Origin of the sequence: Nostoc sp. DedQUE08, from assembly GCF_034530895.1 — a bacterium.
Taxonomy (GTDB): Bacteria; Cyanobacteriota; Cyanobacteriia; order Cyanobacteriales; family Nostocaceae; genus Nostoc.
The window spans coordinates 177,163-229,486 of the sequence record NZ_JAVRCD010000007.1; the positions used below are offsets into that span (position 1 = coordinate 177,163).

At 41.2% G+C, this 52,324-nt stretch carries 35 protein-coding genes and 1 pseudogene; 21 read left to right on the plus strand and 15 right to left on the minus strand.

The window, feature by feature from the left end; all coding sequences use genetic code 11:
• Positions 1–87: 87 nt before the first annotated feature.
• On the minus strand, positions 88–2,214 hold the full coding sequence (locus tag RMY64_RS07110; protein ID WP_322673923.1) for a patatin-like phospholipase family protein: 2,127 nt from the start codon (positions 2,212–2,214) through the stop codon (positions 88–90).
• Between the two features lie 1,395 nt (positions 2,215–3,609).
• On the opposite strand from RMY64_RS07110, the pseudogene RMY64_RS07115 reads away from it, so the two are divergent.
• Positions 3,610–3,888 (plus strand): annotated as a pseudogene (locus RMY64_RS07115) (AMP-binding protein); the annotation flags it as partial.
• Positions 3,889–3,941: 53 nt separating this feature from the next.
• Here the strand turns inward: RMY64_RS07115 and RMY64_RS07120 are convergent.
• Positions 3,942–4,163, minus strand: a complete 222-nt coding sequence (locus RMY64_RS07120) for a hypothetical protein (protein WP_322673922.1) — start codon at positions 4,161–4,163, stop codon at positions 3,942–3,944.
• 234 nt (positions 4,164–4,397) lie between these two features.
• Between RMY64_RS07120 and RMY64_RS07125 the strand changes: the two genes are divergently transcribed.
• Entirely contained in the window at positions 4,398–5,663 is a 1,266-nt protein-coding gene (locus RMY64_RS07125; RefSeq protein WP_322699685.1) for a bifunctional sterol desaturase/short chain dehydrogenase, read from the plus strand.
• Between the two features lie 465 nt (positions 5,664–6,128).
• Positions 6,129–6,512 carry a nuclear transport factor 2 family protein gene (locus tag RMY64_RS07130; RefSeq protein ID WP_322699686.1) on the plus strand — a complete coding sequence of 128 codons (384 nt, stop codon included), beginning with the start codon at positions 6,129–6,131 and terminating at the stop codon, positions 6,510–6,512.
• 230 nt (positions 6,513–6,742) lie between these two features.
• Here the strand turns inward: RMY64_RS07130 and RMY64_RS07135 are convergent, their stop codons facing one another.
• Positions 6,743–8,083 carry a cytochrome P450 gene (locus RMY64_RS07135; protein ID WP_322699687.1) on the minus strand — a complete coding sequence of 447 codons (1,341 nt, stop codon included), beginning with the start codon at positions 8,081–8,083 and terminating at the stop codon, positions 6,743–6,745.
• Positions 8,084–8,131: 48 nt separating this feature from the next.
• Positions 8,132–8,773: a TetR/AcrR family transcriptional regulator gene (locus RMY64_RS07140; protein ID WP_322673918.1), complete on the minus strand. Its 642-nt coding sequence runs from the start codon at positions 8,771–8,773 to the stop codon at positions 8,132–8,134.
• A gap of 115 nt (positions 8,774–8,888) precedes the next feature.
• Here RMY64_RS07140 and RMY64_RS07145 point away from each other — a divergent pair, with 115 nt between their 5' ends.
• From RMY64_RS07145 to RMY64_RS07170, 6 genes are all read left to right on the plus strand, one after another.
• Positions 8,889–10,352: an HlyD family secretion protein gene (locus RMY64_RS07145; RefSeq protein ID WP_322699688.1), complete on the plus strand. Its 1,464-nt coding sequence runs from the start codon at positions 8,889–8,891 to the stop codon at positions 10,350–10,352.
• On the plus strand, positions 10,349–12,322 hold the full coding sequence (locus tag RMY64_RS07150; RefSeq protein ID WP_322699689.1) for an ATP-binding cassette domain-containing protein: 1,974 nt from the start codon (positions 10,349–10,351) through the stop codon (positions 12,320–12,322). The genes RMY64_RS07145 and RMY64_RS07150 overlap by 4 nt, the downstream gene beginning before the upstream one ends.
• A 93-nt stretch (positions 12,323–12,415) precedes the next feature.
• Positions 12,416–13,522: an ABC transporter permease gene (locus tag RMY64_RS07155; RefSeq protein ID WP_322673915.1), complete on the plus strand. Its 1,107-nt coding sequence runs from the start codon at positions 12,416–12,418 to the stop codon at positions 13,520–13,522.
• Positions 13,523–13,561: 39 nt separating this feature from the next.
• Positions 13,562–14,683, plus strand: a complete 1,122-nt coding sequence (locus tag RMY64_RS07160; protein ID WP_322699690.1) for an ABC transporter permease — start codon at positions 13,562–13,564, stop codon at positions 14,681–14,683.
• 360 nt (positions 14,684–15,043) lie between these two features.
• Entirely contained in the window at positions 15,044–16,111 is a 1,068-nt protein-coding gene (locus tag RMY64_RS07165; RefSeq protein WP_322699691.1) for a DMT family transporter, read from the plus strand.
• A gap of 320 nt (positions 16,112–16,431) precedes the next feature.
• Complete coding sequence (locus RMY64_RS07170; RefSeq protein WP_322699692.1) at positions 16,432–17,607, plus strand: peptidoglycan-binding protein; 1,176 nt, start codon at positions 16,432–16,434, stop codon at positions 17,605–17,607.
• 306 nt (positions 17,608–17,913) lie between these two features.
• Here the strand turns inward: RMY64_RS07170 and RMY64_RS07175 are convergent, their stop codons facing one another.
• Complete coding sequence (locus RMY64_RS07175; RefSeq protein ID WP_322673911.1) at positions 17,914–18,369, minus strand: DUF2141 domain-containing protein; 456 nt, start codon at positions 18,367–18,369, stop codon at positions 17,914–17,916.
• Between the two features lie 256 nt (positions 18,370–18,625).
• The gene (locus RMY64_RS07180) at positions 18,626–20,179 is read right to left on the minus strand and encodes an ammonium transporter (protein ID WP_322699693.1); all 1,554 of its coding nucleotides are present in this window, start codon (positions 20,177–20,179) and stop codon (positions 18,626–18,628) included.
• Between the two features lie 811 nt (positions 20,180–20,990).
• Here RMY64_RS07180 and RMY64_RS07185 point away from each other — a divergent pair.
• The 6 genes from RMY64_RS07185 to RMY64_RS07210 all read left to right on the plus strand — a co-directional run bounded on the left by RMY64_RS07185 (position 20,991) and on the right by RMY64_RS07210 (position 27,096).
• On the plus strand, positions 20,991–21,476 hold the full coding sequence (locus RMY64_RS07185) for a glutathione peroxidase (protein ID WP_322673909.1): 486 nt from the start codon (positions 20,991–20,993) through the stop codon (positions 21,474–21,476).
• 146 nt (positions 21,477–21,622) lie between these two features.
• Positions 21,623–22,447, plus strand: a complete 825-nt coding sequence (locus tag RMY64_RS07190) for an SDR family oxidoreductase (RefSeq protein WP_322699694.1) — start codon at positions 21,623–21,625, stop codon at positions 22,445–22,447.
• A 22-nt stretch (positions 22,448–22,469) separates the two neighbouring features.
• A complete protein-coding gene (locus RMY64_RS07195; protein WP_322699695.1) occupies positions 22,470–23,399 on the plus strand; it encodes an alpha/beta hydrolase in 930 nt (309 codons plus the stop codon).
• Between the two features lie 77 nt (positions 23,400–23,476).
• A complete protein-coding gene (locus tag RMY64_RS07200) occupies positions 23,477–24,211 on the plus strand; it encodes a glutathione peroxidase (RefSeq protein ID WP_322673906.1) in 735 nt (244 codons plus the stop codon).
• Between the two features lie 839 nt (positions 24,212–25,050).
• Entirely contained in the window at positions 25,051–26,292 is a 1,242-nt protein-coding gene (locus tag RMY64_RS07205) for a hypothetical protein (RefSeq protein WP_322699696.1), read from the plus strand.
• Positions 26,293–26,295: 3 nt separating this feature from the next.
• Entirely contained in the window at positions 26,296–27,096 is an 801-nt protein-coding gene (locus RMY64_RS07210; protein ID WP_416212133.1) for a phosphatase PAP2 family protein, read from the plus strand.
• Between the two features lie 353 nt (positions 27,097–27,449).
• Here the strand turns inward: RMY64_RS07210 and RMY64_RS07215 are convergent, their stop codons facing one another.
• Positions 27,450–27,995 (minus strand): hypothetical protein, encoded by a 546-nt coding sequence (locus RMY64_RS07215; protein ID WP_322675447.1) that lies wholly within the window; start codon positions 27,993–27,995, stop codon positions 27,450–27,452.
• 2 nt (positions 27,996–27,997) lie between these two features.
• Positions 27,998–33,592 carry a PAS domain S-box protein gene (locus RMY64_RS07220; protein WP_322699697.1) on the minus strand — a complete coding sequence of 1,865 codons (5,595 nt, stop codon included), beginning with the start codon at positions 33,590–33,592 and terminating at the stop codon, positions 27,998–28,000.
• Between the two features lie 314 nt (positions 33,593–33,906).
• Here RMY64_RS07220 and RMY64_RS07225 point away from each other — a divergent pair, with 314 nt between their 5' ends.
• Positions 33,907–34,029 carry a hypothetical protein gene (locus tag RMY64_RS07225; protein WP_322699698.1) on the plus strand — a complete coding sequence of 41 codons (123 nt, stop codon included), beginning with the start codon at positions 33,907–33,909 and terminating at the stop codon, positions 34,027–34,029.
• 174 nt (positions 34,030–34,203) lie between these two features.
• Here the strand turns inward: RMY64_RS07225 and RMY64_RS07230 are convergent, their stop codons facing one another.
• Positions 34,204–36,552, minus strand: a complete 2,349-nt coding sequence (locus tag RMY64_RS07230) for a response regulator (protein WP_322699699.1) — start codon at positions 36,550–36,552, stop codon at positions 34,204–34,206.
• Positions 36,553–36,711: 159 nt separating this feature from the next.
• On the opposite strand from RMY64_RS07230, the gene RMY64_RS07235 reads away from it, so the two are divergent.
• Positions 36,712–38,037 (plus strand): DUF58 domain-containing protein, encoded by a 1,326-nt coding sequence (locus RMY64_RS07235; protein ID WP_322699700.1) that lies wholly within the window; start codon positions 36,712–36,714, stop codon positions 38,035–38,037.
• Between the two features lie 248 nt (positions 38,038–38,285).
• On the opposite strand, the gene RMY64_RS07240 is transcribed toward RMY64_RS07235, so the two are convergent.
• The 3 genes from RMY64_RS07240 to RMY64_RS07250 form a co-directional block, all read right to left on the minus strand.
• Entirely contained in the window at positions 38,286–39,698 is a 1,413-nt protein-coding gene (locus RMY64_RS07240; RefSeq protein WP_322699701.1) for an AtzE family amidohydrolase, read from the minus strand.
• A gap of 100 nt (positions 39,699–39,798) precedes the next feature.
• Positions 39,799–39,987 carry a DUF4089 domain-containing protein gene (locus RMY64_RS07245; protein ID WP_322675452.1) on the minus strand — a complete coding sequence of 63 codons (189 nt, stop codon included), beginning with the start codon at positions 39,985–39,987 and terminating at the stop codon, positions 39,799–39,801.
• A 133-nt stretch (positions 39,988–40,120) separates the two neighbouring features.
• Complete coding sequence (locus RMY64_RS07250; protein WP_322699702.1) at positions 40,121–42,199, minus strand: hypothetical protein; 2,079 nt, start codon at positions 42,197–42,199, stop codon at positions 40,121–40,123.
• Between the two features lie 731 nt (positions 42,200–42,930).
• On the opposite strand from RMY64_RS07250, the gene RMY64_RS07255 reads away from it, so the two are divergent.
• Positions 42,931–43,371 carry a hypothetical protein gene (locus RMY64_RS07255; RefSeq protein WP_322699703.1) on the plus strand — a complete coding sequence of 147 codons (441 nt, stop codon included), beginning with the start codon at positions 42,931–42,933 and terminating at the stop codon, positions 43,369–43,371.
• Between the two features lie 497 nt (positions 43,372–43,868).
• Here RMY64_RS07255 and RMY64_RS07260 read toward each other — a convergent pair whose 3' ends face one another.
• Together RMY64_RS07260 and RMY64_RS07265 are read right to left on the minus strand one after the other, a co-directional pair.
• Positions 43,869–45,062, minus strand: a complete 1,194-nt coding sequence (locus RMY64_RS07260; RefSeq protein WP_322699704.1) for an MFS transporter — start codon at positions 45,060–45,062, stop codon at positions 43,869–43,871.
• A gap of 222 nt (positions 45,063–45,284) precedes the next feature.
• Complete coding sequence (locus tag RMY64_RS07265) at positions 45,285–46,637, minus strand: MATE family efflux transporter (protein WP_322699705.1); 1,353 nt, start codon at positions 46,635–46,637, stop codon at positions 45,285–45,287.
• Between the two features lie 388 nt (positions 46,638–47,025).
• Between RMY64_RS07265 and RMY64_RS07270 the strand changes: the two genes are divergently transcribed.
• Positions 47,026–47,523 carry a DUF6174 domain-containing protein gene (locus tag RMY64_RS07270; RefSeq protein ID WP_322675457.1) on the plus strand — a complete coding sequence of 166 codons (498 nt, stop codon included), beginning with the start codon at positions 47,026–47,028 and terminating at the stop codon, positions 47,521–47,523.
• A 229-nt stretch (positions 47,524–47,752) separates the two neighbouring features.
• Here RMY64_RS07270 and RMY64_RS07275 read toward each other — a convergent pair whose 3' ends face one another.
• The gene (locus tag RMY64_RS07275) at positions 47,753–48,208 is read right to left on the minus strand and encodes a DUF4288 domain-containing protein (RefSeq protein ID WP_322675458.1); all 456 of its coding nucleotides are present in this window, start codon (positions 48,206–48,208) and stop codon (positions 47,753–47,755) included.
• Between the two features lie 203 nt (positions 48,209–48,411).
• On the opposite strand from RMY64_RS07275, the gene RMY64_RS07280 reads away from it, so the two are divergent.
• Both RMY64_RS07280 and RMY64_RS07285 read left to right on the plus strand, forming a co-directional pair.
• Positions 48,412–48,777 (plus strand): hypothetical protein, encoded by a 366-nt coding sequence (locus RMY64_RS07280; RefSeq protein WP_322675459.1) that lies wholly within the window; start codon positions 48,412–48,414, stop codon positions 48,775–48,777.
• Between the two features lie 526 nt (positions 48,778–49,303).
• Complete coding sequence (locus tag RMY64_RS07285) at positions 49,304–51,892, plus strand: chloride channel protein (RefSeq protein ID WP_322691858.1); 2,589 nt, start codon at positions 49,304–49,306, stop codon at positions 51,890–51,892.
• Positions 51,893–52,324: the final 432 nt, after the last annotated feature.

A 52,324-nucleotide genomic window follows, 5' to 3' on the forward strand; every position in this document is an offset into this window, starting at 1 on the left:
GTGCTGAGTTAGGAGTTAAGAGTTAAGAGTTTTGTTTATCTCCTTGTCTCCTCATCTCCCTCATCTCCCTGCTCCCCTGCCTCTTTTTTAGGCTAACAAAATACTACATAACTCATCGATTTGTTTACTTTTTTCTGTAATCAGTCGATGAGCTATAGTTTGTAACTGACGAATATTTTCTGATTTGACATTATCTATGTCTTCTAAATCACCTGTTAGGAATGTTTGAAATCTATAATAAGAGCCTCTGATTTCCTTGTCAGGAGACTCAAATAAGTGTTCTAATTCTCCAGCTACAACTTCACTACCACCGTCCATAACAATGTTTAAAAGAGGTTTTACCCATTGCAATTGTCCCCAATTTTTCACATCGTTATACTTGTAAACACTCGTCAGGGAACCTGTACCCAAGGAAACTAATAAGATATCGTTGGTATGTAGCACTGCTTTTTGAGCTTGTCTACTGATTTTCGCTTCTGTAATCGCCAAGCTTGCTGGATTATTAGCAACCAATCCTCCGTCTACTAAATTATAGAAGCCACTAGGATTATGGGAAGTCGCAACTCGATAGGGAGGAAAATAAGTAGGTGTCGCACTAGTTGCCATTGCCGCATCTTTGAGCGTAAAACCGACACTCACCTTCCGAAATTTTTTAGATTCTATCTGTTGTTTTTCGATTTGGTTGGTAAAGAATATCGGAATTCGCTGTTCGATATCGTAGCTAGTGACGAAAACTTCTTTAAGATTATTTTCTAGAGGGGTATTACCAAAATATTGGTTGATAATTTCTTCTCTGCCGTCAGACGCATATTTGGGTTGAGCAAACATATCTTCAAGAGGGCCGAGCAAATGTTCAAAAAATGGCTCGTAAAATATCTCAGCCCCATATTCGACATATAATTTGACCATCTGTTCGGCACTGTACTGAGCTTGTGGCTCACTTTCAGATATAGATGGATCTAAACTTAATTGGGGTTTAGTCAATCCTAGTGCCAGAATTCCTCCGGTTGAAGTGCCTGCAATTAAGTCGAATAAACTAAAAATCGGTTTTTTTGTGCGCTTTTCAATTTCTGCTAATATTAGCGCTGGGATAATGCCTCGAATACCGCCTCCATCAATGGAAAGAATTTTATATCTAGGATTGGCTGTAGTAATCATAGTTTTTTGCGATCGCTCCTGAGTTAATTTTTGTGGTTTTTTGGGCTGTTGGATATCGGCCAGAACTTGACTTTCAGTTGCTTGAGCTATTTCGACTTTCTCTTCTTGCTTTGGCTGGGAAGTTTGAATGTTGGTATTTTCACTCTGCTTCTTTGCCCCTTTTTTTCCCTTTCCTGTAGTTGAGGCTACAGGAACGGGAGTTACAAGAATGTCGTTTTCTACATCTGGGGAAACCTCAATGGATTGCTGCGAGTCAGCTTTGCCAACAGCAGTTAGTTCAGTGGAGGAAACCTCTGCAACTGACTGGTTCTCTTCTGGGGAATTGCTTGTTGTTTGACTCTGGTTCGATGATTGGGTAATTCCAAATGGAATTTGTGCTAAACCCCAACTGGGATTACCATGCAAAGTTCCATTATGAGTATTTTCAGTCTGGTCTTTTACGGTCGTTCCTTCTCCTTCGTTTAAAATCCAATAAGCGACTAATCCTTGTTCCTTCCCGACTAGAGGCTTAATGCGGTGTGTTTGGATTTCCACTGGCGGACAGGGGTAATTCCAGACGCTAATATTAGCTAATTGACCTGTGAAATATATGTTGTTGTGTAAAGTCGCGCCCAGAGTCACAGGACTAGTTGCTTTGTTTAAAGAGTCACCTGTCAAATAGCCAAAATACTCATGCTCGTCAAGGTGTATAGTCAGTTGACCCCGATTAAAAACAATAGCAAAGAAGTGCCATTGTCCGACAGTTAATTCTCCATTGCCAAAGGTTTTGATAACCTTCTCAGCCTTTTCATCAATATATATATCTAAGTTTCCTGATTCATTGATGCCAAACTCAAAGTTATCACTATATCGGTCTGAGGAACGGGCAAAAAAAACATTGTGCGTTCCGTATGTAGTGGCTTGATTTTTTAGTTCTTGAGGATTAATCCATCCAGAAATTGTAAAGGCTGAACTCCCCTCAGCAAAAACACCACCAATATCATTTCTGCCAAAATTTATATAATCATCTTGACCATCAAATGTTATAACTGATTGGCTATATACCTGGGTTGTCACGATATTTTAATCTCCAAATAAGAGTAGAACTGAAGAAAGTCCTTAGCGACGATTAAAATTTATGGCGATCGCTTGAATTAATGAAGTGTACTCGGATTCCTATCATCGTCCATCGTCGCACTCTCTACGACTGACTATACCAGTATGGCTGCGCTCTTTGTTAGTTGCCATATCTCACTCACCATTAAGATTTTTCCAATTCAAATCTTGACAAGTATTAAACAAAATTACTAAACCTTTATAAACTTATAACTTATTCAAAACTATAATTTATTACAATTTTGAAAACTTTTAATTATTGCCCAAATATTCAAAATTTATGTTTATTGTATCAGAAACATAGTTTATCTGAATTTTTTAGTCAAGATATTTATCTAAATATTTACTTAAATTTATAAAATTATTATGCTTTAAATCTTTGCGAACAACATTACTTGTTGGCGATTAATTTCTTAACTGTCTTAACTGTCTTAACTGTCTTAACTGTCTTAACTGTCTTAACCGAATTGTTTGAAATGCTGTTGCATTTTATTGAGAAAAATGAGATGATTCTTTAACTGAAATTTTCAGTATGTTAATTTAAAGAAAGTAAGTTTGTTTCAACGATATAGGAATCTGTTTTTATTTCTGAAATTATTTGCGTGGTGCGCGTTGGCGTTGGCGTTGGCATTGGCGAAGCCTCTCGTAGAGAAGCCTTTCGTAGAGAAGCGCAGTGCAAGCGCGATAGAAAGGAAACTCTTAACAGGGAACAGGGAACAGGAGAGAAGAAAGTTAGAGGTCTACTGAGTTTTTTCACGCAATCAAATATGAGTCCTATAGATTAGTTGTTATCAAAAAAGAGTAAAATCATCAGTTACATTAGGGGTAATTCTGCTGCGGTTGCAGCTATTCTTACACCATTGGGAAATCCGTTTAGTATCGTAGGAGGTATCGGGCTACTTGGTCTAATAACGGTTGTAGGGGATGCTGTAGCAGGATATGGACTTGAAGCTATTGTTAAAGCTATTTATAAAGTAACAAAACTGAATTTGTTCAATTTTTCCTTAAATAAATTAAAGATTTACCGATTACAATAGACTTAGCTTGGAGTTAAGTATTACTTTTTAGGAAGTAGAGACTACAAAAACAATTGAAATTGTTGAGAAATGATTTTGATGGCTAGTTGTTACCTAATGCCAACCCACTTTTAGCAAAAGTTTAGTTAGGTAATATTAATTATTGAAGAGCGGACTTTAAGAAGGATATATAGCATTTCCTAGTCTGTTGAGGTACAAATCTCTGCGTACCTCTGCGTTTTACTTTGCGTCCCTCTGCGTTTCAAAATATTATCTGTACCTCACTTAACAGGGAATCGCTATACAAGCTAATGCGGTTAGATAATCATAGTCAGCTTTTAGATTACGCGATCGCTGCATTACCCATATCACACTACCACCATCAGCGTTAGCGGTTATGCCCGTGGAGGAACTCCCGGCACTGCAAACAATAATTGTCGCCGGAGAGTCTTGTTCTGCTGAATTAATCAAGCAGTGGTCTGTTGGCAGAAACTTCTTCAACGCTTACGGCCCGACGGAAGCTAGTGTCTGTGCCACAATTGGCAAAGCCACGCCGAAGGCGAACGCAAAATGCCATGATAGCAAGAAAATATCTATTGGTAAGGCGATCGCCAATACATCAGCAGAAGAACGTAATCGCTCATTACCAGCACAAGTAGTAGTTTGTCTGAATTATTGCTCTTTAAGTTGAGGACAAGTAGGCAAGAGTGATTGGGAATTTGCTGATGTGTCTGCATCAGTACTTTGGAGTTCTGGAACTGGCTTGGACTGAGCAATATAGCACTGGCGCATGGTTGCTTGTTTTTCTAATCGGGTAGCGATCGCTTCTAACAATTCCTCTACTGTCGAGGGCTTGGTAAGATAATAGACCATTTTCGGCTGCGATCGCTTCAAACCCTTCTACTTCTAAACTGTCTACGAGATAGAATTATTAATTTATCATTAGCAGATGTGGCTGCAAGTGCAGGGGCAGAATTTACCTGAATACGCTGTAACTAATTCGTAATTGGGCATTGCTTATTTCTCCTTGTCCCCCATTCCCTTTGATTTGAATTTGCTCTAAACTCGACCTGAACGCACCTTTATCAGATCGTGAAGAATGATTAACAAAAACGAGTATAGACAAACATGATAAAAATGCTAGCTGAAAACTTGATAGGAATTGAGACAAGCTTACAAATTAATTGGGTTTGGCTAAATGTCAGCTTACAGTTTGCTAGTTGGGCACTCTTCTCACTTTTACTTGCTGAGATATTGAGAGACAGCTATCATGCTTTGTGTCATCAAGTCAATTGGCTTGCTAAATGGCACAACAAGCACCACATGGCTTATCGCCGCGATTTATCGATAGTTTCTCTGAAAGTTTATCAAGAATCGCAGCTTTATCACGACATTTTAGAGTCGAGTCTACTGCTGCTGGTATTGATAGTCATTGCCTTAATTGGTAAGCAAATGGGGTTATGGCTAGGAGTAGCCTACGCTTGTACCTTTTTGTATGGTGCGTCTGTGCGATATTTTCTAGGAAAAATTGATACAGATTACAACCACCTACCCGGCCCTTTAGAGACAACTCCATCCATTTGGTGGGTGAATCGGTCTTACCATTGGCGACATCATTTTGATGATGTTAACGCCTACTACAGTGGCGTCTTTCCCTTAGTTGATAAAATTCTGGGTACAGGATTATCTCTCAAAGGTAAAACCATCGCTTTAACTGGAGCATCAGGAGCGTTGGGGCAAGCGTTGGTGGCTGAACTTGTCAAGAATAATGCTAAAGTCGTGGCATTAACCACTAATCCAGAAAAATTAGTAGAGCAAGTTGGGGTAAAGGTGGTTTCCTGGCAGTTGGGCAATGAAGCCAATCTGAAGGATAGTTTAGAGAAAGTAGATATTTTAATTATCAATCATGGAGTCAATGTCTACGCCAGCCGCACATCGGAGGCTATCAATTCCTCTTATGAAGTGAATGCCTTTTCAGCATTGCGGTTGATAGATATATTTTTGACAACTGTAACAGGGCCACAAGCAAAAGCAACCAAGGAAATTTGGGTAAACACTTCTGAGGCTGAGGTTTCTCCAGCACTGAGTCCGCTTTATGAACTCAGCAAAAGAGCGCTAGGAGATATTGTTACGCTCAAGCGTTTGGATGGGGATTGTGTAATTCGCAAGTTAATTCTTGGCCCGTTTAAGAGTCAACTAAATCCTTATGGAGTGATGTCTGCACAGCAAGTTGCTCGTGCGATCTTATTTTTGGCACGGCGTGACTTCCGAAATATTATTGTGGCAATAAATCCTCTCACCTATCTGCTGTTTCCCTTAAAGGAAACGAGTACGTCACTATACTATCGAGTCTTCAGCCGGACAGCAAAAAGTGAACAGGACTTACACAAATAATAGTCAAAAAGAATGATTTTCAGGTAGTTTGTCAAGTTTAAATTGAGAGGTAAGCAAGTTTGTAGTAAGGACTTTATTCCTTATTTTCTAAGCACTAAAGTGCTTACTACAAACCCTCAAAAGTGAAAGTGATATCATGTCTGGCTAATCACTTATGATTACCGTATCTGTGCAAAAATCCCAAAAATCTCTTTCCCCCAGCAAGAGCTGCCCTTTAAATGATAAGTCTTCAACCAGAGATTAGATGAGAGCCTTAGCCGTATCGGTATCGAACACCTACTGCTTCAAAGATACAAAGGTGGAGACTATATATAAAACAATTTTCTTTACAACAGAAGAATTAAAAACGGGAAATCCTCTAAATAAACCTGACATCAGGCATGATAGTGTCGATAAAAAAAGCTTCAGCTAAACTCTGTACAATAAATTATTAGTCCTTACTGCATCTGGTTCACCATACCTCTTATGTCAGATCAAAGAGCACTCCTAATCGAACTGCTCCGTGCGGTTTACGCAGCTTTCAACGCGCGAGACATTGACGCTGCCCTTGCCCTCATGACTCCGGACGTGGTTTGGCCGAGAGCGTTTAAAGGCGGTTTTGTTCATGGGCCTGAAGAAGTTCGCGCTTACTGGACGGAGCAATGGAGCGAGATCGATCCGCACGTCGAGCCGGTTTCCTTTTACTTGGAGGAGGGCGGGCGCATTTTGGTCGATGTGCATCAGGTCGTGCGTGACAAGGCTTACGCAGTTCTTGCCGATGAACACGTGGGCCATCGATTCACCTTTGAACACGGCTTGATTCAAGCTATGGAAGTCTGTCCACTTCCATCGTCCACCACAAAGACCTAACCATGCGCAAAGAGCAAACAGGCATTTCTAGGGCGGCCTTCTTCTGTATCCGGGGTGAAGTAAGCATCCGTACAGAAAGTTACGCCCTTGGATTTGATGAGCCGCTTTTAATCCAAGCGTGAGCCACGGAGAAACCTGTACCAATTAATTAAAGTGTGATTTGAATTTTGCCAATTTTTTTGATTTTATTTTCTTATCCTACTCGCACCCCAAGTTCCTCCCAAACAAGTTTATCGTTTTTTAATAGCCATCATCCGAACTCCACCATTAGGAGCAAGGGTAAATCCACGTCGTTGCAGTTTAATAGGTTTATTTTCTACTAAGGTAAGTTGATAATTGGATAAAACTGTTGCGAGGACTAATTTAATTTCTAACTGAGCCAAGGCATATCCTAAACAGCGCCGAATTCCACCACCAAAAGGAATAAACTCCCAAGGGGAATACTGGCGTTCTAAAAAACGTTCGGGATTAAATTGTTGAGGATTAGGATATAAGTCTTCCCGGTAATGCAAGAGGTAGATACTTGGCATTAAAGTTGTATCAGGAGGAAACTGATATCCGGCAATATTTATGGATGATTTGGTAATGCGTGGGAAAAGCCCTGGAAGGACTGGATACATCCGCAGGGTTTCTTGGCAAACTGCGCTTAAGTAAGGAAGTTGGGCAATTTCCATCGGGTTTGGATTTTCTCCCAAGCTGTCAAGTTCCTGCTGCAATTTTAAGAGAACATCTGGATTTTGATGAATTTGATAGAAAGCCCACGCTAGCGTTGTTGCAGTAGTTTCATGTCCAGCAAATAAAATTGTCAGCAATTCATCTTTTAATTCATCGTCGGTCATTGCTTGCCCATTTTCATCCCGCGCTGCCATCATCAAGCTCAGAACATCACCCTGGTGATTGTTCTTTGTTCTTTTCTCTTCAATTTCTGCTTGAAGTAGCTGATAAATATGGCTTTGTCTACTTTTCATCTGCCCCCAAGGAGTCCATTTTCCCCAATCTTGTTGTAAGAATCGGAAAAATAGCATACTGGAGCGCAAAGGAGAATCAGTCATATCCAACCAACTAGTAAGTAGAGGTAAAATTAGTTGATAGCGTTTCCCTTCACTTAAACCAAAGACAATTTGTAAAATTACTTGTAGACTAACTTTCTGCATGGCAGAACGAGCCACAAAAGGTTGACCGATTTGCCATTGACTGGCGATTTGCTCGGTAATTAAGCAGATTTGTTGAGCATAAGTCTGTAGCCTTTCTCCATGAAAAGGGGGCATTAATAATTTTCGTTCTCGTCGATGGCGGGCACCATCTATTAACATGAGAGAATTTCGCCCAATCAAAGGTTCTGCAATTTTATTACCACGACCAATATCAAATTTAGAATCTTGACTGAAAATTTCTTGAATGGCTTGGGGACGGCTAATAATTACATAAGAACCAATTCCACTCAGTTGCATGGAAAAAATGTCTCCATACTCTTGACTATACTTTTGCTGAAATCCAATCGGATCGGCAATCCATCCGATCAGTTGCCACCACGAAGGGCTAATAATGCAATTCGGTAATTGACTAAGCATAATATTTTACCTGTGATTCCACTTGATAATCTCAAACAAATACACCCATTATCCCTGAGTAACCATATTTAGGGACTGGCTCATGACTGCATTGATTAAGCTATCTAGCAAGCGATCGCGTGATAAAGATGTAAGTTCTTTTCCATACAACATTTCTTGTAAAATCACGTAGGATACCAAAGAACCAAAAAAAATCTGAGCCATTGCTTCTGGGTCGGTGATTCCTAATTCTGGATGAGATCCGAAATACTGACTCAGCATTTGCCGACCGCGTAGCACAACGGTTTGAGTATAAAGTTTGGCTAGTTCTGGAAAGTTTTGTGACTCGGTGATAATCAAACGCAATAATGCCAAATAATCGGGATTATCAGCGACTTCGGTTAAATAAATTTTAGCAATTTGACGCAAAAAAATCGCTGGTTCGCCATGTAAATTTTCTGTGCAAAAAATACTTTGAAAACAAGCGAGGGTCAACCGTTCTATCAACGCTTTAAACAGCCCTTCTTTATCTTGAAAGTGACTGTATATTGTTTGCTTAGATACTCTAGCCGCCGCACTAACACGATCCATACTTGTTCTAGCGTAACCCTCCTTCAAAAATACCTGTATAGCTCCTTGCAAGATTTGCTCCTGCTTGGGAGCGATCGCAGGTAAAGTATTTTCTAGTTGAAAAGTAGGGTTTATAAACATGAAAAGTAAACTTTTTGACTTATGTCTTGTCTTATCATACTAGACAGTCTAGTATATGACACAGAATTCAGAATTTTCAATTTACAAAATATTTTTCACAATCCAGGGTGATATCATGACTCAGACTATCCCAACATCCCCGGAAAATTTCAAAGATGCAGTATCGAAGCAGCAAAACCGCAAGAAACCGATCCTTTTAACGATTGGGGTGCTGCTGGTGGCTGGTGGTATTGGCTACGCGGTGTGGCGCTCTCAACCGCAAGTATCACCAAATGTACTGCAAGTTAGTGGACGGATTGAGGGTTATGAAACCGAGATCGGGATCAAGCGTTCTGGAAGAATTGAGACAATTGGCGTGCGGGAAGGGGCAGCAGTTAAAAAGGGGCAAGAGTTAATTAAATTAGACGACACAGACGATCGATTGCTGCAACAACAACTACTTGGTAGTCAAGCGAGAGTGACATCTGCGAGATATGATGAACAGCAAGCAGTTTCAGATGTAGAGCGAGTCACCAGAGAAATTCAAGAAATTAACAGCCAAATTAACGAAGCCAAACTGAATTTACGGCAGTCTCAAGGGGATACCCAAGGAAGAATTGAGCAGGCAAAAGCAAATGTCGCAGCAGCCAGAGCCACATTAGTACAAGCACAAGCGCAAGTTAAACAGGCAGCAGCAGAAGTTAATTTAGCAAAAATCAACCGCGATCGCTATGCCCAATTGGTAAAAGAAGGGGCGGTAAATCAACAACAATTCGATCAAGCCCAAACTACTTTAGATACTGCAATCGCAACCCTAGAAGCACGAGTTGCAGCAGTTAATGCCGAACGCCAGCAATTACAAGCTACATCAGGAGCGTTAACTCAAGTTAAAACTACAGGTTTCAATCCAGATATTCGGAACGCTCAGTTAACAGCATTAATCAGAAAGCAGCAGCAAAGTTATGCTGAACTTAAATCTGCACAGGCAAAAGTCAACTCTGCCCGTGCCAAAGTGAAAGATGCCCAAGCATCAAATCAGCAAATCCTCACCCAGATTGCAGACTCCAAAAAAGATTTAAATGTAGTTAGTCCTTTAGATGGAGTAGTGACAGCCCGTAATGTCGAACCAGGTGCAATAGTTAGCAGTCAGACTAATATTTTGACAATTGTTGACCCGAAAACAGTGTATTTTAGAGGTTTTATTCCCGAAGGCGATATTGGCAGAGTGCGTTTAGGACAAACAACAAAAATATTCATTGATTCTGCACCAAAGAAACCATTAGAAGGTAAAGTAATTGCCATCGATCCGCAAGCTTCATTTACACCAGAAAATATTTACTTTCAAAAAGATCGAGTCAGACAAGTAGTAGGGATTCGGATCAAAGTTCAAAACCCTGATAGCTGCTTTAACCCCGAAAATCCTTATAGTGAATCAGATTTACCCTGCGCCAAAATGGGGATGCCAGCAGATGCCGAAATTAGTTTGAAGGCAGGGGACGGGGAGCAGGGGGCAGGGAGCAGGGGAGCAGGGGAGCAGGGGGGGCAGGATAGCGCAGTGGTAGCGAGTCCACGAGCGGTGGCAGGAGGTAGAAGGGAATGAAACAGCAAATTACTACTTTCTCTCGAAACTTACCCTCATCATCTAATCTGCCAACTACAGCAATTGAAGTTCGCGGTTTGCACAAGCACTATGGAAACTTAGCTGCTGTGCGAGGAATTGATTTGAGTGTCTACAAAGGTGAAATGTTTGGATTAATTGGCCCTGATGGTGCGGGGAAAACTAGTACATTTCACATTTTGGGCGGTGTGATGGAAGCAACGGCGGGGGAGGTGCAAATATTTAATCAACCTGCACGAGATGCCCGATTAATTACAGGTTATCTTACTCAACAGTTTTCGCTGTATTTGGATTTGAGTATTGATGAAAACTTGCGTTATGCAGCAGGGTTGCGGCAAGTAGCAGATGATTTATTAAGGGAACGCCGCAATAAATATTTAAAATTAATGAATTTAGAGCGATTTGGCGATCGCTTAGTGGGACAACTTTCTGGTGGGATGAAACAAAAACTGGCGCTGTGTTGTGCTTTGGTTTCGCAACCAGAAGTATTGTTACTAGATGAACCTACGACGGGTGTCGATCCAGTTTCCCGGCGGGAGTTTTGGGATGTGCTGGGGGAATTATCAGCCGAGGGGATGACAATTGTAGTTGCGACACCATATTTAGACGAAGCTGAACGCTGTCACCGCGTGGCTTTGATGTACAGTGGGCAAATTCATGAAATTGGTACACCCAAAGAGTTACGGGCTAACTTAGGCTTGCATCGCTTAGAAGTGCGAACAGCCAACCTGGAAGCTACAGAAGAAATACTCTCCCAGGCTACTCAGACAAATATAGTAGATGTGCAAACTTTTGGCGATCGCTTGGATGTCCTCGTTGAAAATATAAATTCTGGTGAAACCCAAGTTTGCGAACTACTGCAACAACATCACTTCCCTTCTCCCAGTATCGAACATGGCGAACCCACATTAGAAAACGTTTTTGTCACGCGTCTGCGACAACAAGGTTCCGCGCCGCAATTTTTCCCGTTTCCCCGTTATCGGAAGAGGGGACAAGGGGACAAGGAGACAAATGCTTTATTTGCGTCTTCACTGGCGATATATGCTCGCAATCTCAGCCGGGTTTTTGGCAAGTTCCAAGCTGTTAAAGATGTCAACGTCGAAGTTCGTTATGGGGAAATCTTTGGGTTGTTAGGTGCTAATGGTGCTGGCAAAACTACCACCATTAAGATGCTGTGTGGATTACTAGAAGCAAGCGGTGGTGAAATTTCTTTGGGTGGTGAGATAGGAAATCTGCGTAGTGCAGACTTACGGCGACGCATTGGTTACATGAGTCAAAAATTCACTCTTTACGACGATTTAACTATTCTGCAAAATCTTGAATTTTATAGCGGAGTTTATGGCGTACCTCGCAAACTTCGACGGGAAAAAATTGATTGGGTAATTGCTACCTGTGGCTTAGAAGGACAAGCAAATATGATTACAGGACAGCTACCAGGTGGTTGGAAACAGCGAGTTGCTTTCGGTGCTTGCGTGATGCACGAACCAGATATTTTATTTTTAGACGAACCAACATCAGGGGTAGATCCGTTGGCGCGTCGCCAGTTTTGGAAGCTGATTAATGACTTCGCCCGCAACGGTACAGCCATATTAGTGACAACGCACTATCTAGAAGAAGCTGAACAGTGCAACCGGATGAGTTTTATGGTTGCAGGAGAAACCGTCGCCGAAGGTTCACCCAGTTCTGTCAAAGCATCACAACCGGGACAACTAATAGAAATTATTGTTAATCAAAACCAAGTAGCTTCTAAAATACTAAAACAACACTTTGAGTCTTGGCGCGTCTCGATTTTCGCTGATAGTTTACACGTTGTTCTCGATCGTCCCGAACAGGAAATAAATCAACTTAATCAAATTTTAAAAGCTAATCAAATTACCATCAATTCTTTACGTCCGATTCCTTTTTCATTAGAAGATGCCTTTATTGGTATAGTACAGCGATCGCCAAAATAGAAAAACTCTGTAATAAAATTATACTTCAAACTTCTTGGCGTTTAAAAACACTATGATTTTAGCCAAAGTAATATTTAATATATATGAAACTATATGAAACGAATTCTTGCTCAATGTGTAAAAGAAATAGCTCAATTTCGCCGCGATCGCCTGACGTTGGCACTAGCATTTTTATTGCCATTCATTACCTTAATAGTTTTTGGCTTTGCTATTAGATTAGAGAGTAAAGATATTCCTTTAATTGTGCAAGATTTTAACCGCACAAACCTAAGTAATAGCTATATTGAAAGATTGTATGCCACCAATCAATTTGTGCCGAAACAATGGTCTGGTGGCAATCCTACACGCGATGCTATAGATAAGGGAATTGCTAAAGTCGCAGTAATTATTCCGCCGGAATTTAGCCGTGATATTCAAGCAGATAGAAGTACAAATGTGCAAGTATTGATCGATGCCACTGATGTTAATAATGCTCGTGTAATTAGAAATAACATTCAAAGAGTGACAAACTTTTTTATGCAAGAGCATGGACTGCTACCTGCTACTAATAGCATTACAGCACGAACGCGTCTATGGTTTAATCCTGGGAGATTAGAATCGCTGTATATTGTGCCAGGAACTTACGGAGTTATACTGTGGATTTTTCCTTCATTGCTCTCTGCGATCGCAATGGTACGGGAAAAGGAAAAAGGGACAATTTTACAAGTCTACGCTTCTAGTATTAGTGGCACTGAACTTTTACTTGGTAAAGGATTAGCATATCTATTAATTGCCATCCTTGAAACATTAGTAGTTATGGTATTAGGCTCAATTATTTTCCAAGTCGGTATAGTTAGCAACCCCATAACATTAGTAGTTGGCACTTTATTATTTCTGACAGATAGCGTTTTTTTTGGATTACTTTTAGGAGTCCGTAGTAGTAACCAAAATGCTGCTGTACAAGGCGTTTCCCTCGTAGGTTTTATCACATCATTATTACTCTCAGGTTTTATTTATCCCCTCAACAATATTCCTTTCCCTTTATCACTACTACCTAACATAATTCCGGCGCGTTATTACATCGATATCACTCGTGATGCCTTCGTGCGTGGTACGGGATTTGGCGGAGTTTGGTTTGATTTGCTCATGCTTGCAGCTTTGGGATTAGTGTTTTTCAACGTATCACGCCGAGTTTTAAGCAGAATGCAATTACCAAATTAATCTCTCTGTCTTCTCTATGGTTTGATAAAAAGTAACTTTATGAAACTTATTCAGCGATTATTTGATAGTTCATTTTGGGCATTAGTGCGGAAAGAGATTAATCAAATTCTCCGCAATAAGCAATTAATTGTTTTATTAGTTGTCCCGCCAACAGTCCAATTATTGTTGTATGGTTTTATCCTCAATCCCGACGTTCATAACTTACGATTAGGTATCATTGACTATGCCAACGTCAGCGCTAGTCGAGAATTAGTTTCAGCCATGACATCAAATCGAATTTTCACCTTAGAATCTGTACCAAGCAGTGAAAAAGCATTGAGTCGTCAGGTAGAAGAAGGAAAGCTAGATGTCGGGGTAGTAATTCCTCCTAATTTTTCGCGTCAACTGGCACAAAAATCAGCAGAAATTCAAGTATTTATTGATGCAGTAAATGCGAATACAGCCGGAATTGCCGGAAATTATATGAATCAAATCATCCAGCAATATAATCTGCAATTAGCCCAAGGTCAAGCAAGTCCCCCAGTTTTACCTGAAGTTGTATTCCTTTATAATCCCGGACTGACAAGTAGTTGGTTTTTTGTCCCAGGAGTTATGGGTTTAGTTTTAACATTAATTGGCACATTAGTATCAGCAATTACAGTTGTTCGGGAAAAAGATACCGGAACTTTAGAACAATTATTAATGACTCCGGCTGCTAACTGGCAAATATTACTATCAAAAATCGTCCCTTTAGCATTTTTATTAATGGGAGATGTTTTATTAGCTATCACTTTAGCAACAGTAATATTTCATGTACCATTTCGAGGTAGTTTTCTGCTATTTTTGGCTCTATCAAGTATGTATGTATTTGTCGGGATTAGCTTGGGTATTTTGTTAGCTACTGTGAATAGTTCGCAACAACAGGTAGTTTTGACAGCTTTCTTTATTAATTTACCAATGGTACAAACTTCTGGAGCGATCGCACCCATTGAAGCCATGCCACCTTTGTTTCAACTTTTATCCCTACTTAATCCCCTGCGCCATTACATTGTGATCGTTCGAGGTATTTTGCTCAAAGGTGTTGGCTTAGATGTACTGTGGATGAATGTTTTGGCTTTAGTCGCTTTTGCTGTTGTTTTATTAACTATTAGTGTTAGTAAGTTTCGCAGTCAATTAAGCTAAAAAACGATTTACAGCGTATTTCTGGTACAAGCGATCGCACTACTACAGCATGGCGTAAATAAACATACCCTTCGGGTGACGCTCCTGCGTCGCTAACGCTACGCTAACACCAGTCGCCTGCGGAGGGAAACCCTCCCACAGCGCTGGTTCACCATTTCAAACGGCGCAAAAAGCTCAGAATATAATTCTTTTGACTTTTGACTTCCGCCTTGCGTAGGCTCAGGCTGGAGAGTTTTACCGTCTCCAAAACGCTACGCGATGGTGCAAAACACCCAGCAAAGGCGATCGCAAAACTACATAATTCGGTAAAATTGGGTAAAGCAATTTTTGCGCTTGTTAAACAAAGGCATCAGCAAACCCATGCAACTGAAACTCAGTGCATCTCGACTTCCCTTCGCCCCCCTGTTGTTAATCGCCCCCTTTTTCCTATGGGGGACGGCAATGGTAGCCATGAAAGGAGTGATACCCCATACCACACCGCTATTCATGGCAGGTGTGCGTCTGATACCAGCAGGGATGTTAATTCTGATTGCAGCAGCATTCATGGGTAAACCCCAGCCGAAGGGTTGGGCTGCATGGCTGTGGATTGCCTTATTTGCCCTAGTAGATGGGACGCTGTTTCAAGGTTTTTTGGCAGAGGGATTAGTCAGAACTAGTGCAGGGTTGGGGTCTGTGATGATTGACTCGCAACCCTTGGCTGTTGCCTTGCTGTCGTTGTGGCTATTCCAAGAACAGATTGGTTTTTGGGGATGGCTGGGGCTAGGCTTGGGAGTCACAGGCATTACTTTAATTGGCTTACCTGATGAGTGGATTTTACATTTTCTCGACTCAGGCGCAAATATGACAATCGGCAACTGGCAAGATTTATTTGCTAGTGGCGAGTGGTTAATGCTGTTAGCAGCACTATCAATGGCAGTGGGAACAGTGTTGATTCGATTTGTGTGCCGACATGCTGACCCTGTAAGCGCTACAGGATGGCACATGATTTTGGGCGGATTGCCACTATGGGGAATTTCATCAGTTGTTGAATCCCAGCAGTGGGAAAATCTGGGAGGATCTGATTTCATGGCCTTGGGTTATGCTACCGTATTTGGCAGCGCGATCGCTTATGGGTTATTCTTCTACTTTGCTTCTAGTGGCAGTCTCACGAGTCTTAGTTCTCTCACCTTCCTAACACCCGTCTTTGCGCTACTATTCGGCAATCTTTTCCTCTCAGAAGTCCTCAATCCGTTGCAGTGGGTAGGAGTATTTCTCACTTTAATCAGCATCTATCTCATCAACCAACGTGATACTTTAGGAGGACAAAACGACAAAGTTACTGTCGGCGAGATAGCTAATATACAGCAACCAGTTTTAGAAGCATCTGCTAACAAATTGAACCCCATCAGCCTAGCAGTTAGAGAATCGGAACCAGAAATTTTACCCTAACTTGTTAAAATAATTCTTAATTAGTAATTAAGTAAGGGATGAGGGAGAAATCAATTAAAAATGACGCTCTCTACGAGACGCTGCGCGAACGCAGACTCGCTAACGCTGCGCTAACAAAATTTAAAATTTAAAATTAAAGAACTTCTGCCTGGTTGTTGAGTTTCGACTAAGCTCAACTGCCGCGTAGTCGAAACACTGCCTTCTGACTCTTTTTTCCCAATTCCCAATTCCCAATTAAAAATGACAGTTAACATTTGGTCGTCTAGAAGCTATTGTGGTATCGAAGATTTAAAAAGCACGTTCAGGCTGGAACTTGCAATATGAGGCTATGCCGTTCCTCAATTCTGATATTTACCTGTTTTTCTTGCGTGGGTTTTTACCCAAATCGCTCAAGTGCAGCTACACCTAACCTAGCGCCTGAAATTTTAGAACTTGCACAAGCTAGTTCGACAGTTACTGCTAGTCCGGCTGTTTTGAAATATGGTAGTCGAAAATCAGATGTGCAGAGACTACAAACCCAATTAAAGCAGTTGGGGTACTACAGGGGCGTGGTAGATGGACAGTATAACGCCAGTACAGAAATCGCTGTAGCTAAATTCCAGAAACTAAAGGGTTTAAAATTAGATGGGATTGCTGGCCCGGCGACTCAGGAGAAACTGCAAGCAGCTTTGGCAGCGAAAAAGCAGTTTTTCACCTCTCCAAAAGTTACCTCTCCAAAAGTTACCTCTTCAATAGTTACCTCTATTGCTCCGACTTCTGCAAATCCCAAAGCACCTGAGAGAGGTTTTGTCTGGTGGTTACTATTGGCCATTGGAGTTTTAGGATGTAGTGGCGCACTTTTTTATCTGCTGAGGTCGTTTCAAAAGGCCAAGCAAGTGCAAAAGTCCGAAATATCAGAGCCTAAAAGCTTGAGTGAAGCTAACAAAGAACCGATTACACCACCTTTACTGGAAACTGTCACTATTCTACAAACACCTCCTCCACCACCAACATTTTCCACAGAATTACTGTTACCAGAAAAAACTTCCCGTCTTGCTAAACTCAATATCGTTGAGGAATTAATTCAAGATTTGCGTAGTTCTGACCCAACGAAGCGGCGCAAGGCTATTTGGAATTTGGGTCAGCAGGGAGATTCGCGGGCAATTCAACATCTGGTTGACCTGATAATTGATGCTGATTCTCAAGAAAGCAGCTTAATTTTGGCAGCTTTGTCAGAAATTGGCATCCGCACACTCAAACCAATGAACCGTGCTTTAGCAATTTCAATTCAAGATGAAAGTCCACAAGTGCGGCAAAATGCGATCCGTGACCTGACGCGCGTTTATGACATGATGGGTCAAATGACTCAGATGTTGCACCATGCGCTAGAAGACCCAGATGCCGATGTGCAAGCAACAGCACGATATGCTTTGACTCAGATGAATCGAATACAAATACGTGACTTGCCAAAGCAACAGAGTCTACAGGAAGATTCTGATAATGATTCACAACAATAGAGATTGGTAGTGTACCCAATACTTCTGGCTTTGTGCATTTTTAATTAAGAATTGGATTTTGGAAAAGTTTACTGGGTTTGGGTTATATCATGTCCGCATAATTAGTTATGCTAACCACAGTCATTACACCCCACCCCCAACCCCTCCCCGCTTGCGGGGAGGGGAGACAAGGCGTAGCTTTGGCGGGGTGGGGTTCTTCGGGTTTAATAAGCAATCAAGCGGACATGATATTAAAGATTTTTTCTTCTCCTTTTTCCCAAAACCCAAGAAGTATTGGCAGTGTACCAAGCTGAATCTGCTGTCAGCTTAAAAATATTTCAACTGGATGTGGATACTAGTATCTGGCCCTGCCACTAAAAATGCTGCTTCGTTAAATTTAGGCGCTCTTGTGCGAATTTCTGGGTTGCTGGAAAATCCAAAACCTTCCCTTGGTATACCAAAAAGATTGGTATTGAGAGTGCGGTCATTATTTTGATCGTGGAAGACAGCAACGGCGTAACTACCTGCTTTCAAGTTATTAAAGGTAAGTGGTAAGGGATTTTCAGTAATCTTGGTACACTGCTTTTGTAAGCCGCGATCGCCATCGCTAGGAAATCCTTCACTGCTAGCAAATATACTGGCACATACTTGTCCTTGTTCATTCTTCAAGCCATCAATTTCCACGGTGAGTTTGCCGTTAAAATTTGCTTTGGCACTAAATGACCATGCCAAATTTCCCATAACTGCCAATAGCAGCAGACTAACTCTTAAGCCTTTAAGCATAAAATTTTTACAAGGTAAAATGCGATCGCTAAATTATTGAAGCAGGCAGAGGACAGGAGGCAGTGTTTCGACTACGCGGCAGTTGAGCGTAGTCGAAACTCAACAATCAAGCAGGAGGCAGAGGGCAGGAGGTTTTATACTCCCTACTTTCCCTCGCTTGGGTAGAGAATTTTGCAAAATCAGTTCAATCAACTAATGGTGTATTGGTAGCTCAAATTAAGAATATGCCAGAGGGTGAGCTAAAGAAATATTTTCCCTAATATTTCCCAATTGAACTTTGTTCATCAGAAAATACCGTTGCATCACCTTCTTTAAGAAATCCACTATAGGCTTCCATACCGTGTTCGCCAATATCCAAACCTTCTAATTCCTCTTCTTTAGATACTCTAATACCTAAAGTAGCTTTTAGTGCCAACCAAAAAATACTACTGAGTAAAACAGTAAAGCCACCTACTGAGGCAACGCCTAGCAACTGAACGCCAAACTGTCCAAAGCCACCACCGGAAAATAAACCTTTTTCTGGCCCACGTGTATACCAAGTAAAAACACCAGGGCCAACAGACCATAGACCAACTGCTAGAGTTCCCCAGATACCACAAACTAAGTGAACTGAGGTAGCTCCCACTGGGTCATCAATGCCAAGTTTGTCAAAGAATGTTACAGAGAAAACTACCAGTACCCCAGCAATGAAGCCAATTACTAAAGAACTAGCGACACCTACGTAAGCACAAGATGCTGTAATCCCAACCAAACCAGCCAAAATACCATTGATAATCATTGAGAGGTCTGGTTTACCTAAGTACAACCAAGCTGTGATGGTGGCGGCAATTCCACCGCCAGCAGCAGCCATGTTAGTAGTTAGAGCAATATGAGCGATCGCACCAGGATCGGCAGCCATGACAGAACCGGGGTTGAAACCAAACCAGCCCAACCACAAAATCAAACAGCCCAAAGTAGCAATACTCATGTTGTGACCGGGCATTGCTACAACTTGCTTGTTTTGATATTTTCCAAAACGGGGGCCAAGAAATGCTGCTCCCATCAAAGCTGCCCAGCCACCTACAGAGTGAACCACCGTAGAACCAGCAAAATCCCAAAAGCCTCTATCTGCTAGCCAACCACCACCCCAAATCCAATGTCCGGTAATGGGATAGGCAATACCTACAAGTAAGAGGCTAAAAATTAGGAAGTTAACAAACTTAATCCGTTCGGCGACTGCACCAGAAACGATTGTTGCTGCTGTTCCAGCAAATACTAGCTGGAATAAAAACTTGGCTGCTAAAGGTACACCAGCCCAATTAATGGCACTGAACACACCTTTATAAGCGTCTGCTGTGGCAGGACTGTTATCTACTCCTTTTAAGAAAAACCCATTCAATCCAATGAAGTCATTGCCATCACCGAACATTAAGGCAAAACCGATTGACCAAAAGGCAACGGTAGACAGAGCAAATACAATCAAGTTTTTGGAAAGAACATTGACAGCATTTTTCTGGCGACAGAAGCCAGTTTCTAACATACAAAAACCAGCGTTCATGAAGAATACTAAAAAAGCAGCGATCGCTACCCACAATGTGTCAATAGCAATTTTGAGTTCTGCTGTCGTTGGCGCTGCGGCTGGAGTTTGGGCAACTGCGGCATAACCCCAACCCAACACAATCAGACAAGCGATAGGTAAACAAGCTTGCCAACTGGGAGAAAGTCGCTTAATCAAATTAAATAGCTTGACTTTAGAGTTAGATTGTGAGTTTATAACGTAACTTTTTGCAGACAAATGCCTATTTTTTGTTTTCGATTTTTGTTTGTACATGAATTTGAGCATCATCCTCCAAACCATTCTTAAAAAAGGTAAAAAGCAGGTTAAGCAGAAAAAAATTCTGTCCGAAATTAGATCCAATGGGTTTTGATGTTTTTCCTTCAGACAACTTGTTGAAAAACCATAAACTCAAATAACCTTAGTAGGAGTTTAAAAAATTATTGGCACATCTGTAAATATTTTTTATAGTTCTTCGTAAGAAATTTACGATCTATTTTCGCAAAGAGTCAAGTCTTCTTCACTTAATCTTTAATGTTTGAAAAAAGTTGACTGAGAAAGCGCCCAAAATTGTCTTGAATAATGTCAATAAAAAATCAGGTAGAAAGAACTACCCTAAAATGGCTCTTTTAAGCTAACAATGTGATTTTTAGCTCTATTCACTATCAAAACCAAAAAACTGTATCATAAAATACAGTTTTTTGGTTTTTGTGATGAAATATAATTCATGATGCAACAAAAAAGTAACTATATTCTTTCTAGCTACCTATTTTCCAAAATCATAAATTGGAGAATTCAGGATGTTGTTAACTTTTGATACAAAGAGTCAATTCTTTGTGACTTTCAACCTAGATCGATTCATCGCTGCACCCAAAAGTTGGTATTAAAAGCAACGTAAATTTAACGTATTTATGCTGAAACAGTAGCTTTACTGAGCTATTTATCCAAGATACAGGGTTTTGCAACTACACAACTCACATAGAATTGTTACAACAAGTCTAACAAACCTAATTTCCTAAAAGAAACCAAGTTTAGAGTACCTGTAATATGGGAAACTTGGCAATATTCCCTATCAATCAGATTTCAGATGAATAACACAATTTCGGATATTGCAGTCCAGACCATCAACGGTGAAGATAAGCAATTAAACGACTACACCGATAAGGTACTCTTAATTGTAAATGTGGCTTCCTTCTGCGGTTATACTTCTCAATACGAGGGGTTAGAAAAGTTGAACCAAAAGTATGGAGAAGCAGGTTTACGTATTTTGGGGTTTCCTTGTAACGATTTTGGTGCGCAAGAACCAGGAAGCAATGAAGAAATTGTGCAATTCTGCACGAGTAAATATGGTGTTACCTTTGAACTATTTGATAAAGTTCATGCCAAAGGTTCACAGCAGCATCCACTTTATGAGCGACTTACTAAAGCTGTTGAGCCAACGGGAGCTGTTGCTTGGAACTTTGAAAAATTTTTAGTTAATAAGCAAGGTGAAGTGGTAGCTCGATTTAATAGTAGTGTCCAGCCAAATTCACCAGAAATAATTGCCATAATTGAGAAAGAATTAGCGAAATAGTCATTTGTCATTTGTCATTTGTCACTAAATCAAAATTTTTGTACTATTGACTGTTAGCTCTGGACTGTTAAAATTATTTACTTCCAGACAGTTAATTGAGAAAATCGGCTCAATGAGTAGTTTAATTTATTTGTGTCTAATTTGTCATGAACGTTGCAATCATTGGTTGTGGTTATGTTGGTTATAAAGTTGCTCAATATTGGCAGCAAGATATGAATTTTGCTGTTAGTGTAACCACAACTTCTCCTGAGCGTGTCCCCGCCCTACAATCAGTATCTCAAAGAGTTGTAGTTACCAGTGGTAATGACATAGATGGTCTAAAATCAGTTTTACACAATCAAGATGTTGTACTTTTAAGTGTTGGGGCAAAAGATAGGGAAGTTTATGAAAAAACTTATCTACAAACTGCCCAAACTTTAGTTTCGTGCTTACAGCAGATTAAGAGTGTAAAACAGTTAATATACACAGGTAGTTATGCCGTATATGGTGACAGGAATGGTGTATGGGTAGATGAAGAAACACCGCTTGCACCCGCTAATTTAAATGCCCAAATCCTCTGCAAAACAGAAGAGGTGTTGCTATCGGCATCTAGCGAAAATCTCCGTGTTTGTATATTCCGCTTAGGAGGAATCTATGGAACTGGTAGAGAACTATTGAAAATATTTGGTAGCTATTCTGGTACAACCCGTCCGGGCAATGGTGAGGATATCACAAATTGGGTTCATCTAGATGATATTGTTAGTGCGATAGAATTTGCCCGTCACCGTCGTTTGCAAGGAATTTACAATCTGGTAGATGATGCACATCTCACCAGTCGAGACTTGCTAGATAGCTTATTTGAAAAACATAATTTACCCAAAGTAGAATGGGATACATCTATCAAGAGTACTCGTCCCTATAATGCTTGGGTGTCGAATGAAAAGCTCAAAGAAGCTGGATACGAATTGATTCATCCACAGATGATTTTTTAGTAGGTATTAAAAACTAGGAATTATGCAACCATCTGCTGTAGCTAACACAACTAATTTGACAGCATCTCCTAGCCAGTTTTACAGTTGGCAGAATTATCGTTGTGCCTACGAAGTACATCAACCAATTAATACAACATCTGAGGGCATTCCCTTACTATTAATTCATCCGATTGGCGTGGGATTGTCGCGGCGATTTTGGCAACGATTTTGTCGCGAGTGGTATAGTACAGGTCAGCGTAATTCAATTTATAACCCTGATTTACTAGGATGTGGTGAAAGTGATATGCCCCGTATAGCTTACACTCCTAGTGATTGGGCAGAACAGTTGCAGTCCTTTTTACAAACAGTAGTCCAAAAACCTGTTATTGTTGTAGTGCAAGGCGCTTTATTGCCAGTTGCTATTCAATTAGTCCAAAAGGAATCAAATTTAATTGCCGGATTGGTACTTTCTGGGCCGCCAACGTGGGCTTTGATGACAAATAAACCACCAAAATGGCAGGAAAAATTTCTTTGGAATGTATTAGATTCGCCTTTTGGCAGTGCTTTTTATCGCTATGCACGCACTCCAAAATTTTTACGTTCTTTTTCAATTCGTCAACTCTTTGCTTCTGAAAATGCGGTGGATGCAGAGTGGTTAAATACATTGCTTGTAGGTGCAGAAAATCCTGCAAGCCGCCATGCAGTGTTTTCTTTTTTAGCAGGGTTTTGGCGAGATGATTATACTAGTTTTATAGCCTCTATTCATCAACCAACATTAATAGTTATGGGCGAAACTGCATCGAGTATTAGCCAAGACAATAAAAAAGAAACGCCAGATGAACGCTTGGCTCATTATCTTGCTTGTTTCCCTAAAAATAGAGGTATAAAAATAAACGGACGTAATGTTTTACCCTATGAATCAACCACTGAATTTGTAGGAGCGATCGCGACCTTCATTAATGAAGTTTCTTAGACGATTGATAGTTACATTGTACCAGTTCTCCCATGATAGGTTATGACTGGAATTGATTACTAAAGGCAAGCAAAATTATGTTACCCAATCATCGAGGACAAAGAGTACCCAATGTCACTTTTCATACTCGCAAGAACGACCAGTGGGTGGATGTGACAACCGATCAGCTATTTGCTAATAAGACAGTAGTTGTCTTCTCTTTACCAGGTGCTTATACTCCGACTTGTTCATCTACTCATCTCCCTGGCTACAACGAATTAGCTCCAATTTTCAAACAGAATGGTGTCGATGACATTATCTGTATTTCTGTTAATGATGCCTTTGTGATGAACGAATGGGCAAAGGATCAAGAAGTAGAAAATATCACACTAATTCCTGATGGAAATGGGGAATTTACTGAAGGTATGGGTTTATTAGTAGATAAATCAGACCTGGGGTTTGGGAAGCGATCGTGGCGTTATTCTATGCTGGTGAGAGATGGTGTAATTAACCAGATGTTTATTGAACCAGAGGAGCCAGGAGATCCCTTTAAGGTGTCCGATGCTGAGACAATGCTCAGATACATCAATCCCCAAGCAGTTAAGCCCGAAGTAGTTTCCCTGTTTGCGAAAGTGGGTTGTCCTTACTGTGCCCGTGCTAAGGCAATGCTCAAGGAACATGGCATCAATTACGAAGAAATTACCTTGGGCAAGGATATCACCACGCGATCGCTAAAAGCAGTTGCGGGTGCAACAACAGTTCCCCAAGTATTTATCGATGGTAAATTAATTGGTGGTTCTGAGGCATTAGAAGCCTACTTCGCTGCTAAATAGGGTTGAGTAGGGTTGCAATACTGCATAGGTTTTGCTTAAAAAATAGAAATGTGTAGTGGCGTGGCAAGCAAAAAAATAGTGCATTTTTGTCGCATTGCGATTGAGTACACAGATGTGGGCTACGCCTACGCTTGACTTTTAAAACAACGCGAGTTCGACAACCCCTCTCCGACACAGCTACCGTGTATACACAAGTCCTTCTCACCCCCTCTAACTCCCCGATGCCTTGGGGGAGAACCGGGAACCGGATATTTCCCCCAAGGCATCGGGCTACAGTGTACACACAAGTCTGAAATAGCTTACTCATCTGGGTTTTTGCGTCACTTTTACCCCACCCTAACCCTCCCCTTGCAAAGGGGAGGGAACCGGATCTTTAATCTCCCCCCTTTGCAAGGGGGGATTAAGGGGGGTAAATCCGAGGTTTGCGCTTCATTACCAAGATGTGTGTACACAGAAGCTCCGACACGGAGAGGGGAGCCAAAACTCTAATTTCTCGTTGCTCCTCCCTTTCCCTGTGGGAGAGGGAGGTTGTCCGGGAGAGGTTCATCGAACTCACGTTAAAACAGTCGCGACGAATATTCTTAACCGAACGGTATTGAGTTGGAGTACACAGTCATCAATTGTGTAAACTTCAGTGAAAGTTATGATATTTTTGACCGCAGCCTGATTTGTGAGAATTGAAAAACACCGATTCCCGACTTCGCAAAAGTTGTCGGGAATTTTGTTTTTCCCCAGCAGTTAACAAATCTTCAAATCGCTAGATGTATTTTTGTCTAGCTATTTACTAACGATCGCATAAAATTGATTCGGATTAAATTTACATTTCTTTAAAAGACAATATGTTTGCCAGAATTCGCCGAATTTTGAGTCAATTTTTTAGTAATTCCAGAACAATCAACAACGAACCACTGAATAAAGTCAGTTTGATTGTCATTATTATAGTTGATATTTTTATCTTAATTAATGTTTTTACCGGACTCGATGATATTAGCAGATGGCATATCAGTCCAACTGAGGCTTATCCATGTTATTCAGAGTGGCAAAATTACCGAGCAAAAACCACTAAAGATAAAGACTATGAAATTGTTAGACTTTCATTGCCATCTTACACGAACAATCAATTTAGTTTTCGGGGAAACTATCAACAAGCCGAAGCAGGACATCTAGGTAAGGTTTCTCAAACGTGTTTGCAATATGCCGATTACAAAGATAAGATTAAGAATTCTGAAAAGCAGCAAATTATCAAAACTATCGAGGAAAAACAAGCAAAAATTAGTAGACTGGAACAAGCCAATCGCACTATTAAATCTCAGTATGACTCAACGCTTTTAGAAAAAATTGCCGGACAGAATCGCGAACAATCAATTAATCAAGTCAGTGCTGAAAAAGCTAAACAGACATTAGAAGAAAATAATCGCCAAATTTCTACTCTTCAACAAGAAACTTCTACTCTTAAAAACGAACTACTCGCTCAACCAGAAAGCATTAGTTTTATAGCCTTTCTTAAAAATGACAATCTATTTCAAGAAGTCGAGAAAGGCTATCATCAGGCATCATTTTGGTATCCAAGTATCCAACTTGGTTTTCAGTCCCTCTTTCTTTTACCACTGATTCTCATTGCCTTATCAGTTCAGAAATTTGCCCAAAGAAGAGGATATGGACTCGTCTCGCTAATTAGCTGGCATTTGCTAGTTATATTTTTTATCCCATTAATCATTAAAATATTTGAATTTCTCCAAATAGGTGCAATATTCAAATTTTTATTTGATGTAATTAGCGCCATTTTTGGCGGTTTACTTTTCCTGATAAATTATGTTTATATCTTGCTAATTCCAGTTATTGGTTTTGGAATCATCCAATTTTTTCAAAAATTTGTCTTTAACGCTAAAGTCCAAGCAGCTAGCAGAGTTCAAAAATCACGATGTGTCAATTGTGCCAAGAAAATTCGACATCTTGATACTTACTGTCCACACTGCGGTTATTATCAGTACATTGAATGCCATAACTGCCATAATCTTACTTATAAGCATTTGTCGTACTGTAAACATTGTGGAACTTCTCAAGTTTCCAGTAATTTGTAATCAATGAAGTCGTCGATTGGGCTTTTTAACTTAGATATGGAAAAAGAGAAACAAATCAATAAAGAGAGTCAGTCGCCGCTTGATTTTCTCAAAAACCTGTTGATTGCTCGTTGGCGATCGCTCTTACTCCTTTTGATCGGAGTCTATTTACCTTTGCAGATTTTTGAAATCCTGACAGTGAATATATGGAAGAATCAAGCAGGCTTTCCGTGGGATGCGCCGATTCTGTTAGCGGTTCATTCTACAGCAAACCCACAGTTAGACGTTTTAGCTGTCATCCTAGCGACAATTGGGTTGCCTTGGACGGCAATGGTGATTTTGGGGGTGATCGCACTGATGTTAATACTTCAAAAACGCTGGCGATCGCTAGCTTATTTACTCACCGCCTCAGCAGGAAGCGTCATCATCAACCGCACAGCAAAACAATTAATGCATCGAGTGCGTCCACAATTGTGGCAGTCTATTGCACCTGAGTCTACTTTTGCATTTCCCAGCGCTCATGCGATGACGAGTGTAACATTGGTAGCAATTTTGTTATTTTTAACTTGGGCTACCTCTTGGCGCTGGTTGATTCTCATATTCGGCAGCTTATACATCATCGCAATTGCGTGGTGTCGTCTCTATTTAGGGGTTCATTTTCCTAGTGACATTCTCGCAGGTTGGATGGTTGCATTAGGTTGGACGATTGGTGTCAGTCTAATTATCAAACCCTATAGAACTATAGCCAAATCCGTAGATAGCGAACGTCCTAAAGATGAAACTACTTTACTACCAGAAGAAATAAAGTCGATAAATAAGGAGTAATATCATGTCCGCTTGATTGCTTATTAAACCTGAAGAACCCCACCCCGCCAAAGCTACGCTTTGTCTCCCCTCCCCGCCTGCGGGGAGGGGATTAAGGGGTGGGGTTCTTTTATTATGGGTAATTTGGCGGACATGATATAGTATCAGCCCTCACCCTAAATCCCTCTCCCATAGCTTGGGAGAGGGACTTTGAAATTCGCTCCCCTTCTCCCAATTTTGGGAGAAGGGGTTGGGGGATGAGGGCGAATTTTGCATTTGTGCAAGATGTCTATTATGCTATCTGCGATCGCCAACTGGCACAGTGTCTAAATATTCATGCAGGAGGTCTATTAGACATATTCAGCAACGCCAAATTAAGAGCAGCCCTCAACATATTCGACTTCTGGCAATTTACCCGCTCTGAACTCAGTGACAAGTTTACCATCAGTCTCGAAGACTAGGCGATAGTTGCGATCGCTAGGGTCTTTCGGGATGAAAGTTAGGTAATGTCCGTTTTGGACGTATTTATGAGGTGTGACTTGAATTTGTCCTGGGTAAAGAGACTTGATTTGCGCTTCGGTGTCGCCAATTTTTGCACCTTTGAAGGTAGTAATCTGATTATTTTGCCTTACATCTACTCTGGAAATTCGACCTTTTGTCACCATGAACGAAAGATTTTTGGGTTCATTTTGTGGCTTAACATAATAGCAATTATTATTTGGTGAATCGCCCACTAGCTTAGTACCAGCAGCCTTTGCCGCTTGAGAAACAGTCATGCCAACTTTTACTGTGCCAATACCGTTAATAAACAGTTTTGACTGATTTGTTAGTTTCGCCTTGGCGATAACTGTGCTAATAGTCAAAGAAGAAACTGTTAGCATTACGGTGACAAAAGTCAAGATTTTAGTTTTGTTATTCATAATTAGATATTTTCCTCAGTTAAGTCGATAATTTCATCGAAGCAAAAGTTGCGGACTAAATTTGCCAATTTTTCTGCCAAAGCAGAATGAGTTTGGGGAATTTGCTCAATGAGTTGCAAAATCCTTTCAGCATCGACTTCAACGGCTGCCTGATTCAGTTCTGTTAGCCATTGGGTAGGCATAATGGTAATTGCAGAGCGAAGATCCAAGATAGTAGATTGAGTATTCTCTAAATTGTTGCCTATTGCATCTTCATTGCTTTCTTCTGCACAGATATAACGCACCTGCAAATATTCAGCGATCTTTTCAAAAATCACTTGCTCTCGGAATGGCTTACGAACCAAATCGTCACAACCTGCGGCTAAGATACTTGCCTGTTGTTCTTCAAAAGCACTGGCAGTTAGGGCAATAATTACAGTGCGGAAATTTCTAGTTGTATTTTTTTCCTTGGCTCTAATCTCTTTAGTGGCATCGTAGCCGTTGATTACAGGCATCCGCATATCCATCCAAATTAGGTGAGGTTGCCAGGTTTGCCAAATAGCGATCGCTTCTTGTCCATTAGTTGCAGCCTGAATTTCAAAACCAATGCTACCAAGAAGTTGCACAATTAAATCGCGGTTTTCTTTGCGGTCATCTACTATCAGAATACGGTAAGCAGCTTGGTCTTCTGCCAGCTTGAGTACGCGTCCCTTATTTAATTTTGGTGCAGCTTTTAAAGCTGCGGCTAAATTCACTTGAATGTCAAAGCTAAAAGTAGACCCTTGTCCAACGCTACTCGTCAAGTGAATATCGCCTCCCAGCAACCGCACAAATTGACGGCTGATAGTCAGTCCGAGTCCAGTTCCCTCCTTAGTTTGAATACCGCTTGTTGTCTGGACAAAAGGCTGAAACAGGTTATTCATTTCTGCTGCCGCTATTCCCCGTCCAGTGTCTTGGATTTCAAAAAATAAGGATTGGGCATTGGGCATTGGGCATTGGGCATGGTTATTCTCCTTGTCTCCTTGTCCCCTTGTCTCCTTGTCTCCTTGTCCCCTTGTCCCCTTGTCCCCTTGTCCCCACTCCCCACTCCCCATCCTCACCCGCAACGTTACTCCCCCAGTCTGAGTAAATTTGACGGCGTTACCCAAAAGATTAATTAGCACTTGGCGGAGTTTACCTTCATCTGTTTGGATGTAGCGGGGGAGATTGGGAGCCATTTCAAATTTGAGAAACAATTGCTTTGCCTGTGTCCGCACTTGGAACATCTCTTGTAATGTTTGCAACAGCAGATATAGATCGAAGTCTTCGGGGTTGAAAATGATTTGTCCTGCTTCAATTTTGGACATTTCCAAGACATCGTTAATCAGGTTAAGCAAGTGTTCTCCACTGCGGTTAATGGTAGCTAATGATTCACGCTGGTTTGAGTTGAGGCTAATGTCTCGCTCCATTAATTGGGAAAAACCTAAAATTGCATTTAGAGGAGTGCGGAGTTCGTGACTCATATTAGCGAGGAAAGCACTCTTGGCTCGGTTGGCAGTTTCGGCGGCTTCTTTGGCAATTCTCAGCGCTTCTTCTGCCTGGTGTCTAGCTCGACCGATCGCAATTATTTCACCTACCAGTTTCAATAGATTAATATCTTCTTGGTTCCAGGTTTTTGAGTAGTGAATCATCGCTGCACCAACAAACCCAACCACTTTGCCAGCATGAACCATTGGCACAGCTAATATAGATTGAAACGACATACTTTCAAAAAGTTGTCGCTCAGGTAGATGCAGGGGTAAATCTTCCACGCAAGAGATTTGTCGATGCCTACCACAAAGAATCGGCTCGTAGAAATAGGGGAAAACTTCTACAGGCGAACCTTTGGCAATATCAATCAATGGTGCAACATCTTCACCACACCATTCATGGATCAGGTTGAATTCACGTTTATCTTGGGAGCATTCAAAGATGCAACTGTGTTCAGCATCAATAAATTCAGCGATCGCTCGCAGTGTAAAATTAATTGCTGTTGCTAAATCTTGGTCAATAAATTGCCGAGAAACGCTGCTGATTAAACTTTCGGCTTGAGTTCGACGTTGCAAAGCGGCTTCTGCTTGTTTGCGATCGCTAATATCACGAGCTACGCCGACAATCTGAAAATTACCTTGGGCATCTTGTGTGCGGACTGCATTACTAGTTAGCCAAACCCAGCCCCCATTCCGATGTTTAGCGCGGTACTCAGTCCCCGAAATTCCCTCACCTGTTGCCAGAATACTTTGGGCAACTTCTTGACATTTGGGCACATCGTCGGGATGAGTAAAGGATGCCAAAGAATTACCCTCCATTTCGCTGGGGGCAAATCCGGTAGTCTTCAAGATATTTGGAGAAATATAGTTGAAAACTCCATCAGGACTGATGACAAATAGCACATCGTTGGCTTTTTCAACGATAGTGCGAAACTTTAACTCGCTTTCCTGTAGGGCTGCTTCTGCTTGTTTGCGTTCCAATTCGGCACCGGCACGGGCAGCAAATATTTTCACAATCAGTTCCCGTCCCGGATCGGGCTTCATGGGTTTGACATCGATTACTGCTAGATGTCCGATGATTTCGCCGGATGAACTGGTGAGAGGAACGCCAAAAAAACTCTCGGCATTCATCTTCACTAAATCGGCATCTTCTGGAAAAGTAGTTTGTACTGCTTGCGGGTAATGACACATATTGCCTCGCAAGGTGTGTTCGCAAGGAGTACCCTGTAAATCGTATTCCAAGTTATCGTTAATAGCCCCATTACACCAAAATGCCAAAGTGCGGACTCTCGTTTTTGGCTCGTCATCAAACTCAGTCACTAAGGCATATTGAACCTGCAAGACTTCGGCAAGGTAACGAACGCAAGAATTGAAAAATTCATTGCCTGTTTTCGCGGCTGTACCCTCAACAATTAAGCGTAAAGCTTGTTCTTGCTGTTTGCGTTGGCTAATATCTGTAAAAACAGAATCCAAACAGGATTCTTCGGCGTTGAGACGAAGTGATAACAGTACCCAAACAACAAATCCATCCAAGCGTCGCAGTGCTACTTCATAATTGCGAACTTCGCCGGACTCTTCTAACTCTGCTAACATTTGCACCCGATCTTCTGGATTGACATATAAATCAGTTGTGAAATACTTGCCAATTAAGCCAGCAGCAGAGGTAAAACCTAATATCTCAGCACCACGTTGATTAGCATCGATAATCAATCCATCTTTTTGGCAGGTGCGAAAAATCCCCACTTGGGAATTTTCAAAGATGTTGCGGTATTTCATTTCACTACGACGCAAGGCTTCTTCTGCTTGCTTGCGTTCTGTGATGTCGCGTCCCACGCCGGCGATCGCAATTTCACCGCTAGGAGTGTTAATTGTGGAAGTGTTAAAGTTGAACCATCGCCAGCTACCATCTTGGTGTCGCAATCGCACTTCAATATCAGTCAGCTTTTCACCAGTTATCGCTTTTTGTAAAGCACTGGCACTAGTTGCTAAGTCTTCCGGTTTGGTAAACTCCACCACAGAATGACCTTCGATTTCCTCTAAGCTGTAGCCCATGATTGCAGTCACATTCGGCGAGTGATAAGTAAAAATTCCCTCTGGCGAAAGCACAAATATCAGATCGTTGGCATTTTCCACAATGCTACGGAATTTTAACTCGCTTTCCTGGAGAGCGGCTTCGGCGCGTTTGCGTTCTGTAGCATCAGTGCCGACTGAAAGAATTTCGATTAAGTTTCCTTGGGCATCTAAAATGGGTTTATTCGCCCAGACAATCCAGACGCGATCGCCATTTTTGCATAAGTTCTCGTTTTCGTTAAATAGATAATTTTCTGGCTGCTGACAAATATCAACCATTAATGTCTGCAAATCGCGCCCAGAAGTTTCCGTTTCTGGAACGATTGTACCAATAACATTGCTTCCTGTAATTTCATCTGAATCGAAACCAAAAAGCCTTTGACCGTAGTCATTTAAAAATATAATGTCACCATTGCCATCCCAACGCAGAATGATACAGTTTGCTGTTTGCACCAAATCGCGGTACTGAGCTTCGCTTTGACGTAACGCTTCTTCGGTGCGTTTGCGAGCCGTAATATCCCGGACTATTGCTAAAATATGTCGCTTGCCATTATAAATGCAAGTCGTTCCTTTGACTTCCACATCTATTAAACTGCCATCTTTGCAGATATCAACTGCTTGTCCATAAAATTGCTCGCCACATCGGGTTTTCTCGACAAACTCTAGAAAAACAGAATGGGAGTCTGGGTGAATATAACTAGATGGATGTAAAGTGAGAAATTCCTCATAAGAGTAACCGTGCATCTGACAAGCCGCCGGATTAACTTCGGCGACTTTTTCAGTCTCTATTTCAGTAATAAATAGTCCATCATTAATTGCTTCAAAAATACTGCGGTATTGTAATTCACTTTGTCGCAGTGCTGCTTCAGCCCTTTGGCGCTGGGTGATGTCGCGGAAACTCCACACTCTACCAATAATTTGTTCGCCGATGCGCTGAGGACAAGAGTAGCGCTCAAATACTCTGCCATCTTCTAGTTCTAACCAGTCGTAACTAACTAATTCCGGCTGTGAATATAATTCTCGGACTCGTTGCAAAAATTCATCAGGGTCTTTTAATTGGTTTGCCAGATACGCTAGTCGCTGAGGATGATCTGGTTCCGTCAAAAGTTCTGGTGGAATTGACCACATTTCTAAGAACTTTTGATTATAACTAGCGATTTTACTTGAGCTATCGACTACTAATATACCATCTTGAATCGATTCAAAAATAGCGCTTAATAAAGATAGAGAATTTTCTAAAGCTACTTGGGTTTGTTTGCGTTCGCTCAGATCCCGCCCTAAAACCACCAAGGCTTTGCGTCTACCATCCTGGTGAAATAGGGGAGCTTTAATCATATCTAAACTGCTCACTGTGCCATCAGGGCGAGGAACAGCTTCTTCTACCCGATGCACATATCCCAATTGCCAAGCTCGTTCATCTGTTTTATTGCAGTTGAGCAAAGCATCATGATAAAAATTGCTAAATTCTGCCAGTTCTGAGTCTGTTTTGCCTTGATAATCAACGCCTTGTAGGTCTAAAAATTCCAGGTTAGCCTGGTTTGACAGCAACCATTTGCCCTCACCGTCTTTTAAACAGATAATATCGGGTGTAGCGTTAATTAATGTCTGCAATCGCTCCTCAATCTCTTGCAAGGATTCTTGAGTTCGTTGCGTCAATGTGATATCCCTGATCGCCAGTATTGCACAGCGATCGCCAGTCATTCCGATAGAGCTACCAGAAATTTGTAATGTTATTTGCTCATCTTGCTGCAACTGATAATTTGCTGTTTCATACTCCCCATTGAGTATTTGCACATCAGGATAGCAGGATAAAGCAACTGGTTGTCCTAATTGGGTCAAGGGTAGCAAGTCAGTTAACTTCGCACCGCACACAGTACCGTGAGGTTGGTTTACTAAAGACTCAAAGCGAGAATTGCACCATTGAATCAGTCGGTCTTCTCCTACCCAAACTACAGCATCAGCGATCGCACCCAGCGTTACTTCCATCTTGTTCGCAGTGGCTTGCAATTGCTCTACCTGCTCTAGCTGTAGTGTATTCATCAAAACTCCTGTTAAATAATTCGTAATTCGTAATTCGTAATTCGTAATTTTTATTAATTAAGTACTGTACAAATTAACAATCATGTGCTAAAGATGATACTAGTAAATCTGTATAGTGATTGTATCGTTAGTCTCTGACTGAAATATTCGACTACAGCAAAACTACATATTTTCTTCATTTTACAAAAATGCGATCGCCAAAATAACAAATGCGATCGCCAAAATAACAAATGCGTACGCCAAATCAACAATTGCGTACGCCAAATCAACAATTGCGTTCGCCAAATTAACAATTGCGTTCGCCAAATCAGCAAATGCGAACACCAAATCAACAATTGCGTTCGCAAAATCAGCAATTGCGAACACCAAATCAACAATTGCGAACGCCAAATCAACAATTGCGTTCGCAAAATCAGCAATTGCGAACACCAAATTAACAAATGCGTAGGCGTAGTCAGTACTTCTCTACGAGACGCTTCCCTACTAGCGTTGGGGAGTAAAATTCTAAAGTTCAAAGCCTCTCTCCTCTTAGGAGAGAGGTTTGGAGAGAGGTCAGACTGTATTGCTTTCATTCGAGAACCGCGATAAATAAAACCCTTGCAGTATGGTAATTACGAATTACGCCCAGCAGCAGCTTGGTATAAAGATTGTATCGTTAGCCCATCATTGGGGTATTCGACTACAGTGAAATTACATATTACCTGAAAGCGATCGCCTTTGAAGGCTGTGAATATTTGCTGGCGGAGGGTAGTTAAAATCTCACTGAGGCGATGGTTTATTTCTGTTTTTGTTAACCCAGAAACTCCCACAACAAATTCACCATTACCCCAATAACCTAGTACTTCACCACTGCAAAATGCCGATTGAAATAAACGACTCCATCTTTGCAATACCTGATTTCCAGCCTGATGACCATACTTAATATTAATTTGACGCAGATCAGTCACGCTTAAGATCGCCAAACAAACAGATTGCTGATTTTTCTCAGCTTGAGCAATTAAGTGCTGCAAGTCACGGTTAGACTGAAACTGATTTGCTAACCCAGTTAAGGAATCTTTAGTAGAAAGCGATTGTAGTAAACGACTGCGTTCTAAGCGATGGGTAATGCGTGCCAACAATTCTGCACCGACAACAGGTTTAATCACATAATCATCTCCCCCAACAGCAAACACTTGCTGCACAGTTTCCATTTCTCGGTGAGCAGTCAGAAACACAATTGGTAATTCCTGCCATTGGGGATCGGTACGAACTGCTCGGCAAAGTTCTATACCATTTATATGAGGCATTTCCACATCTAAAATCAACAAATCCGGTTTAGTAGATTGCAATACTTCCCAGAAACGTAACGGATTTTCTAATCCTGTCATCCGCATACCCCACGGCTCTAACATTGGGCGCAGTGCTGCTAAAATCAACGGGTCGTCATCTACTGCCAGTATATTTACCCGTAAAGAACGAGTACGTTGTAATATTTGGGACGAAACATCCCAAACTTGAGCAGCTGTTACAGGCTTGACCAAAAACCCCCGCGCCCCATATTGAGCAAAAGTTACGCGTTCTACTAACTCATCAGTCGCAGCCAGCACCAGAACGGGTACGGGCGGGGTACGCGTTGCTAAGTCCCTTAGTAGTGCTAAACTTTCTTTACGCCAGCCGATATCATCTATATTTAGGACTACTAAATCTGGTGATGTGGTTTGGAGAAAGTTTTTTGCATCCTCTAAGTTGCTAATTTGCTGCCAGCATATTCCCATGCACTCAACCAGTTGTTGCAACTGAGAACCTAGTTGCAGATTCGGGTCAATTAAGATCAATCGGGTACTAATTTCTGGTGCGATCGCAGCAAAAGTTTGATAATCTACATTTTGCCCCATCAGGTTGATGATGTTACCCAAACCTTCAATCAGCCCCAGCAATTGCCGGTTTTCACTTACTGACAAATCACCATCTTTCCCTAAAATCTGTTCAATTTGCCGCGCTAGCAAAGTACCATTGTCTTGCTCAAACATTCCCAAGACACCAGCTAGTTTGTGCGCCTCTCGTTCTCCCGATTTACGTAACTCCCCAGTCAGAGTTTCCTTAGAAAGCGCAGCTGCTAACTCTTCCAGCACCGCCAATCGCTGCACCATCAACCCTTCGTATTGTTTCCACAAGCCACCCATCGCTTGCTGAAACTGCTCCTCAACTTGAGGACTTGCAACTTGGGATTTTTCTTTCCCCCCCTGCTTCCCCTGCTCCCCTTGCCTCCCCTGCCCCTCTGCCCCTCTGCCCCCCTGCCTCCCCTGCTCTCTTCCAGGATTCAGCCGATATCCCAAACCATAAACATTTTCAATCCAATCTACTGCTCCGCCTGCTTTCAACTTTTGTCGTAAGTATTTGATGTGAGATTTTACAGTTTCCTCTTGGGGTGGGTCGTCAAAAGTCCACAAATGCTCAATAATATCCCCCCGACTAAAAACACGCGATGGATTCCGTAAAAATAGCTCTAGCAAACTATATTCTTTGGCTGTTAATTCCAGCAGTTTGTTGTTATATGTGACTTCGCAACTACTGGGATCAAGTCGCAGCGCGCCTACTTCCAGTATAGGAGTACAGGGGCGATCGCCTCGACGGATCAACGCTCGTATCCGTGCTTGCAGTTCTTCCAAATCTAAAGGTTTGATCAGATAATCGTCTGCACCTGCATCAAGTCCCTGAATCCGCTCTTTACTACCATCTCTCGCCGTCATCAAGAGAATCGGAGTGAAGCAACCACCAGAACGCAATCGCTGACACAATGAAATCCCGTCTAGTTTTGGTAATCCTACATCTATTAATAACAGGTCATAGTTCGTACTTTGCGTGTATTCCCAACCCATTTGTCCATCTTGTACGACATCAACAACATAGTGTTGCTTAGTCAGAGACTTCAACAAGACACTTGCTAAAATTTCTTCATCTTCGATTAGCAAGATTCTCATACACCCGTCCAAAATATAATTTGCTACTTTACCCCAAAAAAATAGTACATTAGGTAGTTATTTTTCTACAAGGAAAAAATAAAATAATTTAGCAAGTCTTCTTATTTCGGTTACATTGAATTCACCTTATACCTAGCTATTAACTTCTCACTCTAAAAAATGGTTCCTTCCAAACGAGTTTATTTATTATTAGTTTTGGGTATAGCGATCGCCCCGATCCTATCCTTATTTACCAGCATTAGAGCAACCATCGCCATAACTGTGCTATTTGATGCCATCATTCTCGGACTGATGGTTGCAGATGGTTGGCGAGTGCGGCGTTCTCGCGTGCAAATTACCCGCGAATTACCGTCACGATTATCTATTGGGCGAGATAATCCTGTAGTGCTAAAGGTGACATCACAAAATACCGACGCTCAAATTGAAATCCGCGACTATTACCCAACAGGATTTGGCGTGTCTGCACCTGCACTGGGCGCCATTGTTCCCAGTAACAGCACTGAAGAATTAACGTATACCGTCCACCCAACACAGCGAGGAGAGTTTCCTTGGGGAAATATTCAAGTCCGACAGTTGGGGCTTTGGGGACTAGCTTGGGATGATTGGCAAATTCCCCAAAGTCTGCCTGTGAAAGTTTATCCTGATTTAGTAGGATTGCGATCGCTGACAATTCGTCTGACACTGCAATCATCAGGATCGATGCGCCAATCTCGCAAAACTGGTATTGGTACAGAGTTTGCCGAACTGCGAAACTATCGCACAGGTGACGATTTGCGGTTTATTGATTGGAAAGCTACTGCCCGTCGGGTTGGCGCTTATGGTAATGCTATGCCACTGGTCAGGGTTCTAGAACCAGAACAGGAACAAACATTACTGATATTACTCGATCGCGGTCGGCTGATGACGGCAAAGGTGCAGAATTTGCAACGATTTGACTGGGGATTGAATGCAACTTTATCCTTAGCTTTGGCAGGTTTGCATCGAGGCGATCGCGTGGGTGTTGGTGTATTTGACCGCCAAATGCATACGTGGATTCCCCCAGAACGCGGTCAACATCATTTGAATCAGTTAATTGATCGTTTAACTCCACTTCAACCAGTGTTATTTGAATCTGATTATTTGGGGGCGGTAACAAATGTTGTGCAGCGACAAACTCGGAGGGCGCTGGTAGTAGTGATTACCGATTTAGTTGATATCACTGCCTCTACAGAACTCCTAGCTGCACTCTCCAAACTAGCACCCCGCTACCTTCCATTTTGCGTGACTTTGCGAGATCCACAAGTCGATCGTCTAGCACACACCTTCACAGATGAGGTTGCAGGTGCTTATACCCGTGCAGTAGCACTAGATTTATTAATGCAACGACAAGTAGCTTATGCCCAACTGAAACAAAAAGGTGTATTAGTTCTAGATGCACCAGCAAATCAAATTGCCGATCGGTTAGTTGAGCGATATCTGCAACTAAAAGCGCGAAATCAACTTTAGTAATTGTCACTCTAACTTGTGCATTTTTATGCAATTATTTAGCGGAGGTATAAACTTTGCTTAAAATTATCCAGATAGAGACTAGACCTCTTGCAAAAGTTACTTTTGCAAGAGGGGGGAAAGGGACTCATGTTAAAGGGACTCATGGTTTTTATGAGCCGCTTTACCCCTTACCCTTTTCCCCACTTCTGCAAGATGACTCTTGTGAGACGCGATTAATCGCGTCTTTGTGTAATAAATTAGATTTTTCAAACAGCCTCTGAGTTAAGAGCGTTTAAAATTACTGGTGCTGAAACTACACCCTTTGCCTCTAACGCAGCCGCAACCCGTAAAATTAACGCTTCATTATATGGTGCTGCAATCAATTGCACACCTAAAGGTAATGTATTTTGGCACTGAATTGGTACTGATAAAACGGGTAAACCAATAAAAGATAATGGTTGAGTAAATAGCCCTAAATGAGGACGGACAAGAATTTCTTCGCCATCCAAAATTATGGTTTGTTGACCAATTAATGGTGCAGAAATTGGTGTAGTTGGGGCAAGAATTACATCGACATTTTGAAAAACTTCTCGAACGCGATCGCGATACCATCTTCTAAACCGTTGTGCTTGAAGATACCAGATACTAGGAATTAACGCCCCAGCCAAAAAGCGATCGCGTGTAGCGAAATCAAAATCTTCAGGATGCAATCGCAATTTTTCCAAACGCAGATTTGCACCCTCGCTAGCTGTGATTACAAAAGCTGCTGCACGGGCGCGGTGTGCTTCTGGTATGATTACGTATTTAGTAACTTCTATTGCATCAGCTACTTTTTGCACTGCTGCTAAAGCTGCCGGTTCTGCACCTTTGGTAAAATAATCAGCTGCGATCGCAATTCTGATATCAGAAATATCTTGTTTGAGTTGCGGTAAACATAATTCAGGTAGACGCTTTGTACAAATGGGATCGCGATCGTCTTTTCCCTGAAGCACATCAAACACCGTAGCGATATCCTGCACCGAACGCGCAAAAGGGCCAATGTGGTCAAAACTGCTAGAAAATAAAGCTACCCCAGCACGAGATAATCTTCCATAAGTTGGCTTGAAACCAAAAACACCACACAACGCCGCCGGAACGCGAATTGAACCATTAGTATCAGAACCCAATGTCAGCGGTACTAACCCCGCCGCAACCGCCGCCGCCGAACCACCCGATGAACCACCAGCAACTCGCTGTAAATCATGGGGGTTGTGAGTAGCACCGTAATGGGAGTTTTCTGTTACAAACCCATAAGCATACTCATCCATATTCAAAGCACCAAGCAAAACAGCACCCGCTTGCTTCAACTTTGCTACTGCGGTTGCATCTTGAGTAGCTTCTGGGTTTACTGCATTGATTTTCGATCCTGCTAGAGTCGTAAAACCAGCGATATCGAAGAGATTTTTCACCGCAAAAGGCACACCAGCAAGCACTCCAGGATGATTACCTTGGGCAATTTCCCTGTCAATCAGTGCTGCATCTGTTAAAGCTGTCTCAGCAGTTATAGTGGTAAAACAGTTGAATAGATGATTGTGCGTTGCTATTCGTGCTAACGCAGCTTTCGTAACCTCCACAGCGCTAGTTTTACCTTCGCGTACAGCAGTTGATATTGTTATGGCATCGGCTGAATCAAAATTCATGCTGAAATATTAAGAGATAGCGCCTTTAGCTTTTTGAGTAATAGCACTCAGCAATAGTTTTTGCTTCATTAAAACATCAACATAGCTATTCTTGAAGCAATTATGGTTCAAAAACTGGTGCAACTTCAATTTCCTCTGGTAAAGGGAAAGAATTTACCAGATTAGCGATCGCCCTAATTCTCTCAAAATTTGCCACCACACCATCTCGATACTCATCTTTTAACTGCAAATCCAACAAAAACCCCATTTGATCTACATATTCACTCACATCAAACTCTTCTCTTCTCATCTTTTTTCCTTTGCGGTAGCCTGCGGCAAGCCAAAGCGTTTACGTTATCTTAAACTTATAATTTCTTGCGACAACAGCGATACCCAGGTAGTGACATACAATTTTGTCGGGAATGCAACGTCATTAATTTGGATTAATTTGGTTTTCCATAGTAGATTCCTTTACCGTCGGTGCCAATGAAGACTAGCCCAAATTGCTGTCTGCTAGCTTCCATCACGTTCGGGACATTGCCGATGGGATATAGAGGATTAGAGATGTTTGTCCATGTTTGCCCTCTATCCAAAGAACGGAAAATTCCTTTTCCCATACCAATGATTTTGCCATATAAATATAGTGCAGGAATTGTACTTCCTGTTTGTGGTTTGCCAAAGGCAAATAAATAAGCTTTCTCCACACCAGCTATTTTGTCAAACTTCGTACCACCGTTTGTTGAACGATAAAGCCCATTTGAATTGAGACTTATCCAAACTTCGTTACTTACCCCCGGAACTGTTTTGAGCATAGACCAATCTTCGCTAGGAAGTGTTGAGTTGACAATACTGAAGTATGCAGCTCCATCCTTACTGCGGTAGACTTTGCCATCGTTGTAGTAGTAAAAAATATTGCCATTTACTTTGTCTGATGCCAATGGTTGACCCCAGTACCACGGCCCCTTGGGCCCGTTGGGTAAACCTGATACTCCACTCCAAGTAGCTCCACCGTTAGTTGTGCGTATAGGTTGTTTCTCGCTGGCGATCGCTACAAACAAACTTGGATTAGTTGCAGACATAGCTACCCGTAGTGGCATAATGTTCTGCGGAAAAGAAGAAAAGTTCTTCCAGGTATGTCCGCCATCTGTGGAAGTTCCTCCTGTAAAAGTATTGAACCCTCGATGTCCGCCAACGCGTACCATACGTAAAGGATCTTTTTCACTGTAGGCAATACTGTATGTTTCTTGATACCAAGGGCCGTTACTACCACCCAATTGAGTAGATGGGTAAGTATCTAATTTCTGACCGTGGTTAAAGCCTTCTACATCAGCCACACCGCTTAACAATAGTGAGCCTTTTGGAGGTGAGATGAGTTCAAAAGCTACTGTTTCCTCATGTCCTTTTTCATAGTTAGACCACATAGGCTTGTTAGCATTGATATTGTCTGCCTGCCAGGTTCCGAACCAGTCTGTTAACCAAACTTTGCCAGCAATATTTGGGTCAAATTCAATCGCTGAGGCCGCAGAAGCAAAATACCAGTTTGGCCACCAAGGTACTTGAGGATTCAATGAATGGCTTTTCTGTTGCCATGTAGTTCCACCATCGGTAGATTGAAAGACTCTAGAGTAATTAGTAGTTTCATGGTATTGGTCATAAGTAACTAAAACGTGATTAGAGTTATTGGGATCTACAGAAAGCCCATTAAATGAAATAGTTTTGATGTTAGTTGGCGTAATATTGCTCCAAGCCCCATTTGCATATTTGCTAACTCCTGAAGTGTGCGTTACATACAGTACTCCATTGCTATTAAGCACCATTCGATTTACTTTTGATGGGCTTCCGGCTATTCTGCTCCAGGTAACACCTGTATCGGTAGACTTATATATTCCGTCTCCATAGGCATTTGCATAAACCAAGCCAGCATTCTTTTTGCTAAACAAAATTCCTGTAATACCAATGGATGCATTAGGTTTTCCTGAGAAAGAACTTACTTTTTTCCATGTTTGACCAGCATTCGCCGACTTCCATAGCCCATCCAAACGCGAACCAAAGAAGATGATATTAGGATTAAATGGATTAACTCCCAGCCTTTCCCCCGTCCATCGCTTAGTTTCGTTGCCACCCATTGGCAAATCTATGTTCAGTTTGTTCCAGGTTTGACCTTTATTGGTCGATTTGAAGATTGTTCCTAAGCCAGCCTTAGTATATTTGCCTGCTGCAATATAGACAACATTTGGATTGTTAGGGTCAAGCGCTAATCCTTCTCCGCCATAGTAGTTACTTTTATCAGACCCAAAGTGATCTATTAATGGAATCCATCTTTTCTCTAACGAATTCCAACGATAGAAGCCACCTATATCGGTTCTAATGTAGGCTAAATTCTTCTCTAAAGGATGCAGATAAATATTGGTAACATAACCTCCTCCTCCTATAGAGACTTGATTCCATTGATACTCAGATGTAGTACTACTGCGACTAGGTTCAACAGTTGTAAGTGCTACAGTCGTAGCTAGAGCGAGCATAGAAAAGCGGATTATTTTCCTTAAAGGAATATGGAAAAAGCGAATGCTCATATAGTCTCATTGGTAAAGGAATCAATTTAGAGATAATACTTAGTAAATTAAACTAAGCAGTATAAAATTAAGTGAAAATGCGGTATGCATTCTCCCTTTAGTTAGAAAATGACGTAATGATTGCTAATAGATGATTGTTGATATAAATGTTTTGGCAAAATAAAAATACTTTGTCAATATTTTTATGAGATTTATGTATGATTTGTTATAACTACTTAAAAAAGTATCTAATTGAATACGAAGGTTTTTACTGTCACTTATTAGTATAAAAAAATACTAAAAATTATTTTATATTTACACCATAAGAATAAGTTTCCTTGGTTATTACAGCACCGACATTGATTTGGGATGAAAATGAAATCAGACGACTTGCATCAAAATATTTAGAAGTTCGCGTAAAGGCACAAAAAAGACCCTAAAAGATGGCTCTTGCCAGTTATAGAAAATCTTACATTCTTCCAGCAATTTAATTAAGTATTTTTTGAAAGATGAAAAATCCCTCTAAAGTCAGAGATATATTCTGTGCTGTGGTAGAGGATTTTTTGATTCTACTTCAGTATCTTAGTATATGAACAAATTTTCCTGTTATTTACTCAAATGAGTCTCTTTAGCTAGAGAGATAAACAGTTTTAAAAATGATATCTACAGCAGATAAATAATCTAGAATAACAATAAAAAACATGAATGACAAAAAGAAAACTGAGACTAATAATAATTTAAGTCGGGATAGAAAAGTGGATGAAACTAATATAAATTCATTATCTAATGAACCTCAAAAGTCAACGAAAACAATTAATGTAGATGGTCATCGTCCAGTCGATCCAAGTAACATTCAGATTAAGGAAACAATTGATATAGATGGTCAACGCCCAATTGCAAAAGATAAAAATCATAGCGATCAAACAATTGACATAGACGGTCAACGCCCGATCGCTAAGAGTAATTTTGAAGGACATGAGATACTACCTGTAGACGGTAAGCGTCCAATTGACCCTAGTAATTTTGAAGTTGAGGAAATTCTTGACATAGATGGTCAACGTCCGATCGCTAAGAGTAAATTTAAAGCTAAAGATACTATAGAGATAGATGGTAGCCGCCCGATAGCTTCAAATAACCAATAGCTTTAAATAACACTGTTGATTCGTAAATACCAACAGAATATCTAGGCTAAAATCACAACCTTTCTTGACCAAAAGGATGGGATAATTAGACCTAACTTAAAAATAGGGACTGGGGACTGGGAACTGGGGAAGAGATATTTTTATTGTTCCTTGTAAGTTCCACTCATGGAGTCTCTTACAAAAGTGACTTTTGCTTTCCGGTTGGGGAAAGGGACTCATGTTAAAGGGTAAGAGGAAATTCCATCCCTTTCCCCTTTACCCCTTACCGAATGGCACTAAGATATCAGCAAATCCAGTATTCATAAGACTTTTGGGTGTCGGGTGTCGGGTGTCGGGTGTAGTGACGAAAAAGTTTATTAATGTTCGCACTTGTTGTTCATTTTCTTGATTTGTTCCCTACACCCGACACCCTACCCCCTACACCCTGCCCTGACTAGGTTTCACGTTTTCTTAGTGCCATTCACCCCTTACCCTTTGCCCTACAAATGCCAAAAAGTCTATTTTTTATTTATGCTTGCTGTAGTGATTTTCGGTCTGACTATAACAATAAATCCAAGCAAAGTAAAAACTAACATCTGCCAAGTCACCAAATTCCAGCCCCCAAAATCCCAGCATAATAGACCAATACTAGTACCGACAGCACCACCGATAAAATAGGTAGTCATGTACACTGTATTGATGCGACTGTTCGATTGAGCATCAAGAGTGTATATTCTTGCCACATTGGTGACTTGAATTGCTTGTACGCCTACATCTAGTAACAATACAGCAACAGCGATCGCCAGCGCTGAACTAGAAGCAATTTTAGCAATTACTAAACTTGCAATCACCAGAGATACGGAAATAGTTAAGGAACGTTGGGAATTACCTTTATCGGCTAATTTACCAAAAATTGGTGCCATTAATGCACCTGCGATCGCCACAAAGCCATACATCCCAATTGTGTCAGATTGAAAATTAAAAGGTGCTCCGCTTAAATGGAAAGTCAACGTTGTCCAAAATGAGCAAAAGACACCAAACATTAATCCTCCAATTAAAGATGCTTCTCTCAATAAAGAAAAACGTTTTAATTGTTGAAGCGTTGATTTTAATAAATCAAAATAATTACCAGTGTATTCATTATTCACATTAGGTAAATAAATTTTTAGCAAGACAGTAACAATTAAAATCATTACTCCTGAAAATCCATATACATAACGCCAACTCAAGCTTTCAGCAATATATCCACTAAAAACCCTTGCTCCTAAAACTCCAATCAATATACCAGTAAAAATACTGCCGACAGTTTGACCTGTAGTTACTCTATCTATACTTGCTGCTAAGGGCAGAATAACCTGAGCGGAGACTGTTGTAATTCCAATTGCTATGCTCAATATCCAAACCTGGACGATATTTTGTGAAAACGTCATGGCTATCAACAAACAGAATAAACACAGAAGTAAGGAAAGAATTAATGTTTTTTTGTTGATTTTATCGCCCAAGGGGATTAAAAAGAAAAGTCCAAAACCGTAACCAACTTGCGAAAGCACAGATATGCTACCCGCTTCACTTTCGCTAACTTGAAAAGAAGATGCAATATCTTTGAGAATTGGCTGATTATAATAAACGTTAGCAACACACACCCCAGATGCGATCGCCATAATCAGTACTTGAAATTTAGTTAATCCGTTATTTGAGATTTGTTTGTTCATTCAACCTAATTCACTATAATTTAGTTGCTTGAGGACTCTTGCCTTTAACTGCATCTGTGTTTATCAAAACAGAATTCTGACTCCTGATACCATTTTGGATTTTAGATTTTAGATTTTGGATTGTGAAACATCCATTGGATAAATGTTTCAGTTTTCCATCTGTCGCAATCATTTTTCAAATTGGTATGAATTCTGACTCCTGAATTCTGACTCCTGACTTCTTCAATAGTTATGAGTTTTCCTGGTGCTAAACCGCCAAGTTAGGATGATTGCAGCGCTGGCTAAACCAATAGCCAATCCCCACCAAAGACCAATAGCTCCAGACCCCAACGAGATCCCAAAAGTATAACCAGTGAATAAACCAACACACCAATAAGCAAAAAAGCCAATCAACATCGGGATTCGGGTGTCTTTGAGTCCGCGTAATGCTCCAGCAGCAGTAACTTGCACGCCGTCAACTATTTGAAAAATGGCCGCGACTGCTAGCAATTTCACCGCCAGGGCAACCACATCTGCATTGTTCTGATTGTTGATGTCAATATAAAGAGAAATAATCGACTTTGGTACTAGCCAAAATGCAAGGGCTACTACACCCATAGCTAAAGCTGCAATGGCAATGCCTACATATCCAGCTAGACGAGTGCCAACTAAGTCATTCTGTCCGGCTAACTGTCCAACACGAACTGTTGTCGCTAGAGAAATGCCTACTGCCATCTGGAATGACATCGAAATTGTTTGTAAAGCAATTTGATGAGCAGCCAGGGCATTGGTTCCCAATTGTCCAATCAACAAAGTGACAACGGTGAATAGTCCGCCTTCGACCGCAATCAGCCCCCCGATGGGCAATCCAACTTGAAAAATCTCGCCAACGATCCGGCGATGCTCTAGAGGAAAGGCTTCTTGAGACGAAGGTCGAAAAATACCGTAAACTGCAAAGCGAGGCTGATTGTATATATAAACTGCCAAAGTAATAAACATACTCCAAAGTGAAAGCGTGCTTGCCCAACCAATACCAGCTAAACCCAAGGCCGGGAATCCTAGTTTGCCAAACATCAGCACATAGTTAGCTGTAATGTTGAACAGAGTACCCAAGACCACTGTCACTATGATTAATTGCGGTTGCAATAGAGCAGAAAGAAAACTTTTAAGTACTGCAAAGCCCAAACCAGGAATAAAACCCAGTGCGATCGCTCTTAAAAAAATCTCTGTTAGTGCTACTGTGTTAGCATCCTGTCCTAGTAAAAGTAGTAAAGCACCTCCATTGTAAAGCAGCAATGTAATTGGTATTCCTAGCACCAGAGATATCCCTAGTCCAAGCCGGACAATTGTGCCAACTTTTTCTTTATTTCCGGCACCGTATGCTTGGGCAGCTAACGGACTGACAGCAGAAACGATACCACTAAAAATCAACAGAGAAAAAGTAAAGATAATAGTTCCCAAACCTCCAGATGCAATGGTTTGACTTCCCAACCAGCCCATCATGACCGTATCGACAAAACCAGTTGCAGATTGAGCCACTTGTGCCGCTGCCAAAGGTACGGCTAACATGAGACATTTTTTAACTTCAGAAAACATATACAACTGATAACCCGATGTGAAGAACAAAGGGTTTTTTCCAAATTTAAACCCATGTTCAGGAGATATTGCTCCTGGGAACTTGAATCTATCTTAATAGAGTCAGAGGATTACCGTCACAGTGGTTAGCAGAGGGTTCGGCAGGAAAGATTTAACAAAAGATGAATTGCAAGCAGGTAACGACTAAATTTTCCGTATAGACCATCATTAGTCCAGAAGTGTTTCTAAGGACAAAGGACTTTTGACTAAGGACAACCCTCACTAGTTAATATGCAATTTTCTTTGCGTAATACCTTACCAGCTTTGAGTGTCACAAATAATTTCAATGTTTTGGCAATCATCTTGAAGCTACGTTAAAGTAAGCAGTTGGAGTTAAGAATGGATTTATATGCGCTTACCAATTGCAATTAGTGCTGTTTTAGTGGCATCTTTAGGTTTTAGTGCACCTGTAATATCTCAACCTCCTCCTATACAGGTAGCCACAACCCCCGCGCCTAGTAGTTTAAACTTAGAACAATTTAAGATTAATTACCGATTATGGAAACGGCAAAAAATCTCTAACTATCACTATGAATTCACTAGAAGTTGCAATTGTTTACCTAAAGCCACAGAACCAGTGATTATTAAAGTACGTAATCGAGTCACAAGTTCTATTACTTATAAAGCAACTCAAAAGCCGGCTGAGGCAGAGTTGTTTAAACAATATAATACAATTCCTAAACTCTTTGATATCATTAGGGATGCGCTGATTCGTAAAGCAGCAAACTTGACTGTACAATACGATCCAACACTTGGTTATCCAACTCAAATTAACATTGATTATAATAGCCAGATCGCTGATGATGAAATATTTTTGACAATTAGCAATCTGCAAAAAACTAATTAACTATAGCTAAGGAGAGCATTAGACTTCTTGGCATTTGTGGGGGATAAGGGGCGGGGGTCAAGGGGAAAGGAATAGAATTAATTTCCATTTACCCTTTAACCTTTAACCTTTCTCCGACATCTTGCAAAATTTACTTTTGCAAGATGTCTATTGACGATCCGAACAGCGTATTTATGACGTTAGCTCTATAAAGGTTTAGAATAGCGAATGCACTGTTGGGCTGAAGCATTTAAAGTCTTTCAATAACACCATCGCCACTCATCATTCTTGCGACTTCATCCATAATTTCTTTACTCGTATAGTCTGGCTTAGATGGATCTATTGGTTTTAACGGACGAAAAATAGCTAGCTGAGATTTTGGAGTCAGCATTTGTTGTAATTCGCTTTCACGTATACCAATTTTTTCTTCAAACATCAGTTCAGCACCATGTTCTAATTCATCATGAATTACATCAAGATGCCGTAAGCCTCTATAAGTAAAAATTACAGTTTGATTTTTGGGGTTGAGATATGTGTCGTTACTCTGATAACCAAGTTCTTCGGCTTTCTCAAAAGCATCTTCTGGTGAAGAAGCACGGACAAGAACAATATTTACATGAATAACATTATGTGGATTTCCCTCAACGTTACACTCGATTACCAATTCAGCGATATACCACTCTGCATCCTTTGGAATGTATGTCATTGCTTATAAAAATTAAAACTTTTACTAATAATGCTCAAGCAACTATATTAAGCGATACAACATTGTACTTTATCTGAATGGGAACTGCTATATGTACTTGCAATTACATTTGCGTTCCTCAAGTTTGTGAATTTTGAACTATATAATTACTAAACTTAAGTATTAAATAAAATTATTACCAATAGTTTAGGAAAAGCAAAGACGTGAACCGTTTCAAAAAGCTATCCTCAATTGTGTTCCTGTTATTAGCCTTCATTTATCCACCTACTTTGGTTGAAGCCAAAGAGAACACTCTCAACAATATTTTCAATGAACAGAGTATCGATGCACAGACAAAATTAGTTGGAGAGCAAAGTGAAGAGTTTTTGTTAGCTCACCGACGGACTCGACGACGTTATCATAGACGGCAACGGACTGGAAACTATTACTATCAACGCCAATGGAATCGACGACATTATTATAGACGGCACTATCGCTCTATACGTTATCACGGACAACGATATCGTCATGGAGAATGGGAACTTGTGCGCGATCGCCACGGACGATTAATGTATGATTGGCAGCGTTAATAGTAAATTTAAACTCAATTTTTCTAGAGAATCTTTATGCGTAAATCCTAACGCAAAACCCAAAAACTTTACTCAGTTTTGAATCGTTTCACGGGTTGGCGGAATATCTGTGATGTTAATAAACTTATGATCAATGTTGTTCTATCTGATGCGATAAATGATTACAAAGACGCGATAAATCGCCGTCTCTACAAAAGAATTATTATTGTCGAAACGGCGATTCATCATGTCTCTTACTTTAACCGAACAGTATTGAGAGTTGGCTAATAGCCTATATACCTAGAATTTCACCCCTAAATCACAGAGGACAACTTGAACACAATATTTTTGAAGCGAGAATAGTTCTCCAATAATTCTAAGTATAAAACATTATAAATAACTGTACCCCTACTGCACATATCTATCTTTAGGCATATAAAAATTTCATTCTGATTTCATTTTTTTAGTAAAAGCTATGAATAGGGTGAACGGTAAGACATTTTAGACATTTATATACCTTCATTGATGACAAGCGATCGCTAAAAATATGTTAGTCAAGGGTAAAATTCTCTGGTTGAGGCTTTGGCGTCAGTTGCTTCGACCCAAACGGTTGGCTTTTGTGGAAGCTTGCCTGATTGGTCTAGTTTCTGGGTTAGCGGCAGTTCTATTAGGACAGGCAGTGGATTGGGCAGGTGCATTGCGAGTGCATCTTTCTTACCTTTTACCTGCCTACTTGGTGCTACCAGGTGTTGGATTAATAGGGGGATTTTTAGCTGGTTGGCTAGTAGAGCGCTTCGCACCGGAAGCATCAGGTAGTGGGATGTCTGAAGTCAAAGCCGTATTGGCTCGCGTGCCAATGCCATTAAATCTACGGATTGCTTTGGTTAAGTTAATCGGCGCTACATTAGTGTTGGGTTCGGGAATGCCTTTAGGACGGGAAGGGCCGACTGTGCAAATTGGGGCAGCCTTGGCAAATCAACTTAGTAACTGGGCACCGACTTCACCAGAGCATCGTCGCCAACTCATCGCTGCCGGAGCCGGGGCTGGGTTAGCTGCGGCTTTTAATGCACCGATTGCAGGTGTGCTTTTTGTAGTAGAAGAATTACTCCAAGATGTATCAGGTATTACTCTTGGTACTGCAATTTTGGCTTCTTTCATCGCTTCAGTCATTTCTCGGCTCTATGGTAGTCACAGCCTGGATCTGAATCATCTAAATTTAGGTCTTCCCGATACAACTTTCTTCGCTCAAGAAATCCCTTTCTACTTGATTTTAGGAGTACTGGCGGGACTTCTAGGCATTCTATTTAATAAAGGTATTCTTGAGAGTCTAGCAATTAACCGCCGCCTGCTAAGGTTGAGTTTATCCTGGCGAATTGGAATCGCTGGGTTAGTTAGTGGTGCGGCGATCGCTTTTTTACCTGCTGTCTTTCGCGATCATGCTGGGCTGAGAGAAATTTTGCTTGTGGGCAGTGCTAATTGGTCATTTGCCGCGATCGCTTTTTTAGTTCAGTTTACCCTAATTATTTTTACTTACGGCTCTGGAGCGCCAGGAGGTTTACTAGTTCCTACCTTAGCCTTGGGCGCTGCCCTTGGTTACTTAGTGGGTGCTGTGGAACACAGTTTACTGGGAATGAGTGCTGCCACAGTCTATGCTCATGTCGGCATGGCTGCCTTTTTTAGCGCCGTCTCCAAAGTACCAATTACCGCAGTCGTCATTGTATTTGAGATGACAACAGATTTCAATCTGGTGCTACCGCTCATGATTGCGTCTGTGGTTGCCTATTTAGTAGCGGAAAAAATCGATCGGCGATCGCTCTACGACCTTTTACTAGAGTGGAAAGGAATTCACATCACCAAGGAGCCTAGCACAGAGGGGCTTCTGGCACAACTGAGTGCCGTAGATGTGATGCAACGACGCGTGGAAACTCTCTCTAGCCAAATGAGTACTGATGAAGCAGTACAGGCATTTTCCGACTCTCGCCATCGCAACTTCCCAGTTTTAGAGAATGGTAAAGTTGTTGGTATTGTAACTCAGGAAGATTTAGTTAGTATTGCTTCGCAACAGTCAGGCAAAGATACAACTATCGGCGAGATTATGACACCAGAGCCAGTGACAGTAAATCCCACAGCAACACTGGCTCATGTACTGCATATACTCAATCGTTATCACCTCAGCTGCTTACCCGTTACAGAAAATCGCAAGCTCATAGGAATTATTACTCGTAGTGATATTATCCGTGTAGAAGCAGAGCGACTCAGTGGTAACGAACAAATAGAACGTAAATCAGCACCTTCTTATGTGGTTTACCAAACTCACGCTCCGGCTACAGGCAAAGGAAGATTGTTAGTACCACTTTCACATCCCCAGACAGCCGAGACTTTATTAGACATGGCAGTTGCGATCGCCAAAGATCGCAATTACGAAATAGAATGCTTACAAGTGATTATCGTTTCGTCTAGCCGCATCCCATCGGAAACACCAGTGCAAATCAGCAAAAGTCTTCAACTTTTGCAACGGGCAATACTTTTAGGAGAAGAGTGGCGGATTCCCGTTCATACCGAGATCCGAGTTGCCCATAATGTTGCTGGGGCAATTTTGGAGACTGTCAAAGAACGACACATTGACTTGGTGCTGATGGGATGGAAAGGCAATACATCAACTCCTGGTAGAGTTTTTAGCCGAGTGGTGGATACCATAATTCGACAGGCAGGTTGTGATGTTATCTTGGCTAAATTAGATGATAAAAGATCCTTCGACCGTTGGTTGTTGCCAATGGCAGGCGGCCCTAACTCCAGCCAAGCAATTAAGTTATTACCGGCTCTTGCTTCTTTAAGTACATCACCCCAAATCAAGCTATGCCAAGTTTTCCAGCCGACTAACTCGATTCCTGACACAACATTATTAGATAAATCTGCTCGCTTTCTGCAACGCCGAGTTAGTGGTAAAGTGATGGCCACTCCCGTTCGTGCCAATTCTGTTTCTGAAGCTGTTCTTAATTGTGCAAAACTTGACAACAGTGATGTGATTGTCTTGGGAGCTAGCCGTGAAAGTCTACTGCAACAAGCGATTCAAGGAAATATTGCCGAGAATATTTCTCGCAAGAGTAATTGTACAGTGATTATGGTCAAAACTTAATGTCGAATTACCCCCCTTAATCCCCCCGATGCATTGGCTACGGTGTACACACAAGTTGAATTACCCCCCTCAATCCCCCCTTGTAAAGGGGGGAAGCCGGAAATCTAGTTCCCTCCCCTTTACAAGGGGAGGGTTAGGGTGGGGTAAAACCCTGGTCAATCAACTATTCTATTTTAAACTTGTATATAGCGGTTCTCGAATGTATGCAATACACTTTGACCTCTCTCCAAACCTCTCTCCTAAAAGGAGAGAGGCTTTGAATTTTATTCCTTTTCCCTTGTAGGGAAGGGGCTGTTCTTGTTAGGTCTGTATTGCACTCAACCCAGAAGCGCTATATACAGCGTACCCTTGATAAGGGGGGCGTTTGCTTTACTCAAAAATAACAAATGAGTACCCCGAAATAACAAATGAGTACCCCGAAATAACAAATGA

Coding starts and splice junctions, on each gene's coding strand:
- RMY64_RS07125 (WP_322699685.1), top strand. CDS start 4,398: ATGATAAAAATGCTAGCTGAAAACTTGATAGGAATTGAGACAAGCTTA.
- RMY64_RS07260 (WP_322699704.1), bottom strand. CDS start 45,062: ATGAACAAACAAATCTCAAATAACGGATTAACTAAATTTCAAGTACTG.
- RMY64_RS07145 (WP_322699688.1), top strand. CDS start 8,889: ATGACTCAGACTATCCCAACATCCCCGGAAAATTTCAAAGATGCAGTA.
- RMY64_RS07170 (WP_322699692.1), top strand. CDS start 16,432: ATGAGGCTATGCCGTTCCTCAATTCTGATATTTACCTGTTTTTCTTGC.
- RMY64_RS07230 (WP_322699699.1), bottom strand. CDS start 36,552: ATGAGAATCTTGCTAATCGAAGATGAAGAAATTTTAGCAAGTGTCTTG.
- RMY64_RS07140 (WP_322673918.1), bottom strand. CDS start 8,773: ATGTTTATAAACCCTACTTTTCAACTAGAAAATACTTTACCTGCGATC.
- RMY64_RS07130 (WP_322699686.1), top strand. CDS start 6,129: ATGTCAGATCAAAGAGCACTCCTAATCGAACTGCTCCGTGCGGTTTAC.
- RMY64_RS07220 (WP_322699697.1), bottom strand. CDS start 33,592: ATGAATACACTACAGCTAGAGCAGGTAGAGCAATTGCAAGCCACTGCG.
- RMY64_RS07180 (WP_322699693.1), bottom strand. CDS start 20,179: ATGTACAAACAAAAATCGAAAACAAAAAATAGGCATTTGTCTGCAAAA.
- RMY64_RS07195 (WP_322699695.1), top strand. CDS start 22,470: ATGCAACCATCTGCTGTAGCTAACACAACTAATTTGACAGCATCTCCT.
- RMY64_RS07190 (WP_322699694.1), top strand. CDS start 21,623: ATGAACGTTGCAATCATTGGTTGTGGTTATGTTGGTTATAAAGTTGCT.
- RMY64_RS07135 (WP_322699687.1), bottom strand. CDS start 8,083: ATGCTTAGTCAATTACCGAATTGCATTATTAGCCCTTCGTGGTGGCAA.
- RMY64_RS07270 (WP_322675457.1), top strand. CDS start 47,026: ATGCGCTTACCAATTGCAATTAGTGCTGTTTTAGTGGCATCTTTAGGT.
- RMY64_RS07160 (WP_322699690.1), top strand. CDS start 13,562: ATGAAACTTATTCAGCGATTATTTGATAGTTCATTTTGGGCATTAGTG.
- RMY64_RS07240 (WP_322699701.1), bottom strand. CDS start 39,698: ATGAATTTTGATTCAGCCGATGCCATAACAATATCAACTGCTGTACGC.
- RMY64_RS07235 (WP_322699700.1), top strand. CDS start 36,712: ATGGTTCCTTCCAAACGAGTTTATTTATTATTAGTTTTGGGTATAGCG.
- RMY64_RS07175 (WP_322673911.1), bottom strand. CDS start 18,369: ATGCTTAAAGGCTTAAGAGTTAGTCTGCTGCTATTGGCAGTTATGGGA.
- RMY64_RS07205 (WP_322699696.1), top strand. CDS start 25,051: ATGTTTGCCAGAATTCGCCGAATTTTGAGTCAATTTTTTAGTAATTCC.
- RMY64_RS07155 (WP_322673915.1), top strand. CDS start 12,416: ATGAAACGAATTCTTGCTCAATGTGTAAAAGAAATAGCTCAATTTCGC.
- RMY64_RS07255 (WP_322699703.1), top strand. CDS start 42,931: ATGAATGACAAAAAGAAAACTGAGACTAATAATAATTTAAGTCGGGAT.
- RMY64_RS07265 (WP_322699705.1), bottom strand. CDS start 46,637: ATGTTTTCTGAAGTTAAAAAATGTCTCATGTTAGCCGTACCTTTGGCA.
- RMY64_RS07150 (WP_322699689.1), top strand. CDS start 10,349: ATGAAACAGCAAATTACTACTTTCTCTCGAAACTTACCCTCATCATCT.
- RMY64_RS07200 (WP_322673906.1), top strand. CDS start 23,477: ATGTTACCCAATCATCGAGGACAAAGAGTACCCAATGTCACTTTTCAT.
- RMY64_RS07245 (WP_322675452.1), bottom strand. CDS start 39,987: ATGAGAAGAGAAGAGTTTGATGTGAGTGAATATGTAGATCAAATGGGG.
- RMY64_RS07185 (WP_322673909.1), top strand. CDS start 20,991: ATGAATAACACAATTTCGGATATTGCAGTCCAGACCATCAACGGTGAA.
- RMY64_RS07225 (WP_322699698.1), top strand. CDS start 33,907: ATGCGAACACCAAATCAACAATTGCGTTCGCAAAATCAGCAATTGCGA.
- RMY64_RS07250 (WP_322699702.1), bottom strand. CDS start 42,199: ATGCTCGCTCTAGCTACGACTGTAGCACTTACAACTGTTGAACCTAGT.
- RMY64_RS07215 (WP_322675447.1), bottom strand. CDS start 27,995: ATGAATAACAAAACTAAAATCTTGACTTTTGTCACCGTAATGCTAACA.
- RMY64_RS07210 (WP_416212133.1), top strand. CDS start 26,296: ATGAAGTCGTCGATTGGGCTTTTTAACTTAGATATGGAAAAAGAGAAA.
- RMY64_RS07165 (WP_322699691.1), top strand. CDS start 15,044: ATGCAACTGAAACTCAGTGCATCTCGACTTCCCTTCGCCCCCCTGTTG.
- RMY64_RS07275 (WP_322675458.1), bottom strand. CDS start 48,208: ATGACATACATTCCAAAGGATGCAGAGTGGTATATCGCTGAATTGGTA.
- RMY64_RS07285 (WP_322691858.1), top strand. CDS start 49,304: ATGTTAGTCAAGGGTAAAATTCTCTGGTTGAGGCTTTGGCGTCAGTTG.